This window comes from Bradyrhizobium sp. sGM-13 (assembly GCF_018398875.1).
Classification (GTDB): domain Bacteria; phylum Pseudomonadota; class Alphaproteobacteria; order Rhizobiales; family Xanthobacteraceae; genus Bradyrhizobium.
The window spans coordinates 275,519-330,493 of record NZ_JAGWDK010000005.1 but is presented as its reverse complement, the minus strand read 5'-3'; the positions used below and the strand labels follow the sequence as shown (position 1 = coordinate 330,493).

Annotated in this window: 57 protein-coding genes and 1 pseudogene (2 of these 58 only partly in view); 19 read left to right on the top strand and 39 right to left on the bottom strand. The window is 63.1% G+C overall.

The window, feature by feature from the left end:
* A protein-coding gene (locus KJQ96_RS10335) for a tripartite tricarboxylate transporter substrate binding protein (protein ID WP_213286515.1) crosses the window boundary here: on the top strand, positions 1-907 show its 3' portion. Its footprint begins 98 nt before the window's first position; only the last 907 of its 1,005 coding nucleotides appear in the window; its start codon lies off the left edge, out of view; its stop codon occupies positions 905-907.
* Between the two features lie 104 nt (positions 908-1,011).
* On the opposite strand, the gene KJQ96_RS10330 is transcribed toward KJQ96_RS10335, so the two are convergent.
* A complete protein-coding gene (locus KJQ96_RS10330; RefSeq protein ID WP_213286580.1) occupies positions 1,012-1,449 on the bottom strand; it encodes a cupin domain-containing protein in 438 nt (145 codons plus the stop codon).
* Between the two features lie 131 nt (positions 1,450-1,580).
* Here KJQ96_RS10330 and KJQ96_RS10325 point away from each other — a divergent pair, with 131 nt between their 5' ends.
* A complete protein-coding gene (locus KJQ96_RS10325) occupies positions 1,581-3,116 on the top strand; it encodes a winged helix-turn-helix domain-containing protein (RefSeq protein WP_213286514.1) in 1,536 nt (511 codons plus the stop codon).
* Between the two features lie 54 nt (positions 3,117-3,170).
* Here the strand turns inward: KJQ96_RS10325 and KJQ96_RS10320 are convergent, their stop codons facing one another.
* The 18 genes from KJQ96_RS10320 to KJQ96_RS10235 form a co-directional block, all read right to left on the bottom strand.
* Positions 3,171-5,291, bottom strand: coding sequence for a sodium-translocating pyrophosphatase (locus tag KJQ96_RS10320; protein WP_213286513.1), 2,121 nt, complete (start codon positions 5,289-5,291; stop codon positions 3,171-3,173).
* Between the two features lie 325 nt (positions 5,292-5,616).
* Entirely contained in the window at positions 5,617-5,826 is a 210-nt protein-coding gene (locus tag KJQ96_RS10315; RefSeq protein ID WP_028345703.1) for a cold-shock protein, read from the bottom strand.
* A 206-nt stretch (positions 5,827-6,032) separates the two neighbouring features.
* Positions 6,033-7,025: a thiamine-phosphate kinase gene (gene thiL / locus KJQ96_RS10310; protein WP_309142393.1), complete on the bottom strand. Its 993-nt coding sequence runs from the start codon at positions 7,023-7,025 to the stop codon at positions 6,033-6,035.
* A complete protein-coding gene (gene nusB, locus KJQ96_RS10305) occupies positions 7,018-7,509 on the bottom strand; it encodes a transcription antitermination factor NusB (RefSeq protein WP_057845752.1) in 492 nt (163 codons plus the stop codon). The genes thiL and nusB overlap by 8 nt, the downstream gene beginning before the upstream one ends.
* 3 nt (positions 7,510-7,512) lie before the next feature.
* Complete coding sequence (ribH, locus tag KJQ96_RS10300) at positions 7,513-8,004, bottom strand: 6,7-dimethyl-8-ribityllumazine synthase (protein ID WP_213286511.1); 492 nt, start codon at positions 8,002-8,004, stop codon at positions 7,513-7,515.
* 86 nt (positions 8,005-8,090) lie between these two features.
* On the bottom strand, positions 8,091-8,699 hold the full coding sequence (locus tag KJQ96_RS10295) for a riboflavin synthase (protein WP_213286510.1): 609 nt from the start codon (positions 8,697-8,699) through the stop codon (positions 8,091-8,093).
* Positions 8,699-9,850, bottom strand: coding sequence for a bifunctional diaminohydroxyphosphoribosylaminopyrimidine deaminase/5-amino-6-(5-phosphoribosylamino)uracil reductase RibD (ribD, locus tag KJQ96_RS10290; protein ID WP_213286509.1), 1,152 nt, complete (start codon positions 9,848-9,850; stop codon positions 8,699-8,701). The genes KJQ96_RS10295 and ribD overlap by 1 nt, the downstream gene beginning before the upstream one ends.
* On the bottom strand, positions 9,847-10,329 hold the full coding sequence (gene nrdR, locus KJQ96_RS10285; protein WP_028345697.1) for a transcriptional regulator NrdR: 483 nt from the start codon (positions 10,327-10,329) through the stop codon (positions 9,847-9,849). Before nrdR ends, ribD begins: the two co-directional genes overlap by 4 nt.
* Positions 10,330-10,356: 27 nt before the next feature.
* A complete protein-coding gene (gene glyA, locus KJQ96_RS10280) occupies positions 10,357-11,667 on the bottom strand; it encodes a serine hydroxymethyltransferase (RefSeq protein ID WP_028345696.1) in 1,311 nt (436 codons plus the stop codon).
* Positions 11,668-11,954: 287 nt separating this feature from the next.
* Positions 11,955-12,590: a glutathione S-transferase family protein gene (locus KJQ96_RS10275; RefSeq protein WP_213286508.1), complete on the bottom strand. Its 636-nt coding sequence runs from the start codon at positions 12,588-12,590 to the stop codon at positions 11,955-11,957.
* A 1,026-nt stretch (positions 12,591-13,616) separates the two neighbouring features.
* Positions 13,617-14,192 (bottom strand): histidine phosphatase family protein, encoded by a 576-nt coding sequence (locus KJQ96_RS10270; protein WP_213286507.1) that lies wholly within the window; start codon positions 14,190-14,192, stop codon positions 13,617-13,619.
* 15 nt (positions 14,193-14,207) lie between these two features.
* The gene (locus KJQ96_RS10265; protein WP_213286506.1) at positions 14,208-14,696 is read right to left on the bottom strand and encodes a hypothetical protein; all 489 of its coding nucleotides are present in this window, start codon (positions 14,694-14,696) and stop codon (positions 14,208-14,210) included.
* Positions 14,697-14,700: 4 nt separating this feature from the next.
* The gene (locus KJQ96_RS10260) at positions 14,701-15,057 is read right to left on the bottom strand and encodes a DUF6152 family protein (RefSeq protein WP_213286505.1); all 357 of its coding nucleotides are present in this window, start codon (positions 15,055-15,057) and stop codon (positions 14,701-14,703) included.
* 56 nt (positions 15,058-15,113) lie between these two features.
* Positions 15,114-16,364, bottom strand: coding sequence for an adenylate/guanylate cyclase domain-containing protein (locus KJQ96_RS10255; protein ID WP_213286504.1), 1,251 nt, complete (start codon positions 16,362-16,364; stop codon positions 15,114-15,116).
* 142 nt (positions 16,365-16,506) lie between these two features.
* Complete coding sequence (locus tag KJQ96_RS10250) at positions 16,507-16,728, bottom strand: hypothetical protein (RefSeq protein WP_028345690.1); 222 nt, start codon at positions 16,726-16,728, stop codon at positions 16,507-16,509.
* Between the two features lie 31 nt (positions 16,729-16,759).
* Positions 16,760-16,984: a hypothetical protein gene (locus KJQ96_RS10245; RefSeq protein WP_213286503.1), complete on the bottom strand. Its 225-nt coding sequence runs from the start codon at positions 16,982-16,984 to the stop codon at positions 16,760-16,762.
* 266 nt (positions 16,985-17,250) lie between these two features.
* The gene (gene ldtR, locus KJQ96_RS10240; protein WP_028345688.1) at positions 17,251-17,766 is read right to left on the bottom strand and encodes a transcriptional regulator LdtR; all 516 of its coding nucleotides are present in this window, start codon (positions 17,764-17,766) and stop codon (positions 17,251-17,253) included.
* 468 nt (positions 17,767-18,234) lie between these two features.
* Entirely contained in the window at positions 18,235-18,708 is a 474-nt protein-coding gene (locus KJQ96_RS10235; protein ID WP_213286502.1) for a DUF6163 family protein, read from the bottom strand.
* Positions 18,709-18,912: 204 nt separating this feature from the next.
* Between KJQ96_RS10235 and hemB the strand changes: the two genes are divergently transcribed.
* The 3 genes from hemB to KJQ96_RS10220 all read left to right on the top strand — a co-directional run bounded on the left by hemB (position 18,913) and on the right by KJQ96_RS10220 (position 21,760).
* Entirely contained in the window at positions 18,913-19,974 is a 1,062-nt protein-coding gene (gene hemB / locus KJQ96_RS10230) for a porphobilinogen synthase (RefSeq protein ID WP_213286501.1), read from the top strand.
* A gap of 252 nt (positions 19,975-20,226) precedes the next feature.
* Positions 20,227-20,799 carry an RDD family protein gene (locus tag KJQ96_RS10225; RefSeq protein WP_213286500.1) on the top strand — a complete coding sequence of 191 codons (573 nt, stop codon included), beginning with the start codon at positions 20,227-20,229 and terminating at the stop codon, positions 20,797-20,799.
* 184 nt (positions 20,800-20,983) lie between these two features.
* Positions 20,984-21,760 (top strand): arginyltransferase, encoded by a 777-nt coding sequence (locus tag KJQ96_RS10220; protein WP_213286499.1) that lies wholly within the window; start codon positions 20,984-20,986, stop codon positions 21,758-21,760.
* Positions 21,761-21,822: 62 nt separating this feature from the next.
* Here KJQ96_RS10220 and KJQ96_RS10215 read toward each other — a convergent pair whose 3' ends face one another.
* The gene (locus tag KJQ96_RS10215; protein WP_213286498.1) at positions 21,823-23,211 is read right to left on the bottom strand and encodes an Nramp family divalent metal transporter; all 1,389 of its coding nucleotides are present in this window, start codon (positions 23,209-23,211) and stop codon (positions 21,823-21,825) included.
* Positions 23,212-23,220: 9 nt separating this feature from the next.
* Between KJQ96_RS10215 and KJQ96_RS10210 the strand changes: the two genes are divergently transcribed.
* From KJQ96_RS10210 to KJQ96_RS10200, 3 genes are all read left to right on the top strand, one after another.
* A complete protein-coding gene (locus KJQ96_RS10210; RefSeq protein WP_213286497.1) occupies positions 23,221-23,607 on the top strand; it encodes a hypothetical protein in 387 nt (128 codons plus the stop codon).
* A 45-nt stretch (positions 23,608-23,652) separates the two neighbouring features.
* The gene (locus KJQ96_RS10205; protein ID WP_213286496.1) at positions 23,653-25,683 is read left to right on the top strand and encodes a peroxidase family protein; all 2,031 of its coding nucleotides are present in this window, start codon (positions 23,653-23,655) and stop codon (positions 25,681-25,683) included.
* A gap of 94 nt (positions 25,684-25,777) precedes the next feature.
* Positions 25,778-25,984, top strand: a complete 207-nt coding sequence (locus KJQ96_RS10200) for a hypothetical protein (protein ID WP_213286495.1) — start codon at positions 25,778-25,780, stop codon at positions 25,982-25,984.
* Here KJQ96_RS10200 and KJQ96_RS10195 read toward each other — a convergent pair.
* A complete protein-coding gene (locus KJQ96_RS10195; RefSeq protein ID WP_213286494.1) occupies positions 25,971-26,498 on the bottom strand; it encodes a hypothetical protein in 528 nt (175 codons plus the stop codon). The two genes, KJQ96_RS10200 and KJQ96_RS10195, sit on opposite strands and share 14 nt — an antisense overlap.
* Before the next feature lie 454 nt (positions 26,499-26,952).
* On the opposite strand from KJQ96_RS10195, the gene KJQ96_RS10190 reads away from it, so the two are divergent.
* Both KJQ96_RS10190 and KJQ96_RS10185 read left to right on the top strand, forming a co-directional pair.
* A complete protein-coding gene (locus KJQ96_RS10190; RefSeq protein ID WP_213286493.1) occupies positions 26,953-28,197 on the top strand; it encodes an MFS transporter in 1,245 nt (414 codons plus the stop codon).
* Positions 28,198-28,322: 125 nt separating this feature from the next.
* Positions 28,323-29,555 (top strand): multidrug effflux MFS transporter, encoded by a 1,233-nt coding sequence (locus KJQ96_RS10185; RefSeq protein ID WP_213286492.1) that lies wholly within the window; start codon positions 28,323-28,325, stop codon positions 29,553-29,555.
* Here the strand turns inward: KJQ96_RS10185 and KJQ96_RS10180 are convergent.
* The 6 genes from KJQ96_RS10180 to KJQ96_RS10155 form a co-directional block, all read right to left on the bottom strand.
* A complete protein-coding gene (locus KJQ96_RS10180) occupies positions 29,552-31,111 on the bottom strand; it encodes a serine hydrolase (protein WP_213286491.1) in 1,560 nt (519 codons plus the stop codon). The genes KJQ96_RS10185 and KJQ96_RS10180 overlap by 4 nt on opposite strands.
* Before the next feature lie 22 nt (positions 31,112-31,133).
* The gene (locus KJQ96_RS10175) at positions 31,134-32,393 is read right to left on the bottom strand and encodes an adenylate/guanylate cyclase domain-containing protein (RefSeq protein ID WP_213286490.1); all 1,260 of its coding nucleotides are present in this window, start codon (positions 32,391-32,393) and stop codon (positions 31,134-31,136) included.
* A 104-nt stretch (positions 32,394-32,497) separates the two neighbouring features.
* On the bottom strand, positions 32,498-32,908 hold the full coding sequence (arsC, locus tag KJQ96_RS10170; protein WP_213286489.1) for an arsenate reductase (glutaredoxin): 411 nt from the start codon (positions 32,906-32,908) through the stop codon (positions 32,498-32,500).
* Positions 32,905-33,603 carry an MIP/aquaporin family protein gene (locus tag KJQ96_RS10165; protein ID WP_213286488.1) on the bottom strand — a complete coding sequence of 233 codons (699 nt, stop codon included), beginning with the start codon at positions 33,601-33,603 and terminating at the stop codon, positions 32,905-32,907. The genes arsC and KJQ96_RS10165 overlap by 4 nt, the downstream gene beginning before the upstream one ends.
* The gene (locus KJQ96_RS10160; RefSeq protein WP_213286487.1) at positions 33,603-34,130 is read right to left on the bottom strand and encodes an arsenate reductase ArsC; all 528 of its coding nucleotides are present in this window, start codon (positions 34,128-34,130) and stop codon (positions 33,603-33,605) included. Before KJQ96_RS10160 ends, KJQ96_RS10165 begins: the two co-directional genes overlap by 1 nt.
* The gene (locus KJQ96_RS10155) at positions 34,123-34,485 is read right to left on the bottom strand and encodes a helix-turn-helix transcriptional regulator (RefSeq protein WP_213286486.1); all 363 of its coding nucleotides are present in this window, start codon (positions 34,483-34,485) and stop codon (positions 34,123-34,125) included. The genes KJQ96_RS10160 and KJQ96_RS10155 overlap by 8 nt, the downstream gene beginning before the upstream one ends.
* Positions 34,486-34,609: 124 nt before the next feature.
* On the opposite strand from KJQ96_RS10155, the gene KJQ96_RS10150 reads away from it, so the two are divergent.
* The 3 genes from KJQ96_RS10150 to KJQ96_RS10140 all read left to right on the top strand — a co-directional run bounded on the left by KJQ96_RS10150 (position 34,610) and on the right by KJQ96_RS10140 (position 37,656).
* Positions 34,610-34,951, top strand: coding sequence for a helix-turn-helix transcriptional regulator (locus tag KJQ96_RS10150; RefSeq protein WP_213286485.1), 342 nt, complete (start codon positions 34,610-34,612; stop codon positions 34,949-34,951).
* 57 nt (positions 34,952-35,008) lie between these two features.
* Positions 35,009-36,379, top strand: a complete 1,371-nt coding sequence (locus KJQ96_RS10145; protein ID WP_213286484.1) for an NAD(P)-binding domain-containing protein — start codon at positions 35,009-35,011, stop codon at positions 36,377-36,379.
* A 113-nt stretch (positions 36,380-36,492) separates the two neighbouring features.
* Positions 36,493-37,656, top strand: coding sequence for an MFS transporter (locus KJQ96_RS10140; protein ID WP_213286483.1), 1,164 nt, complete (start codon positions 36,493-36,495; stop codon positions 37,654-37,656).
* Between the two features lie 2 nt (positions 37,657-37,658).
* On the opposite strand, the pseudogene KJQ96_RS10135 reads toward KJQ96_RS10140, so the two are convergent.
* A pseudogene (locus KJQ96_RS10135) lies at positions 37,659-38,536 on the bottom strand (DMT family transporter).
* Between the two features lie 265 nt (positions 38,537-38,801).
* Between KJQ96_RS10135 and KJQ96_RS10130 the strand changes: the two are divergent.
* The 3 genes from KJQ96_RS10130 (at position 38,802) to KJQ96_RS10120 (ending at position 41,242) form a co-directional block, all read left to right on the top strand.
* Positions 38,802-39,533 (top strand): sulfite exporter TauE/SafE family protein, encoded by a 732-nt coding sequence (locus KJQ96_RS10130; protein WP_213286482.1) that lies wholly within the window; start codon positions 38,802-38,804, stop codon positions 39,531-39,533.
* Positions 39,534-39,834: 301 nt separating this feature from the next.
* Positions 39,835-40,725: a DUF1259 domain-containing protein gene (locus tag KJQ96_RS10125; protein WP_213286481.1), complete on the top strand. Its 891-nt coding sequence runs from the start codon at positions 39,835-39,837 to the stop codon at positions 40,723-40,725.
* 262 nt (positions 40,726-40,987) lie between these two features.
* A complete protein-coding gene (locus KJQ96_RS10120) occupies positions 40,988-41,242 on the top strand; it encodes a hypothetical protein (protein ID WP_213286480.1) in 255 nt (84 codons plus the stop codon).
* A gap of 50 nt (positions 41,243-41,292) precedes the next feature.
* On the opposite strand, the gene KJQ96_RS10115 is transcribed toward KJQ96_RS10120, so the two are convergent.
* Both KJQ96_RS10115 and KJQ96_RS10110 read right to left on the bottom strand, forming a co-directional pair.
* Positions 41,293-42,522 (bottom strand): MFS transporter, encoded by a 1,230-nt coding sequence (locus KJQ96_RS10115; RefSeq protein ID WP_213286479.1) that lies wholly within the window; start codon positions 42,520-42,522, stop codon positions 41,293-41,295.
* Positions 42,523-42,532: 10 nt separating this feature from the next.
* The gene (locus KJQ96_RS10110) at positions 42,533-43,087 is read right to left on the bottom strand and encodes a hypothetical protein (protein WP_213286478.1); all 555 of its coding nucleotides are present in this window, start codon (positions 43,085-43,087) and stop codon (positions 42,533-42,535) included.
* Between the two features lie 476 nt (positions 43,088-43,563).
* Between KJQ96_RS10110 and KJQ96_RS10105 the strand changes: the two genes are divergently transcribed.
* From KJQ96_RS10105 to KJQ96_RS10095, 3 genes are read left to right on the top strand one after another with little or no spacing between them, the layout of a single operon-like run.
* Positions 43,564-44,382: a sulfurtransferase/chromate resistance protein gene (locus KJQ96_RS10105; protein ID WP_213286477.1), complete on the top strand. Its 819-nt coding sequence runs from the start codon at positions 43,564-43,566 to the stop codon at positions 44,380-44,382.
* A gap of 11 nt (positions 44,383-44,393) precedes the next feature.
* Entirely contained in the window at positions 44,394-45,785 is a 1,392-nt protein-coding gene (gene chrA, locus KJQ96_RS10100; protein WP_375293159.1) for a chromate efflux transporter, read from the top strand.
* A gap of 60 nt (positions 45,786-45,845) precedes the next feature.
* On the top strand, positions 45,846-46,079 hold the full coding sequence (locus tag KJQ96_RS10095) for a hypothetical protein (protein WP_213286476.1): 234 nt from the start codon (positions 45,846-45,848) through the stop codon (positions 46,077-46,079).
* 55 nt (positions 46,080-46,134) lie between these two features.
* On the opposite strand, the gene KJQ96_RS10090 is transcribed toward KJQ96_RS10095, so the two are convergent.
* From KJQ96_RS10090 to KJQ96_RS10050, 9 genes are all read right to left on the bottom strand, one after another.
* Positions 46,135-47,064, bottom strand: a complete 930-nt coding sequence (locus tag KJQ96_RS10090; protein WP_213286475.1) for a cation diffusion facilitator family transporter — start codon at positions 47,062-47,064, stop codon at positions 46,135-46,137.
* Between the two features lie 209 nt (positions 47,065-47,273).
* The gene (parC, locus tag KJQ96_RS10085) at positions 47,274-49,529 is read right to left on the bottom strand and encodes a DNA topoisomerase IV subunit A (RefSeq protein WP_213286474.1); all 2,256 of its coding nucleotides are present in this window, start codon (positions 49,527-49,529) and stop codon (positions 47,274-47,276) included.
* Between the two features lie 194 nt (positions 49,530-49,723).
* Entirely contained in the window at positions 49,724-50,476 is a 753-nt protein-coding gene (gene recO / locus KJQ96_RS10080) for a DNA repair protein RecO (RefSeq protein WP_213286473.1), read from the bottom strand.
* Positions 50,477-50,608: 132 nt separating this feature from the next.
* Positions 50,609-50,989, bottom strand: coding sequence for a hypothetical protein (locus KJQ96_RS10075; protein ID WP_213286472.1), 381 nt, complete (start codon positions 50,987-50,989; stop codon positions 50,609-50,611).
* 146 nt (positions 50,990-51,135) lie between these two features.
* The gene (gene era / locus KJQ96_RS10070) at positions 51,136-52,062 is read right to left on the bottom strand and encodes a GTPase Era (RefSeq protein WP_213286471.1); all 927 of its coding nucleotides are present in this window, start codon (positions 52,060-52,062) and stop codon (positions 51,136-51,138) included.
* Complete coding sequence (rnc, locus tag KJQ96_RS10065) at positions 52,052-52,864, bottom strand: ribonuclease III (RefSeq protein WP_028345658.1); 813 nt, start codon at positions 52,862-52,864, stop codon at positions 52,052-52,054. The genes era and rnc overlap by 11 nt, the downstream gene beginning before the upstream one ends.
* A complete protein-coding gene (gene lepB, locus KJQ96_RS10060; RefSeq protein WP_057845708.1) occupies positions 52,861-53,619 on the bottom strand; it encodes a signal peptidase I in 759 nt (252 codons plus the stop codon). The genes rnc and lepB overlap by 4 nt, the downstream gene beginning before the upstream one ends.
* A gap of 283 nt (positions 53,620-53,902) precedes the next feature.
* Complete coding sequence (acpS, locus tag KJQ96_RS10055) at positions 53,903-54,322, bottom strand: holo-ACP synthase (protein ID WP_028345656.1); 420 nt, start codon at positions 54,320-54,322, stop codon at positions 53,903-53,905.
* Positions 54,319-54,975, bottom strand: the 3' portion of a protein-coding gene (locus KJQ96_RS10050; protein WP_213286470.1) for a pyridoxine 5'-phosphate synthase. Its footprint extends 108 nt past the window's final position; 657 of the gene's 765 nt are visible here — the last part of the coding sequence; its start codon lies beyond the right edge, outside the window — the gene reads right to left on this strand; the stop codon is at positions 54,319-54,321. The genes acpS and KJQ96_RS10050 overlap by 4 nt, the downstream gene beginning before the upstream one ends.

Below are 54,975 nucleotides of genomic sequence, written 5' to 3'. Positions count from 1 at the left end.
GCGACCGACCGAGACCGTGCGCCTCATCGTGCCGGCGGCGCCAGGGGGCACCACCGACGTGATGGGGAGGTTGCTGGCCGCACATCTGCAGAAGGCGTGGGGCCAGTCCGCGGTCGTGGAAAACCGTTCCGGCGGCGGCGGCACCATCGGCACCGCCGAAGCCGTTCGCAGCAAGGGGGATGGACACACCATCCTCGTTGGCAATCCCGGCCCCAACGCGATCGCCTACAGCATCTTCCGCAACATGCCCTACAAGGCGGATCAGTTGCAGCCGGTTTCCAACTTGATCCGGATTCCAAATATCGTGTCGGCCCATCCGTCGACCGGCATCAAGTCGATCGGAGAACTGATCGCCTGTATCAAGGCCAATCCGGACAAGCTCACCTATGCCTCGTCCGGCGTCGGACAGAGCCCGCACCTCACCGGTGCTTGGTTCCTGCAATTGACCGGCCTGAAAATGGTTCACGTGCCGTTCCGCGGCGCCGGCCCGGCGCTGCAGGCCGCGCTTGCCGGCGATATCCAGATCCTGTTCGACAATCTCTATCCGACGCTGCCGCAGGTTCTGGACGGCAAGCTCAATGCTCTGGCGGTGACTACGCCGGAGCGTGCCGCGCTGGCGCCCAAGGTCCCCACCATGCGTGAGAGCGCACCGGAGCTTGCAAAATTCGACGTCTCATCCTGGTTCGGCATTTTCCTGCCGAAGAGTGTGCCCGCCCCTGTCCTCGACGCGCTCAACAAGGAGATCAAGGTGTTCCTGGAGCGCGATGACATCAAGGAACAGATGGCCAAGATCGGCGCACGCACCGATTATGGGACGCCGCAGCAGTATTCCGATTTCCTCCAGGCGGAGACGACGAAGTTCGGCGACATCATCAAGCGCGAAGGTCTGCAGATGGACGCGGGCTGAGCGCCAGACGTCTCATCCAAAATCAAAGCCCCGCGGCTTTCACCGCGGGGTTCTTTTTCGATCAGCTTGTCGCCGCTCAGTGCGTCAGGATCGCCAGCGGCCACTCACGGGACCCGCTCGTCCATCTCCGGCCGCATCACCACGCTCTCCTGCGCAGTCGCCTCACTACGCGATCCGACGAAGACCGACGGCGTGTCGGCGCGATTGACCGCAACGTGCAGGACGCCCGCCGGAATGTAGATGTAGTCACCAGGATGCACCTTTTCACAGTGCTGTAGCTGGTCGCCGGTCCAGATCTCCAGCTCGTCCCCGCTCATCATGTAGAGCGCCGTCTCATGATGCTCGTGGACGTGGGCTTTGGTGCGTCGGCCGGCCGGCAGCGTAATGATGCCGAGCCAGATCATTTTCGAGCCGACAGTCTCCGCGCTGATCCCCGGCTGATAGTCAGAACCCTGCTCGGCGCGGTAGCCGGCACTTCCCTTCACGACGACCCCCTTCCCGCCAGCTCCCGAGTCCACGCCGTGCCGTTCCCGTACGATCATGTTGCTCATGTCATCTCTCCGGTTCGGGTTGCTTTGCCCAACATGCGCAGGATCACTTGTCTGGAGGGCCGGAGTCTCAAAGATTGGTCCGAAAAATTCCAAATTCTTCCAAAGCTCGGTAAGCTCGCCGCATGCCCAGCGAGCCCTTCACCTTTGGCCCGTTCATGCTTGATATGGATCGCGGAATGCTGTCGCGGGACGGCCGACCGGTCGCGGTCGGCCAAAAGGGCCTCCTCCTGCTGCAGGCTTTCCTGCAGTCGCCCGGCAAAATCCTCGGCAAAGCGAGCCTGATGGACGTTGCCTGGCCTGGCGTCGCCGTGGAGGAAAGCAACCTGTCAGTCCAGATCGCGGCGCTGCGCAAGCTGCTCGGCACCGCCCATGACGGCGCTGAATGGATCACTACCGTTCCGCGCGTCGGCTACCGGTTTGCTGGGCCGGTCGCTTCCCGGGCCCAGAGCGCCACGCCGCAGCGCGCTGAGAGCAATGCCCAGTCGCGCCCGATTATCGCGGTTCTGCCTTTCGGCATCATTGGCGAGGTCGATAAGGAATATCTCGCCGATGGGCTCACCGAAGACATCATCACGGCGCTATCCCGGTTTCGCTGGTTCCGGGTTATCGGGCGCGGTTCTGCCTTTATTTTCAAGGGCAAGCAGATCGATGTGCTGCAAGCCGCTCGCGAGCTTGGCGCGCGTTACGTGTTGCAGGGAAGCGTTCGCCAATCCGCCCTTCGACTGCGCATTACGGCTCAGGTCATCGACGCGAGCGACGGCAGCAATGTATGGGCGGAGCGCTACGATCTGGAGATGGCGGACGTCTTTGCGATCCAGGACGAGATCGCCGAGCGGGTAGCGGGTGCGATCGAGCCCGAGCTTCTCAAAAGCGAATCCTACGTTGCGGCCATGCTGCATACCGGCAACATGACTGCGTGGGACCTGGTGCGTCGGGGAATGTGGCATTTCCACAAGGTCACCCGCGACGGCCACCTGGCGGCGCGGGCGCTCTTTCGCCACGCTTGTACAATCGACCCGGATTTGCCGGAATCACACATCTGGCTCGGGCGCGTCAGCGCCGGGATAATCGCGTACGGCTGGAGCGACGCGCCCGGCGCGGACAGCAAGGAAGGCGTTGATGCCGCGGCGCACGCGATAGCACTCGATCCGAGAGATCCGTATGCGCACTACGCCTTCGCCATTGCCAGCGCATACAGCAATGCGCCGCTGGTGGCTGTATCGGCAGCCGAGAAAGCGATCGCATTGAGCTCAAGCTTCGCATTGGGGCATCTGGTTCTCGGCCTGGCCCGTCTGTTCGCGGGCCTGGCCCGAGAGGCAATCGAACCACTTGAGCATGGTCTGGCGTTAAATCCGAACGATCCGCAAAATCTCACTTGGTACAATCTGCTCGCATATGCACAGCTTCTCGCCGGAGAAGCCGAGCGCGCCCTTGCGACCGCCAACAGGGTGCTCGCCATTCGCCCGACGTTTCGTCCGACACTGGAAACTCTCACGTGCTGCCATGTCGCGCTCGGCAAAGTGGACGATGCACGCCGCTGCGCAAGCCGCATGAACGAGTTGACAGGGCCCGAGAGTCATTTCCTCGCGCCGCTAAAGCAATTGCATCCAGAATGGGACGAGCAGATATCGCAGATGCTCGACCGGGCTCGCGCATGAATAACCCCGCGGCTCGTACCGCGGGGTTTTCGTTTTGATCAACCTCTCGCCGGCTTAGTGCGCCAGGATCGCCAGCAGCAGCAGCGCCACGATGTTGGTGATCTTGATCATCGGGTTGACCGCGGGACCCGCCGTATCCTTGTAGGGATCGCCGACGGTGTCACCGGTCACGGCGGCCTTGTGGGCGTCTGATCCCTTACCGCCGAAGTGGCCATCCTCGATGTACTTCTTGGCGTTGTCCCAGGCACCGCCGCCTGAGGTCATCGAGATCGCCACGAACAGGCCGGTCACGATCACACCGAGCAGCATGGCGCCGACGGCGGAGAACGCCGCCGACTTGCCGGCCGCGCCGCCGCCCGCGATCGCGTAGATCGCGAAGTAGACGAAGATCGGCGACAGCACCGGCAGCAGCGACGGAATGATCATTTCCTTGATCGCAGCCTTGGTCAGCAGGTCGACCGCCTTGCCGTAGTCCGGCTTGTCGGTGCCCTGCATGATGCCGGGCTTTTCGCGGAACTGGCGCCGCACTTCCTCGACGATCGCGCCCGCTGCACGGCCGACCGCTGTCATGCCGAGCGCGCCAAACAGATACGGCAGCAGGCCGCCGAACAAGAGGCCGACCACGACGTAGGGGTTATTGAGCGAGAAGTCGGGCAGCACACCCTGGAAGTACGGATACTTCTGAGTGTTGGCGATGAAGAACTTGAGGTCTTCATTATAGGCCGCGAACAGCACCAATGCGCCGAGACCGGCCGAGCCGATCGCATAGCCCTTGGTGACCGCTTTTGTGGTGTTGCCGACCGCATCCAGCGCGTCGGTCGACTTGCGGACCTCCTTCGGAAGGCCCGCCATTTCGGCGATGCCGCCGGCGTTGTCTGTAACCGGACCGAAGGCGTCGAGGGCCACGATCATGCCGGCCAGCGCCAGCATCGTCGTGGTCGCAATCGCGATGCCGAACAGGCCGGCAAGGCTGTAGGTGATGAGGATGCCGGCGATGATGACGATGGCGGGCATCGCAGTCGCTTCCATCGAGATCGCCAGACCCTGGATCACGTTGGTGCCATGGCCCGTGACCGAGGACGAGGCGATCGACTTCACCGGGCGATAATCGGTACCGGTATAGTATTCGGTGATCCAGATGATCAGGCCGGTGACGGCAAGACCGACGACGCCGCATTGGAACAGCGCCATGCCCGTGTACTTCACGCCCGCCAGCTCGCCGAAACCGATCAGCCAGTGGATGACGGCTGCGACGCCGAGCAGCGACAGCACGCCGGTGGCGATCAGGCCCTTGTACAAGGCCCCCATGATCGACTGGCTGGCGCCGAGCTTGACGAAGAAGGTGCCGATGATCGAGGTGATGATGCAGATGCCACCGATGGCGAGCGGCAGGGTCATCATGTTCACCAGCAGCGGCGAGGTCGCGAAGAAGATCGCGGCGAGCACCATGGTGGCGACGGCGGTCACCGCATAGGTCTCGAACAGGTCGGCCGCCATGCCGGCGCAGTCGCCGACGTTGTCGCCCACGTTGTCGGCGATGGTCGCCGGGTTGCGCGGATCGTCTTCGGGAATACCGGCTTCGACCTTGCCGACGAGGTCGCCGCCGACGTCGGCGCCCTTGGTGAAGATGCCACCGCCGAGACGGGCGAAGATCGAAATCAGCGAGGCGCCGAAGCCGAGCGCTACCAGCGCGTCAACGACGACGCGATCGTTGGCCTTCAACCCCATGAACTGGGTGAGATAAGCGAAGTAAATGGTGACGCCGAGCAAGGCGAGACCGGCCACCAGAAGGCCGGTGATCGCACCCGCCTTGAAGGCCAGTTCGAGCCCGCCAGCCAGCGAAGTGGTCGCCGCCTGCGCGGTGCGCACGTTGGCGCGAACCGAAACGTTCATGCCGATGAAGCCGGCAGCGCCCGACAGCACCGCGCCGATCAGGAAGCCGATCGCAACCAGCATGCCGAGGAAGTAGGCCAGCAGCGCGAAGATCACGACGCCGACCATGGCGATCGTCATGTATTGGCGGCGCAGATAGGCCTGCGCGCCTTCAGCGACAGCCGCCGCGATTTCCTGCATGCGCGGATTGCCGGCGTCCGATTTCAGAACGGAAGATGTGGCCCAGATGGCGTAGACAATCGAAAGCGCTCCGCAGAGCACAATCACCCACAATGCTGTCATTGAATTTGCCTCGGTTTTTTGTTCGTTCCACCCCCGCGTCGTCGCCGCAGTTGCGGCGGACGCACAAAAAGGAGGCCCTCCCTGCCCAGAAGGGCGGCCTCAAATCGGGCGGGACCATGCCAAAATCGTCCCTCCGGCGCAATGTCACCAAGGGCGAAAACCGTCGATTTTTGAAAGGTGTCACCCGGAATACGTCCAGCCAACTGGCGCCCGGGGCATCGGGTATTCGGCCCGGCCAAAATACAAGAGCCCGCTCAACCCCGGGAGGGATCGAGCGGGCTCACGAGCCATTCCAGTACATCCGTGAAACGACCGTTTCGAGGCCTTAGACCAGCGACAGGTTTTCCGCGCTTACCTTGCCCCGCATCTTGTCGGTCTTGAGTTCGAACTGAACCTTCTGACCTTCGGCCAGCCCGCCAAGGCCGGCGCGCTCGACGGCGGAGATGTGCACGAACACATCCTTGCTGCCATCGCTCGGCTCAATGAAACCGAAACCCTTTTGACCGTTGAACCACTTCACTGTTCCCGTAGCCATTTTCTCTTCTCCAAAGCACATAGGCTTTTCATTCCGCGCGGCGATCGCACGGATTCAAATCCAATCTCGACGATGTCTCTGGAAAGAAGCCCCGCGGGGCGCGTTCAAAAAGGCACGGCGGTAATCGAATGCGCTACAACCTATAGGTTTTCAGCGAAATTGCAATGGCCGGCAGGAAATAAAGCCGACGGCATGATGCGGTGCCCTCAAAAATGGCTGTAGGACAGCCGTTCCAGCGCGATTTCGTTGCCCTCTTTGTCGACGAACTTCGGAACTGAACTCCCCACAACGATCGTTCCGATGGAACTAGGCGCAACCCCTGCGCGCTGCGCGGCGGCTTCGAAGCCCTCAACACGCTCTTCGGGAATCGCGCAGAGGATTTCGTAATCGTCGCCACCGGCGATCAATGTCTCCAGTCCGACAATGCCGCGCGACACCAAACCCCGCGCCGCGTCGGACAGCGGCACCTGCTCCAGATCGACCACGGCGGACACGCCCGACGCGCCGCAGAGCTTTGTCAGATCTCCGGCCAACCCATCCGAGACATCCATCGAAGCACTGGCGTATTCGCGAACGATCTCGGCCATCGCCACGCGCGGCTGCGGGACGCGATAGCGCCCGACCAGCATCGCCCGTGCGGCTGTATCGGCGGCGGCATGCACCTTTCCCCCGCGGAGGATAGCCAGCCCCAACCCGGCGTCTCCGATCGTGCCCGTGACCATCACGCGCTCGCCGGGTTTGGCGCCGCTGCGATGGACCATTCTGCCCGGCGGCACGCGGCCGAATGCAGTCACCGAAACCATCAGCGGCCCCGGCGTCGACACCGTATCGCCGCCGAGCAGCGGACATGCGAACTGCCGGATGTCCTCGCCCAGCGCCGCCGCGAACGGTTTTAGCCAGGCCTCATCCGCGGTGCGGAGCGCCAGCGTCAGCACAAAACCGGCCGGCGTTGCGCCCTTCGCGGCGAGATCGCTGAGGCTCACTCGCAGCGCCTTGCGTGCGACCGCATCGGGCGGATCATCGGGCAGGAAATGCACGCCCTCGACAATCGCATCCGTCGTCACCACGATGTCATCCCCGGATGGCTTCAGCACCGCAACGTCGTCGTCGAGACGAAAGGCGCCGGGGTCGGTTGCAAGCGGCCGGAAATAGCGCGCGATCAGCCAGTCCTCGCCGGACACTGGTTTGCCGCTAGCCACGCGTGAACTCGTCGGCGCGGAACTGGCGCGCGATCTGGTCGAGCACGGCGTTGACCATGCCGGTCTCGTCCTTTTCGACAAAGGCATGCGCGACGTCGACATATTCGGATACGACCACGCGGCCCGGCACGTCCTTGCGATGCTCGAGCTCGTAGGAGCCGGCGCGCAGCACCGCGCGCAAAATCGCGTCGATCCGCTTCAAGGGCCAGCCCTTCTGCAGCGCGTCGTCGATCAGAGGATCGAGCCTCGCCTGGTCGCGGACCACGCCCGACACCACGTCGCGGAAGAAGGCGGCTTCCGCCGGCAGGTATTTCTCGCCCTCGACCTCGTTGCCGAGCCAGTGGCTTTCAAACTCGGCGAAGATGTCGTTGATCCCGGCGCCAGCGATGTCCATCTGGTACAGCGCCTGCACGGCGGCGAGCCGCGCCGCGCCACGGCGGTTGGCTTTCTTGTCGGGAGTTTTGGCGGGCTTCTTCTCTGCCATCGCCTAAGCCTTTGCCAGTCGGCGTTTGATCCGCAGCATTGCCAGCGCCGCGCGCGCGGCGTCGCCGCCCTTGTTCAACTCGCTGGCGCGCGCCCTCGCCCAGGCCTGCGCCTCGGTATTGACGGTAATGATGCCGTTGCCGAGCGGCACCTTTCGCGCGACCGCAAGGTCCATCAGGGCGCGGGAGGATTCGATCGAGACGATCTCGAAATGGATGGTGTCGCCGCGCACCACACAGCCGAGCGCAATCGCCGCGTCATACGGCTTGCCGTTTCTGTCGGCGGCATCGAGCGCGATCGCGATCGCGGCCGGAATTTCCAAGGCGCCTGGCACGGTGATGACGTCATGCGTCACGCCGGCGGCCTTCAGTTCGGCGACGGCGCCATCCAGCAGCGCGTCCTGGATGTCGTCATAGAACCGCGCCTCGACGATCAGCGCGCGCGCGCCTGTGATGTCGGTCTGGTCTTTCAGCGGTGCGCGCCGTGCGTCTGCCATTGTTCAATCCATCTCCACGTGTTGGCAATTTGCAGCGGTGTAAATTGTCAACATCCGCGCGGTTTTAGTCGCGCTCTGTTACCCTGTCACTTCATTTCCGAGAGCCGCGCCGCGTAGCGGGCCATCAGGTCGACCTCGATATTGACCTCGCTGCCTGCTGCCCAGCCGCCAAGCGTGGTGACGCTGAGCGTGTGCGGGATAATCAGCACCGAAAATGTGACATCCTCGACCGTATTCACGGTCAGCGACACGCCATCCAGCGTCACCGAACCTTTGGCGGCGATGAAACGCGCCAGCTCTCGCGTGGTGCGCAGTTCGAACCGGGCCATATCGGGCAGATCGTCGCGCCTGGCGATGGTGGCGATGCCATCGGCATGGCCCGCCACGATATGACCGCCGAGTTCGTCGCCGATCTTCAGCGCGCGCTCGAGATTGAGCCTTGTTCCCTTGGCCCAATGCTTGGCCGTGGTCATGCCGAGCGTTTCCGCGGCGGCATCGACGTCGAACCATGTCTTGCCGCCTTCGACGCCGGAAGCGACTACCGTCAGGCAGACGCCGTTGCAGGCGATCGAGCCCCCATCGGCGATGGTCGTCTGGTCGTAGCGGCAGGCGATCCGCATCCGGTGCAACTGCCCCTGCGCCGTTGGCGTCAGGGCGACGATTTCGCCGATGTCGGTGACAATTCCGGTGAACATTAAGCGCGCTCGTAAATAGTCAGGGTGTCTTTGCCGAGCGCTTCGCTAGCACGTGGCTTGAAGGCGAGCGACCCGGTGATTGCCGACAGCGGCAATGCGTCCAGCGCGGGAATGCCGTCAGCGCCGACTTTATCAGGACCGCGCAACAGCCAGATTTCATCGACCAAGCCGCTCGCGACGAAGGACGACGCCACCCGCGATCCGCCTTCGACCATCAGCCTTGTGATGCCCTTGTCGGACAGCGCGTGAAGCACCGCCGATAGATCCAGCCACGGCGGCTGCGCGGTAGCCGCAACACGTATCACCTGCGCGCCTGCCGCACCGAGTTTCACGGCGGCCGGCGCCTCGGCAAAATCTGAGGTCATCACCCAGAGCGGCGTCTGCCGCGCGGACTGAACGAGCTTGCTGGTGCCGGGCAGCCGCAGCGCACGATCCAGCACCACGCGCACGGGCGACCGCGCTTCCATCCCCGGCAGGCGGCAGGTCAGGAGTGGGTCGTCCGCCAGCACGGTGCCGATGCCAACCAGGATGGCGTCGCATTGCGCGCGCAACAGATGCACCCGCGTTCTCGCGGCCTCGCCCGTAATCGCAACGGGCTTGTGGCCTGCGGCAGCGATCTTGTCGTCGGCGGAGACAGCGAGTTTCAGGATCACATGCGGGCGCTTGTCGCGGACGCGGCGAAAATGCCCGGCGTGATCGCGCGCGGCTTCCTGAGCACCGAGCCCGACATCGACTGATACCCCGGCCGCGCGGAGTTTTGCATGTCCCTGCCCGGCCACCTCCGGATTGGGATCCTCGATCGCCGATACCACGCGCGCAATGCCGGAGGCGATCACGGCGTCGACGCAAGGCGGCGACTTGCCGAAATGCGAACAGGGCTCCAGCGTCACATACAGCGTCGCGCCCTGCGCCGCCTCGCCGGCACGCCTCAAGGCTTCCGGCTCGGCATGCGGTCGCCCGCCCGGTTGCGTCCAGCCGCGCCCGATGATGACGCCATCCTTCACGACGACTGCCCCGACGGCCGGGTTGGACCAGGTGCGCCCCAGCCCGCGCCGGCCGAGCGACAGCGCAAGCTGCATGAAGCGCTGGTCCGCCGCTTTAGACTCCCTGATCTTCTGCCCGTACTGGTCTTCCAGGATGCGGAAGATCATTTGCGCAACGTGGCGATCCGCGCTTCGTCCTCGCCCGAGAGCTCGCCGAGCACGGTCTCAAAATCCTTGGCCTCGCGGAAATTGCGATAGACGGAGGCGAAGCGCACATAGGCGACGTCGTCGAGCTGGCGCAGGTGCTCCATCACGATCTCGCCGATCGCCTCCGAGGAGACTTCCGCCTCGCCGCCGCTCTCGAGTTCGCGCACAATCGCCGAGACCATCTTCTCGACCCGCTCAGGATCGACCGGGCGCTTGCGCAAGGAGATCTGCAGCGAGCGGACCAGCTTGTCGCGGTCGAACGGCACCCGGCGGCCGTTGCGCTTGATGACCGTCAGTTCGCGCAACTGAACCCGCTCGAAGGTGGTGAAGCGGAAGTTGCAGGCGATGCATACCCGCCGCCGCCGGATCACGGCCGAGTCCTCGGTCGGACGCGAATCCTTCACCTGCGTATCGAGACTGTTGCAGCTAGGACAACGCATCCAACGGGACCTTCGACTTGCTAGACCTTACTGATAGATCGGGAAGCGGTCGGTGAGCGCCTTCACGCGTTCCTTGATCGCGGCTTCGACCAGCGGCGCCTTGCCGTCCTCCGACTGCGCCAGCGCGTTGAGCACCTCGGCGATCATGCCGCCTACCTGCTTGAATTCGGCGACGCCGAACCCGCGCGTGGTCGCCGCCGGCGTGCCGAGACGCAGGCCCGAGGTGACGAACGGCTTTTCGGGGTCGAACGGAATGCCGTTCTTGTTGCAGGTGATGGCGGCGCGCACCAGCGCCTTCTCGGACACGTTGCCCTTCAGCCCCTTCGGCCGAAGGTCGACCAGCATCAGATGGTTGTCGGTGCCGCCGGAGACGATGTCGAGACCATGCCCGCGCAGCGTTTCCGCAAGCGCCTTGGCATTCTCGACGACGTTCTTCGCGTAGACCTTGAAGTCCGGACGCAGCGCCTCGGCGAACGCCACCGCCTTGGCGGCGATGACATGCATCAGCGGACCGCCCTGCAGGCCGGGGAAGATCGCCGAATTCAGCTTCTTGGCGAGCGCTTCGTCGTTGCAGAGAATCAGGCCGCCGCGCGGGCCGCGCAGCGATTTATGCGTCGTCGTCGTGGTGACATGCGCATGCGGCACCGGCGAGGCATGGACGCCGCCGGCGACGAGGCCGGCGAAATGCGCCATGTCGACCAGCAGATAAGCGCCGACGCTGTCGGCGATCTCGCGGAAGCGCTTGAAATCCCAGGCGCGCGAATAGGCCGATCCGCCGGCGATGATCAGCTTCGGCTTCACCTGCTCGGCCTGCTTCGCCACCTCATCCATGTCAATGATCTGGTCCTCGCGCCGCACCGTATAGTGCGCGGCCTTGAACCACTTGCCGGACATGTTGACCGGCGAGCCGTGGGTGAGATGGCCACCGGCCGCGAGATCGAGGCCCATAAAGGTGTCGCCGGGCTGCAGCAGCGCCAGAAACGCCGCCTGGTTCATCTGGCTGCCTGAGTTCGCCTGCACGTTTGCAAACTGCGCCCCGAACAGCTTTTTGGCGCGCTCGATCGCCAAGGTCTCGGCGACGTCGACCCATTCGCAGCCGCCATAGTAACGCGCGCCCGGATAGCCTTCCGCGTATTTGTTGGTCATCACCGAGCCCTGCGCTTCCAGCACGGCCCGGCTGACGATGTTTTCCGAGGCGATCAGCTCGATCTCATGCCGCTGGCGGCCAAGTTCACCTTTGATCGCGGCAGCGATTTCCGGGTCGGCCTCGGCGAGCGTGGCCGTGAAGAACGAGTCGGGCGCGGAGCCGGTCTTGGCGCTGGTGGGCGAGGAGGTCATTGGACGAAATATCTCCACCGCCGCAGGCCCTTAGGGGCGAAGCGGACGGGTCTGGTGTGGCGGTCGAAAGAAGCGCCTGCGAGATACCACATCGGCCGGAATTGGCCAAGCATTTGCGGTACAGGGCTGGTATTTATGCAAGATATGGTGGGAATGAAGCCCTATTCGTCGCCCCGGCCTTGAGCCGGGCGTTCCAGTTCACCGTCATTCCGGGATGGTCCGAAGGACCAGACCCGGAATCTCGAGATTCCGGGTTCGCTTCGCGCCCCGGAATGACTGCCTCCCGCTCACGCAAACCGGTATGGCCCGCCCTTGGCGACCGAGCGCTGGAACGCTGGGCGGGCGTGCATGCGCTCCAGCCAGGCCGCCAGGTTCCGATATGGCCCGAGCTTGTCGAACATTTTTGCCAGCTCGCCGACAAAGCTCATCTGGATGTCGGCGCCGGTCAGCGACGCCCCGACGAAGAACTCCCGCCCGTTCAGCGCGCGGTCGATATAGCCGAGGTGGTTCGCCAGTTCGTCGTCGATGCGCGGATGCAGCGGCGCACCCGCCTCCTTCAGCCGGCCGACATAGAGGTTCAGCATCAACGGCAACATCGCCGAGCCTTCGGAATAGTGCAGCCACTCGTTGTAGGCCTCGTAGTCCGCGCTACCGGGCGCCGGCATCATCACGGGCTTGTCTTTCCCCTGGCCGTAGCGGCGGATGATGTAATCGACGATGGCGCCGGATTCGGCGATGGTCATGTCGCCATCAGTGATGACGGGCGATTTGCCGAGCGGATGAACCTCTTTCAACTCCGGCGGCGCCAGCCGCGTCTCGGCGTTGCGCTGATAACGTTTCAGCTCATAGGGCGTGCCGAGCTCCTCCAGCAGCCACAAGATTCGCTGCGAGCGGGAGTCGTTGAGATGATGAACCGTGAGCATGGGGCTTCCTCTGGTCTTGTTAGAGCGGAGCGGTTCCTCGCAATGATGTGGAGATAGCGACGCAATACTCGACCGTCATCCCCGCGAAGGCGGGGATCCAGTACGCCGCGGCTTATCGGTTCTATCACTGGCGTCTCTGGAATACTGGATCGTCCGCCTTCGCGGACGATGACCATTGAGTATGACGTCGCGATCTCGCGACGCGTTGCGCCCGAGGTTTGCTCTTCACTTCCCGCCCTCTCGTTTAGAGGGCGCAGGGAAGACCGGGTGCTTGCTGCACCCGAGGTCTCGTGTGCAATTGCGCATAGCAAAAGCGCGCACGAGCATACAGGTACAGCGGGAGCATCCCGGCCTTCCCTGCACAATGGCTTTACGGCTTACTTCGTGCTCTCCCGGGAGAACGGCTTTCTTGCCTCCGTCGCCCCCGAGAAGCTTCGCTTCTTAAGGACTTAACGCCAGCACCGTGGACCACACGACTTCGCCGTACGCCTCCTGCGCGTACGTCTTGCGCATTCAGCGTCCATCGCATCTCACCGCACGTTCGTGACGATCGCGACCCGCCCCTCAATTGGGTGAGACGCACGGTATATGTGACTGATTTGGTCTACGACGAAAGCGGATAATTTTTGCGTGACCCGCTAGACACAACATCTAGCTGATTTGCCTGTCGGGCGCGAGACCTTTGCCGGCCGCTGCGTAAACCAGATTACATGCCGCCGTTTCGACTGCGCCTGTAACCGCCCGGGCTGACAGACGGATTTCCAACATGGAAAGCTCACTCCCACCGAAAGAGCGCCAGGCCAATTCGCGACGCTGGCTGGTAACGGCCTTCCTGATCTACGGCACGATGGTCGGCGGTCTTCTGGGATTCTTCGTCATTTTCCCGAATGCCGCCAACGAAACAGAGGCCGAAAACGCACGCACTGCAACGGCAACGAAACCGGTGCGATACGAAGGCGTGATCGCCAACTGGAACCGCGATCGCACCAAGGACGCGCGGGCGGACGCACGGCAATTCGAATGGGCTCAATCGAGAACCAGGCGGCCGGCAGGCTCAGCGCGATCGCTTCCGCCTTTGACGACGACGATTTCGCCGCTGGCCGGCGAGACGCCGGTGAGCGCCGAAATATTCGCACCGTGCGTCACGATGAGGAGGTTTCCGCGCGAGGTCCATTTGGCGATGCGCGCGCGGGCGCCCGCCGTTAGCGTCTCTCGTTGATCGCGCAGCACCACGACATTACCGAATGTCGCAACGGTCTCGACCGGCCCCAAGTTCAGCAATTTGGCGGTGTCGATGCATCGGCACCAGGGCGAGCTCAGGATCGTTTCAAACGCAATCCCTTCCCGCTTGAGCCGCGCACCGATCTTCTCGGCGTCCGCCCGCCCCTTGGCGCTTAGGTTGCGCTGGGTGGCACAATCTTCAACGCGGAAACCGGGTGGATCGCCGAAGCCCCCCGGCGCATCGGTATGCCGCATCAGCGCGACATGCCCCCCGGCGCGCAACGCCCTCCAGGCATTGGCGGCTTCGTCGGCAGTGGCGATCTCCGCCGAACTGAACAAGCCGACGAGGAGCGCGAAGATGGCAAAGCGAATGCAGGACATGGCAAAGCGGCCTTGCTAAAAATACGCAATGAGGCGCCCGGCGCAGATGACGCCGAGCCACAGCAGGATCGATAGCAGTGCAGTCACCTTGGCTGCGCCGGACGCCTTGTCACCCCAGTGTTCAACATAACGCCATGGAACGGCATGCGCGATCACGACGTTGATCAGCGCCGCACCGATCAGAAGCAGCTTGATCTGGAACGCAGGATTTTTCACGACATGCGAAGCATCGGCGCTGAACAGCAAAAAGCCCATGCTGATCGCGAGCAGAAAGCCCGCACGCGACAAGGGCAGCAGCAATTGCGCCATCGGTTGAATGGCAAGCGTGCGCCCGAGTCCCAGCAGCCTCAAGTCGAGAGCCAGGATCGATCCGACCAGGATCACGAAACCGATAATGTGCAGAATCTCGACCGCGGGATAGAGCGCCGGCGAAGAGCGCATCGCATGACCCAGCGCGCTTTCCTGCAGGACCAGGAATATCGATGCGGCCGGCTGGTGTTCCACTGCCCTACCGCAACTCGATACGCTTGCCGTCGAGCACGATATATTCGATCCGCGCCTCGTCCGGCTTGCTGGTGTGCGGATAGCCGAATACGGTGCAGGTCTTGCCGGGCGCGATCAGCTCGCGCGTTGCGCCACGCGCCTGCATGCGCGACGGCGGCGCCAGGACGAAGTGCCAGTGCTTGCCGTCGACCTCCATCTCGATCTGGCAATGCGGATTCTCGAAGCTGGATTTCAGGATCTTGCCGGTGACGGTGAACGATTTCGACGTGTCGTAGCCGCCCCAGCCGTGATGGGCGATAGCGGAAGCCGGCACAAGGCCAGCCGCCAGCGACAGAAACAAACGACGCGAGATTGAGCTCATGGCGAGCCTCCATTGCATATGAGGAACAGTATCGATCTGCCCCTTGGCGCTCATTCCTACTTCCAAAATCGCTCGTTGGGCGCCAACCCCGCCGGGTCGGAGGAATATTCGGGCTTGATGCGATCGAGGAAGTACATGTTCACGAGACCCTTATGCTTAACCTCGACGGCACCGCGGGCCTCTGTCTCGAAGCGTCCCTTGATGTGCTGCCAAGTGGTTTCCGAGATACTGATGCGACCAGGAACGCCGGCGGCTTCGACACGTTCCGCAACATTCACTGTGTTGCCCCAGATATCATAGGTGAATTTGTGCTTGCCGACGACGCCGGCGATAACCGGTCCGGTATTGATTCCGATCCGCGCCAGCCAAGGCGGCAGGCGCAGCTTCTCGCGTTGCCGGTTCAATTTGCTCAGGTGATCCAGTATCTGCAGCGCGCATAACGCGGCATCCATCGGGTGCGAGCGATTGGGCTCCGGCACGCCGCCAACGGCGAGGTAAGCATCGCCGATGGTCTTGAGTTTTTCCAGGCGATGTTTCGCGATGATATCGTCGAACCTGGTAAAGTGCTGGTCGAGCTGATCGATGACGCTCGCCGGCTCCATCATTTCGACGATGCGGGTAAATCCGGTGAAATCGATGAAGATGACGGTCGCAGAATCGAAGAAGCGCGGCCTGACGCGCTCGCTGGCCTTGAGCTCGGCTGCGATGGAAGGCGGCAGGATGTTGAGGAGCAGCCGTTCCGATTCAGATTTCTCGGCAACGGCGCAGTCGCGGGCTTTCTCCAACTGGCGCAGCATCTCGTTGCGCTCAAGCAACTGGCGACGCAATTCCAGGTGCACCATGGTTTGCCGTGACAGCCGTCGTAGCGCTTCGCGCTGCTCGAAGCTGAGCTCGCGCGACTTGAAGTCGATGACGCACAGCGTACCCAGGGCATAGCCATCCTGCGTGATGAGCGGAACGCCGCAGTAGAAGCGGAGCTGCAGCCCGGTCGTCACGAGCGGGCTGGTGTTAAATCTTTGATCGCTGACGAGATCGGGAACGTAGAGAATATCGTTGTTGCAGATCGTGGCCTGGCAAATCGAAATTTCACGGGGGCATTCGCAAAGGTCCGGGGGAAGACCGTATTTGGCCTTCATCCACTGCCGTGACGGATCGACAAAGCTGATCAGGGCGGCCGGGCAGTCGCAAATCTGCGCCGCCAGTTCGGTGATTTCGTCGAATCCAATTTCCGGGAGGCTGTCGAGTATGGCGTAGCTTGCCAGCGCCTCAAGCCGTTCAGGCTCATTGGCTGGAATCGCGATGTCCATAACAAGCCCTCCGCCGGATCGACCAGGAAATCTATGGCGGAGTGCACATGGCCGGCAAGGCCTCCTTACGGAGGCCCTGCTTCAACGTGTTGTGGTCCCGATCAAGCGCTTCGGGACGCGCAGCAAGACCGTGTCCTGGGCCTTACAGCCCCGTATACCCCGCCTTCACCGGATCGTTGCTGCCATCGAGCTGGCGTAGATAGGTGAGCCCGCACACGGTCAGCCGGTGCGGATCCGTCTCGCCCGCCTCGACCAGCGTGGTGAGATAGGCCGTGACCTTGGCGCGCGCCTCCTCGCTGGCAGCGGCGCTGCAGTTCAGAAGCAGGTCATAGGTCTGCATGATCCGTTCGATCGCGGCTTCCATGGATTCTCCTGAGTTGCGTGAGCGGTGATCGTCAGGCCAATGCGCCTGCTTCGAACGTGGCGATCGCCCTATTGGCGAGCCTGAGCCTGTTGAATTCGCCGCGCCGGAACAGCTTCACGATGATTGCGAGCAATCGCTCGTCGGTGACCTGGGTATCGGCAATGGCGCCGCTCTTGCGAAGGTAGTTTGAGGCGATCGCGTAGGCACCGCCCACCACCTCAAAATTCATGACCTGAATTCCGCGCTCGACCAGCATGCCCTCACCTGTTTGGTGGCCGGGCCGATAATTCGTAGGCGCGAAGATGGTTCCATCGCGAGAAGAAGATGGTTCCAATGCAGGAAATCGCAATTTCTCTTTAGGAAACAGCGATAGCTCCCCGGAAATGCGGAGGATTTTCCTTCAAAAACAAAGCGCACCGGAGCCGGAAGACCGGCGCCGATGCGCGTTGAGCAGGGCTTGCTGCCCTGCCAGTTTGTCAGCTTGTTGGCTACCGGTCTTCTAGGCGGCCGGCTTACGAATTCTCAGAGCCGATACAGGATCTGGTCGGTCCAGAACCGCTCGAGGCGGTGCAGCGACTTGTTCAGCGTCGCGAACTCCTCATTCGAGATGCCGCCGACCTGCTCCACCGTCTTGACGTGCTTCTGGTAGAGCGCATCGACGATCTTGCGGATTTCCTGGCCCTGCGCCGTGAGGCGAATGCGGACCGAGCGACGATCGACGCGCGAGCGCTGATGATCGAGGAAGCCGAGCTCGACAAGCTTCTTGAGATTATAGGAGACGTTGGAGCCGAGGTAATAACCGCGCGTACGCAGTTCGCCCGCGGTCAGCTCCTTGTCGCCGATGTTATAGAGCAGCAATGCCTGCACCGAATTGATGTCGGCACGGCCGCGGCGATCGAATTCGTCCTTGATGACGTCGAGCAGCCGGCGATGCAGCCGTTCCACCAAAGTCAACGCTTCCAGATAGAGCGGCTGCACCGGAGTTTGACCGGCAGAGCGTTCAGCGGTTTCCACCGCCGTTGCAACGGCTTTGATCATGACACTTCCCCTGTCGTCGTTTTTCGACTTATTTCGACGAAACTTCTGTTCCGCCTGATAGCTTCAACTTAAGGGGGCGGTTTGAAGATCCACTTAAATAAGACAATAAAGAGATCATGAATTTAACAGAGTGAATTGTGGATTAAGCCCCATGGATCAAGGCTTTTTGCAACATTTCATTGACGCTGAAAGCGCCCTGTTCACGCTTCGTCTGCAAGCCTTGTCGCATTCGGAAACAGGTGCGTCTGAAATCGAAACGCTCGCGTAAGATGTGTGGTGGAACCCTTTACGGCCCTTAACGGTGACCAAATCGTTACGGAAAAGCTTCTTGAAAATTGTACGGGATCGCGTCGCGGATTCTGCACGCGGATGGATTATGGCGGAAAACTGACAGAGTTGAAGGATGCTGCTGCGCAACTCCCTCGCCTCGCTCTTCGCGGGGAGAGGGAGCGTATCAGCATACGCCTGCTACGGCGGGCGCTCGCGCGCGGCCATCCAGGCGAGGGCGAGATAAGCGCCGAGCATTACAGCCTCGAGCGCCACCACCGTCAGGCTGCCGCCGTAGATGCCCGGAAACATCAGCTCGATCACCGCCGTCGACACCACCGTGGTGAGCCACACCACCGCGCCCCAAGGCGTCGCGAGCCACAGGCCGACGGCGCCGACAAGTTCGATGACGGCGAAATAGACGGTCGCGGTCTGCCAGGCCATCGACTGGTTCTCGAACGCCTCTTCCTCGCCGCCGATGAAACCCGTGACCTGCGCCCAGTGGTACAGGCCCTTCATGATCGACACGACCGCCATGATGCGCAGGAACAGCACCAGCCGACGCGTCCACACGTTGTCGTCGGGCTCGATCCGCTCCGACGACATCGCCGCCATGGACATCGCATTGTCCCTGGCATGGTCCCGCCCCTGATCGCGCGCCGAAACGTCAGACATGGAAGCCGACCCGGAAGCTGATCTCGGGGCTGGCCTCGCGCAATGCGTGCGGGAATCTTCTCATGGGGTGATGTCTTGGCCCGGCGGGACGGTAAAATCAATTGCTGATGAGATTAGATCAAGGCTCGGTGACGGGGCAGCGGCAAGGTGCTAGAATTGGAAACAAATCAAAACCTTCCCTCCGCCTCAAGGAGTACCGTTCACATGGCGATCAAGTTCGGGCGTCCGATCGAAATGCGCGACGCGCCGCCGCGGCAGACCGCCCTCGCCTCCACCCCGCTCGACCTTGCCATCCGCCCCCGCCGCAACCGCAAGGCGGAATGGGCGCGGCGGCTGGTGCGCGAAAACGTGCTGACCACGGACGATTTGATCTGGCCGATGTTCGTGGTCGACGGCCACAACACGCGCGCGCCGGTGGCCTCGATGCCCGGCGTCGACCGCCTCACCGTCGATCAGGCGGTGCGCGACGCCGAGCGCGCGGCAAAACTGAACATCCCCTGCATAGCGCTGTTTCCCTATACCGAGCCGTCGCTGCGCGACGAGCACGGCTCCGAGGCGCTGAACCCGAACAATCTGGTCTGCCAGTCGGTGCGCGCGATCAAAAAGGAATTCCCCGAGATCGGCGTGCTGTGCGACGTCGCGCTCGATCCCTTCACCAGCCACGGCCATGACGGGCTGATCGAGGACGGCAGGATACTGAACGACGAGACGGTGGCGGTGCTGGTGAAACAGGCGCTGGTGCAGGCGGAAGCCGGCTGCGACATCATCGCGCCGTCCGACATGATGGACGGCCGCGTCGGCGCGATCCGCGAGGCGCTGGACGAGGCAGGATTTCTCGACGTGCAGATCATGTCCTATGCGGCGAAATACGCCTCCGCCTTCTACGGCCCGTTCCGCGACGCCATCGGCTCCGCCAAAACGCTGACCGGCGATAAGCGCACCTACCAGATGGACAGCGCCAACTCCGACGAAGCGCTGCGCGAAGTCGAACTCGACATCGCCGAAGGCGCCGACATGGTGATGGTGAAGCCCGGCATGCCCTATCTCGACATCGTGCGGCGCGTGAAAGACACGTTTGCGATGCCGACCTTCGTCTACCAGGTATCCGGCGAATACGCGATGATCGCCGGAGCCGCGGCCAATGGCTGGATCGACGGCGACCGCGCGATGATGGAAAGCCTGCTCGGCTTCAAGCGCGCCGGTGCAGACGGGATCTTGACGTATTTTGCGCCGAAGGCCGCGGAGAAGTTGAAGGCGGGAGGCTAAGCCTCCCCGTCGCCCCTGCGAACGCAGGGACCCATACGCCGCGGCTTATTAATAGAGCGATGGGGCCAGTTGCCTTTGCTGCAATGTGCAGCGGTGGTTATGGATCCCTGCGTTCGCAGGGACGACGGAAACGTTGTGGTCCGTCCGACGCTCACCCCGAATATTGCGCGCTGTTAATGGTCGCAGGCCCTTGGCGATAGCGCGGCCGGTTCCCATGTCACGGTCTGGAAATATCGGCCTGGAGGACGGACCATGTCTTATAGCGGCTCTGGCGATACTGGCGGCGGCCCTCAAGGTGCTGGCGGCGGCTGGCGGAACGACGGTGGGGTGCCGCCGCATGCGTTCGATCCCTATTCGCAGCCGGAACTGTTTCGCGGCGTGCTCACGCGGCGGGTATTTGCGTTCCTGATCGACCTCGTCGTGCTGTCGGTGCCCGTCATACTCGGCTACATCTTCATCGGCCTGTTCGGCATCATCACGCTCGGGCTCGGCTGGATGCTGTTCTGGCTGGCGTGGCCCGCCACCATCGTGTGGGCGATCGTCTATTACGGTACCTCGATCGGCGGCCCGCATTCGGCGACGCTCGGCATGCGCGCGATGGATCTGGAGCTGCGCACCTGGTACGGCGAGCCGGGCTATTTCGTGCTCGGTGCCTGCCATGCCGTGCTGTACTGGGTCTCGATCTCATTCCTGACGCCGCTGGTGCTGCTGGTCGGCCTGTTCAACAGCCGCCGCCGGCTGCTGCACGACATCATCCTGGGAACCGTGGTCATCAACAGCTCGGTTCGTACCCAGGTAGTTCCTTCGCCGCGCAGCAGCTATTGAGCGAGCAGCAAACTATTTGACCGCCCGCCTTCGGGGCGCGATGTTAGAGCCGGTCGGGCCCCAAGATGAAATCGGGGCCGGGCCGGCGCTTTTTTCGTTCCGATGCGTTTTCTTAACGCGAACCGGTGTCTACTGCGTTGGAAAGCGCTATGGTTGATTTGTTTCGGAGGCGTGACGACCCGACGTGACCCAACACTCGCGTGATACCCCGCAATTCTACCTGACGGCGCCCTCGCCCTGCCCCTATCTGCCGGGCCGGCACGAGCGCAAGGTGTTCACGCATCTGGTCGGCGACAAGGCTGGCGACCTCAACGACCTCCTGACCCATGGCGGTTTCCGCCGCAGCCAGTCGATCGCTTACCGCCCGGCCTGCGACCAGTGCCGGGCCTGCGTCTCCGTGCGCGTCATCGCCAACGAATTCCGCCCTTCGCGCAACTTCAAGAAGGTTTTGGCGCGCAACGCCGACATCATCGGCGAGCAGCGCAGCGCGGTGCCGACCTCTGAGCAATACTCCGTGTTCCGCGCCTACCTCGACAGGCGCCACCGCCATGGCGGCATGGCCGACATGACCGTACTCGACTACGCGATGATGGTGGAAGACAGCCATGTCGAGACCCGCATCATCGAATACCGCAAGCGCGGCGTCGACACCGGTATCACCGGCCGCGGCGAGGAGCTGGTCGCGGTGGCGCTGACGGATGTGCTCAGCGACGGGCTATCGATGGTGTACTCGTTTTTCGAGCCGTCGCAGCACAGTCGCTCGCTCGGCACCTTCATGATCCTTGATCACATCACCCGCGCGCGCCGGCTCGGGCTGCCTTACGTCTATCTCGGCTATTGGATCGAGGGCTCCAAGAAGATGGACTACAAGGGCCGCTTCCTGCCGCAGCAGCGGCTGGCGCCGTCGGGCTGGCTGAGGGTGGATGCGACCGGCGAAATGCTGTCCGAGCCGCAGGATTGAATGAGCGAATGGCGAGTAGCGAATAGCGAATGGAATCCGCTCCGCTATTCGCTATTCGCGCCTCAGCCGAAAAACGCCTCGAACAACAGCTTCACGTTCAGCGCGACGATGATTCCGGCGACGATCCACGCCACGACAGCGACTGTGCGCGGGATGACGAACTTGCCCATCTTGCGGCGGTCGGAAACGAACCTCACCAGCGGGATCACCGCGAACGGCAATTGCATGGACAGCACGACCTGGCTGAACACCAATAATTGGCCGGTGCCGCGCTCGCCGTAGAGCGCGGTGACGATCACGACCGGAACGATGGCGACGCCGCGGGTCAATAGCCGCCGCGCCCAGTTCGGCAGCCGCAGGTTCAAAAAGCCTTCCATCACGATCTGGCCGGCCAGCGTCGCGGTGACGGTCGAGTTCAGACCGGAGGCGAGCAGCGCCACTGCGAACAGGGTCGAAGCAATGCCGAGACCGAGCAGCGGCGACAGCAATTCATAGGCCTGCCCGATCTCGGCGACCTCGGTGCGTCCGCTCGAATAGAAGGTGGCGGCGGCAACGATCAGGATCGCGGCGTTGATGAACAGCGCCAGCATCAAGGCGATGGTCGAATCCGTGGTGGCCCATTTGATCGCTTCACGGCGGCCCTTGTCGTTGCGCTCATAGGCGCGGGTCTGCACGATCGAGGAGTGCAGGTAGAGATTATGCGGCATCACGGTAGCGCCGATGATGCCGATTGCGATGTAGAGCATCTCCGGATTGGTGACGATCTCGGGCGACGGCACAAACCCCTTCAGGACGGCAGCTACCGGCGGTGCCGCAGCCACGATCTGAATCGAAAAGCAGATCGCGATCACAATTAACAGCGAGATGACGAAGGCTTCGAGGAAGCGAAAACCCTTGTTCATCAGGAGGAGCAGCAGGAAGGCATCGAGCGCAGTTATCAGCGCGCCCCAGATCAGGGGAATGCCGAACAACAGGTTGAGCGCGATCGCGGTGCCGATCACCTCGGCAAGATCGCAGGCGATGATTGCCGCTTCGCAGACCACCCAGAGCAGGAAGTTCACGGGCCGCGAGAAGCTGGCGCGGCAGGCCTGCGCCAGATCGCGGTCGGTGACGATGCCAAGCCGCGCGGCGAGCGCCTGCAACAGGATCGCCATCAGGTTCGACAGCAGGATGACCGCGAGCAGCGTGTAGCCGAACTTCGACCCACCCGCGAGGTCGGTGGCCCAGTTGCCGGGGTCCATGTAACCGACCGAAACCAGATAGCCGGGGCCAAGGAAGGCCAGCAGCCGGCGCGACCAATGCCCGCCAAAGGGCACCAGGATCGTGGAATTGACTTCGGGCAGGCTCCGCCGCGCTTCGGCGGCGGCGTCAGCGCGCCAACCGGAGGCGGTCGTATCGGCCATCACCAAACCTTTGGCTTCCGGGCCCAACTCGGGCGTGCGCGCGTCCATCTCAACAAGATGGCCGATCTTCGTTCTTATTGCAACTCATTTGCAACTGCATCTGCTGATCACGAAAATGATACCACCGACCATACGGTCACCACCGCCAAAGCCGTCGAAATCGCCGAACGCGCGGCGCGCAAGGCCGCCAAAGCCGAGGCGATGCCGATCACCGTGATGGCGGAAGCCGAGAACCCGGCGGCGAACAACAAGGCGGAGGCCATTACCATGCTGGCCAAGGCCGACGCCGAGACGGCGACCACCCGCGCGGCCGGCGTCAAATCGCTCGGCCAAGCCGAGGCCGGCGTTGAAGGCGGAAGCGCGCAACAAGCTCTCTCAGGCGATGGTCGACTACGGGCTGCGGGCGGCCCCCACTTCCATATTGCAAATGCCTCTCATTCGTGACACCAATTGCAACTAATTCGCAATTGCAACTGAGGGAGCATCCGGATGCGTCAGTTCAGGCGGACTTGGGAGGCACACCAAGACAGAAACGACGATTTTCACTTCGGCGATTTTCTCGGCCATTTTCATGTGCCGCACCGATCGCACGGCTCGCATGGCCCGGGTGAGCACCATGGCCCACATGGCCCCCACGGCTCGCCGTGCTACCCGGATCCGAAGCCGGTAAAGCTCGAGTACCGCAGCTTCGACGGTTCGCAGAACAACCAATCCGATTCCACCCTCAACGCTGCCGGAACTGAATTCGCGCGCATCGGTGAAGCGCATTTTGCCGATGGCATTTCCGTTCCGCTCGGCGGCAACAATGCCCGCACCATCAGCAATCTTGTGGTCGGCGCGGGCGACCCTGATGTGGCGAACCCGGAAGGCGTATCCGCCTTCATGTACGCATGGGGCCAATTCATCGATCACGACATGACGTTGACCCAGACGGATGGCGTCAGCGATATCAGCGTCGTGGTTCCTGCGGGCGATCCCGTTCTCCCCGACGGCACGATCATTCCGATCACCCGCGCAGTCATCGATCCCACGACCGGTGCGGGCACGTCCAACCCAGCGATGGCGCTCAATTCCAATACCGCCTGGCTGGACGCCTCGATGGTCTATGGGTCCAGCGCCGCGACCGCGGCCAGCCTGCGCACCGCCGACGGCCACATGTTGACGTCTGCGGGCGACAACCTGCCGATTGTCAATGGGATGGCGGTGGCGGGTGACGCGCGCGCCGCAGAGAATCCCGCGCTCACCGCCTTGCACACCCTATTCGTGCGCGAGCACAATTATTGGGTCGACAAACTGCACCTTGAGCATCCGAAATGGAGCGGCGACCAACTCTACAATCACGCGCGCGCTATTGTGACTGCGGAAATCGCCAACATCACCTATTCGGAGTTCCTGCCAAACCTCGTTGGCAAGAACGCGCTCACGCCCTATGACGGCTATGACCCCAACGTCGATCCCCACCTGACGCTGGAATTCGTCGCCGCGGCGTTCCGCTTCGGGCATTCGATCGTGTCGGGCGAAACCGAGGGCCTTGCGGAAAACGGCGAAGTCATCGCCGGCTCCGAGGAAGACCTGAAGGACGTATTCTTCCAGCCGGCGGCAAACTTCAACGACAATGGCGGCGCCGACGGACAATTGCGCCACCTGGCAGCCGATCCGTCACAAGCACTCGACGCGCGCATCGTCGACGACCTGCGCAATTTTCTTTTCGATCCACCGGTGTCGATGGATCTCGCCGCGATCAACATCCAGCGCGCACGCGACCTCGGCCTCGGCACGCTCAACCAGACCCGTGAAGCACTCGGCCTTGAGCCATACACGGATTTCAGCCAGATCACGAGCGACCCGGAGACGCTGGCCGGACTGAAAGCAGCTTACGGCAACGTCAACAATGTCGGCCTGTGGACCGGCGGCTTGTCGGAAAATCATGTGCCTGGCGCGCTCGTCGGCGAAACCTTCCAGGCCATCATCGCGAGGCAGTTCGAGGCGTTGCGTGATGGCGACCGGTTCTGGTTCGAAAATCAAGGATTTGATGCCAAGACGTTATCCGAGATCAAAGGCACGACGCTGGCAGATATCATTCTGCGCAATACCGACACCAAGCATATCCAGGACGATGTCTTCGTCACCTATGCACGGCACACCGGCCTTGCCGGCGGCGTGGAGTCCGAAGACCCCGAAGCCCGCCAGATTGTTATCGGCTCCGATGGCAACGACACGCTGATCGGCGGTCCGCAGGGCGATTATCTGTTCGCCGGAACCGGCAAGCAGACGATGACGGGGAATGACGGCGCGGATCGCTTCGTATTTGATTTCGGATCCACCAAAGCTGAGATCACCGACTTCGATCCAGGCGTCGACGTGCTGGTGTTTGAGAATGCCGGCCGTCTGGACTTTCGCGACGTGAGGATCTGGGGCAACCACGGGAACACGGTGGTTCAGGTCGGCGACGACCGGATCGAACTCACCGACGTGCGGCCCCATGAACTCACAAAACACGATTTCCTGTTCGACGTTTAATGCGAATCCGTCAGCAGGAAGGACGTGCCGGATAAAGCCCGGCCAGGACGGAAGGTGAAAGGCCTCCACGCGTTCGCGTGTGGAGGCCTTTTGTTTGTGGAAAGGCTTGTTGGGCCGGTCGCGCAAGACGATCGTCAACAACGTCACCATCAACAATCTGCTGCCAGGCCCCTTCGTGACCGACCGCATTCGCACAACCAATGCCGGCGAAGCGAAGAGCAAAGGCGTTGCTGTGGACGACGTGAATGACCGGGACAGGCCCGGCCCTTTAAATTTGGTACCGGCGCTCAGCGTTCGCTGAGATTATCCATCGTCAACTTGCGGATCCGCTGCTCAAACGGGGCAACGACACCCACGAAAGGTTTCCCGCCTTCCCGCAGCGCCAAGATCTCCTTGCGTTGCTCCTCGATCAGCTCAAGCAAGGCCTTTTTTTGCTCGGCGTTTAGACCCGTCGCGCTCTCGGTGCGCTGGCGCGCGCCATCGAGAACCGTCTTGATCTCCGCCTCGGGGATCGTCGCAAAGAACCCCTTCATCGTTTCGTCTACTGCGGTTTTCCAGTTCTTCTGATTGAATCCCGACTTGGTAATCAACTTTTGGCTCGCAGCATCCTTCTCGAACCATTCGTCGGCTTCGTCATCATCGTACGCGAAATCGCCAAACTCGGTCTTCAGCTTCTCGATAAGGTCAACGACGGTGGCGGCCTCGCGAGAGGTCAATGCCAACGCGACCTTGTCGAGTTTGGCCACACTCAATGCGGCGAGCAAAGCAAAGGCTAATGCGACAGCTACCGCTGCCCGTGAGGGGAAACCCCGCATTTTCAATCTACTCCTGTTGATTCCAATGAACGATCCCACCCACCTCACGGACGTGCTCACCGAATCAACAGGCAGCTCGCAAGGAAGTCGCGCCACCTGCCACTGCGCATCAAATGCCCAAATTGTCAATTCGCCCGCCGCTCGATCTAGATGTGCAGATGCGCTCTCGCAGTTTGTGAGAGCCTGAGCTTTGCTGACTTTTTCCCTCGACCATGAGGAGTGCGAAGCGCCACAAGGCGCAACGGTCGCCAGCGCCCTCCCGCTTGCGACACCGGACGACACCAGCGCGATGCCGTTGCGGAGCTCCGCGCGCGGCGATTTCTGTCGCGGGGACCGTGTGCTTCCGGCGTGTGTGGAGGTTTTTGTTTGTAGAGAAGCTTGTCGGAAAACGGGTGGGTTGGATCGTCCATAGTCCAGACAATGGGCCAGATCGATTCTGCCAAGGAATACTGCCATGTCCGCCGCCGACACGCCGCGCCTGCCTGCGACCTTCAACCGTCTGGCCTGGTCGAACCTCGCCGCGCAATCGGCCGAGCAGATCGCGCTGGCCGCAGCGCCCATCGTTGCGGTTCTGCTGCTTGGTGTTGGCGAAGGCCAGACCGGATTGTTGCAGACCGCGCTGACGCTGCCCTTCATCCTGTTTGCGATTCCCGCTGGTCTCCTTGCCGACCGCATCTCGCGGCGCTGGGTGATGGCGGTCTCCGAAGCGCTGCGGGCGGCCGCGCTTGCCGCGACGCTGCTGCTGATCTGGCTCGGCGCAATCACTCTGCCGCTGCTCTCGCTACTCGGCTTCGTCGCCGTATGCGGCACCGTGGCCTACAGCGTCGCCGCGCCCGCTTTGGTGCCATCGCTGGTCAATTCGGAGCAATTGCCCGCGGCGAACGCGCGCATCGAACTGGCGCGCACGGTGGCGTTTGCGAGCGGCCCCGCGCTCGGCGGCGTGCTGGTCGGATGGGTCGGGGCAGCGCCTGCCTTCGGCTTTGCCGCCGCATTATCGGTGATGGCCGTCGTGTTGCTGTCGGGCATCTATGAACCGGCACGCGCCCCTGCCCCGCGCCGCCATCCCTTGCAGGAGATCAGGGAAGGCGCCGCGTTCGTGTTGCATCACGCGCTGCTGCGGCCCGTGTTCATCACGCAGTTCATCTTCAACACGGCGTCGTTCCTGCTGCTGGCCGTGTTCGTGCCTTACGCCGTTCGTCATCTCGGCCTATCGGCCACCGGCGTCGGCGTAACGCTTGGCATGTACGGCGTCGGCATGGTGGCCGGCGCGCTCGCGGCCACACGAGTGATGCAGCGGCTCGCCTTCGGCACGGTGATCGGGCTCGGCCCGGTGACGGGATTCGTCGCCGCCGCCATCATGGCGCTGACCACGATCGCACCGACGCCGCTACTGGCAGGCCTGAGCTTCTTCCTGCTCGGCGCAGGTCCAATTCTCTGGGTGATCTCGACCACGACGCTGCGGCAATCGGTGACGCCGCCCTCGCTGCTCGGACGCGTCTCGGCCATCAACATCATGAGTTACGGCGCCCGTCCGCTCGGCTCGGCGCTCGGGGCCATCGTCGGTGGGCTTTATGGCGCGGAAGCCTGCCTCTATCTGGCAGCCGCGATCTTCGCTGCGCAAGCGCTGGTGATCCTGCTGTCGCCGGTGGTCTCGCTGGCACGGCAGCCGGACATGGTGGGCGAGCCGGCGGGGTGTTAGCCGTCTTGCCGAAACCGTCAATGACGGTTTTGCCAGCATTTCTTTCTAATTGCCTGGAGCCCATTGGTGCTTTCCTATCCCGCTTTGTATGATATACGTAATCTCATACAGAAGTAGGAACCCTCATGGCCGACCAGACTGCAGCAATCGACACCGGTCCTCGTTCGGAAGCTTCTTCCACTGTCCTGCAGATTGCCGTCCTGGCAGGCCTCGCCGCCACGGGAACACTCGCCACCAACATCCTGCTGCCGTCGCTGCCGCAGATGGCGGCGTCGCTCAACGTCACGAGCGCGGCGGTCACCGCAGCGATCACGGTCTTCCTCGCGGTGTTCGCGATCGGTCAGCTCGTGGTCGGGCCGATCTCGGACTGCTATGGCCGCCGTTGGCCGGTCTTGGCTGGATTTGCAATCTTCTTCGTCGGCAGCGTCTGGTGCGGCCTTGCCAATGATTTGCCGAGCCTGCTGATTGGCCGTGTCATCCAGGCGGCCGGCGCCTGCGCCACCTCGGTGCTGTCCCGCGCCATTGCCCGCGACCTATTCTCCGGCGCGGCGCTCGCCCGCGCGATGGCGCTGATCATGATCGCGATGGCGGCAGCACCCGGCTTCTCGCCGCTGCTCGGCGGTGCGCTCGACCACGCTTTCGGCTGGCGCTCCGAATTCGCATTCCTCGCGGCTTTCGCCGGGCTCGGTGCCCTCGCCTACGGCATGGTGTTTGGCGAGACCCACCTCGCAACACGCACCCCGCTCGATCCGCAGGCGATCGCAAAAACCTACCTCGCCCTGCTCCGCAACCGCCGCTTCGTGGTGCCGGCGGCAACCGTCAGCCTGATTCTGGGCGCGCTGTTCTCGATTTTCTCCGCCGCGCCCCGCGTGCTGATCGAAGCGATGCAATTTACGCCGATTCAACTCGGCCTGTTCTTTGCGGGCACGGTGCTGATCGTGTTCGCCGCCGGCATGCTCGCGACCCGGCTGGCGCCACGCTATGGGCTCGATCGTTCGATCCGGGGCGGACTGTTCGCCGCCGCGGCCGGCAGCCTCGCGATGCTGCTGGTCTCGCTATACTCCCCCTCCTTTCTGCCGTTCCTTGCGGCCATGAGCGTGTTCCTGCTCGGCATGGGCATCGTCAGCCCGTTAGGCACGGCGCAGGCGCTGTCCCCGTTCGGCGACAAAGCGGGCGCGGCATCAGCGCTCATCGGCTTCTCGCAGATGATGACGGCCGCGATCGGCGTCTGGCTCGCGGCGACGATTTCCCACGATGCGCTATTCGCGCTTGGCGTAGTTCTGATGGTGTTTTCTTTGGTGGCCGTGGCGCTTTACACACGGCGAGCGAAGGACGGCCAGGACATCTTGCGCGCTTAATCGCCCGACTCTCCGACGATCGAAACTTCAAGGCCGGCCCTGTCATTGCCACGAAGATTGAGCCTGCCGCCGTCAAACCCCAGGGTCCATTTTTGTAACGGGGCATCCGCACCCAACATCCGGCGTTCGATCACGAATGTTTGGCCATCCAGCCACCTTCCCTTGGTCGCAGCGACTCCGAAGGCCGTCGGGTCGCTCTTGCGAAACAGCCCGTCAAGCCCGATCGGGCCGGCAAACTTAAGTGCCGGCGCTGTTGGATCCCGGCTATTCATCTCCAGCTCATAGTGCGGATTCGGACCGGCAAGAGTCAGCGAAAGTGATCGCACATTCAGTGCGTTGCTCGGAAACTTGTATGTCTTTCCCGAGATGGAAGATGCGATCTCGGGCATTGCGCCAACCTCGCTCGGCTTCTCGGTCGATACCTCGTGGATCACGCCTGCGAGCAGGTTCGTGCCGGCGGGGTCCGGCGGCAGCGCCGTCTCGGATTTGACCGCGCCGGAAATATCATCCGCCATTTTGCCGAACGGACAAAAGTTTCTGGCCGTCGTCACCGCAACAATATCCAGCTCGGGAAAAATCATGATCACCTGGCAGTGGTATCCAACCGCCATGTAGACCTTCTTGTCAGGCAGCGCCCAAAAGAGATTGGAATATCGCAGCGTCGGTGAGCGCGACGAGTTCATGTTCACCGTCGCGTGGCGCGTCTTCTCGACCCATCCCGCAGGAACAAGCGGCTTGCCCTCCCATTCGCCATGGCGCAAGTAAAGATAGCCGATCTTAGCCATGTCGCGAGGCAGCAATGCCAGACCATATCCTCCGGTCGAGATGCCCTGGGGGTCGCGCCGCCAATTCCATGTGCTGATCCCGAGTGGCCCGAAAAGCCTGGCCTTGGCGTAATCCGATGCGCTCAACCCCGTCAGCCCGGTGAGAATTGCGGAAAGCAAATGCGGATTACCGCTGTTGTAGTTGAAGATATCTCCAGGTGCGCTCGACATCTGACGATCGAGAATGAATTTGATCCAGTCCGGGCTGCGCTCCATTGCGATCATCGAAACCGGCCGTCCGCTCAACGGCTCCTCCCAGTCTATTCCGGAGGTCATGTCCAGCAGGTTCTGGACCGTTACTGCCTTCTTCCTTTCATCAACGTTCGCAACGCTTCGGTCTGCAAAAAAGTCCAGCATCCGACGATCCGTGCTATCCAGCAGCCCGTCCTTGGAGGCGATCGCCATCAAGGTGCCGATGACAGCTTTGGTGGTAGAGTTGGTGGTGTGCGGAATATCCGCCGCATATGGCGCGTAATAGGCATCGAGGACAATCCTGCCATGCCGGACGATCAGCAAGCTGTCGAAGCTGCGGGTTGCTCCGAACTCGACGAGCTTGGCAAGCGCCGCGGGGTCCATGCCCTGCTCCTCCGGCGTGGATGTTAGCCATTGCCGGGTCGGCCAGGCGGATTCTGCCGCCCCTCCTTGGGCGTATGCGGCAGCGCTGCAGAGCGAAACCACAAGCATGATGGTACCGAGAACAATCCCGGCGGCGGCAAGTCTTGGTTTTTGCATCAGCCCCTCGTGTCGTTGCGATCTAGCTCGCCAGATACCGCTCGTACTTCCCGCCCACGACCTCGTCCGCCGCAATATCCGGATCGAGCGTATAAAGATCCTGCGCGCGGCCGATGCCGCGCAGTGCGTAGCGGCCGGTGGAGACCAGGTAGTTTCGCCCCGCGGCATCGAGACCTCCGCGGAACGCCGAGGACATCAGCAATTCGCGGTCGACCGAGCGGCACATCGAGGCGATGCGGCTGACCTCGTTGACGGCTGGTCCCACCACCGTGAAGTCGAGCCGGTCGTCGCTGCCGATATTGCCGTAAAAGACCTCGCCGACATGCAGGCCGACATGGGCTGATGTGACCGGCCGGTTCTCGGCCGTGCGTCGGGCGTTGAGCGTCCTCATGTTACGGCGGAAACGATGTTCGGCGCGCAGCGCGGCGCGGTTTGCCTTCGTCATGTTCTCATGGGTGAACATCGCCAGCACGCCGTCGCCGATCAGCTTCAGCACCTCGCCGCCGGCATCGTGGATGGCGTCGATCGAGGCCTGCGCATAATCGTTGAGGAACGGGATGATCTCGCCGGGATCGATGCTCTCGCTGATCGCCGTCGAGCCGCGCAGGTCGGAGAACCAGAGCACCGTGTTGATCCGCTCGGTGACGCCGCGCGTGATGCGGCCGCGCAGCACCTGCTCGGCGGTGTCGCGACCGAGATAGACCCGGCCCAGCGTCTTGGTGATGTCAGCCTGCGCCGCGGATTTGATCGCCAACCCCAGCACCGGCACGAGATCGCGGAGCGCCGCTAGTCCCTGCACGCCAAACCCCTCATCGCGCCGTGTCACCCAATAGGAATAGACGCAGTCCATCTGCCCCATGGTGCCGGCCTCGCCGAACTGGTGCACATAGGCGACCAGATGCTTGTGACCTTTCTCGGCGAGCTCGCCCATGAATTTGAAGTTGTGGGAGGTGCGATTGGCGAGGTCGAGCGGCAGCTCTTCATGGCCGTTTTGGAGCATGTAGTAGAAGATCGAACTGCGCCAGGCCTCCGCGGCTTCGCCCTCGTTGGTCGAGCCATATTCGAATGCGTCGCTTTCGTTGGTCTCGGCGTCGTTCCAGCGAAAGCCGCGGCCCTCGAAAATCGGGTGCAGCGTATCGATGAAGACCATGCCGCGCGACAGGCCAAGCCCCTCGGCACAGCAGCGTTCGCAGAAACCGCGGATCAGGTCGTTCTGAGGCAGGCCGGTGAGGCCCTGGCCGACCAGCCAGTTCATCAGGCGCAGACGGGGGGTGAGCTCCATGGGGCTATTATGCCGTGCAATCGGGGCGAGTGAAAGGCTCGCGCCGCCTGCCGCTTAGCGAAGGGGCACTACGTGCCGCACCCGCGTCCGGGACGCGAGAGGCATCAACCCACTTCCTTCCGCACCACCGCTTCGCCGTCTTCCTTGGCGAAGGATTCGACCGGGTTATCGAGGAGATCGAGCACGAGCTCCGAGGGCCGGCATAGCCGGACGCCCTTTGACGTCACAACAATTGGCCGGTTGATCAGGATCGGATGCGCCAACATGAAGTCGATCAGCTCGCCGTCGCTCCATTTCGGGTCGGCCAGGCCGAGCTCGGCATAGGGCGTGCCTTTTTCGCGCAACAGCTCGCGCGGCGAGATGCCCAGCGCCTCGATCAGTTCGACCAACCGGGCGCGTCTCGGCGGCGTCTTCAGGTACTCGATCACCTCGGGCTCTTCGCCGCTCTGCCGGATCATCGCCAGCGTGTTGCGCGAGGTGCCGCAGGCGGGATTGTGGTAGATCGTGACGCTCATGGTTGCGCCTCCTTCAACACTGCGTGCACCTTGTCGCTTTCACGAAGCAGCCAGCCCATGAAGATCAACGCGATGATGGCTCCGCAGGTTTCCGCCGCGATGAAGCCCGGAAGATCTGTGGGGCGAATGCCCGAAAACGTGTTGGTCAGCGAGCGCGCAATGGCAACGGCGGGATTGGCGAACGACGTCGACGCCGTGAACCAGTAAGCCGCCGTGATGTAGAGGCCGACCAGCCACGGCACCGCAGCGCGGTTGAACCGAATACCGGCCAGGATGGTCGCAACCAGGCCGAACGCCGCGACGGCTTCGGCGAGCCATTGCGCACCGCCGGTTCGCATTTTCAGCGAGGCATCGAGCAGCGGCAGCGCGAACATCGCATGCGCCAGCATGGTTCCGGCAATCCCGCCCGCGATTTGCGCAGCGACGTAGAGCAGCGCCTCGCGCGGCGTCAGCTCGCGCCTGAGCGCAAAAACCAGCGATACCGCCGGATTGAAATGGGCCCCGGAAATGGGACCGAGAATGGTGATGAGGACGACCAGGATGGCACCGGTCGGCAACGTATTGCCGAGCAACGCCAGTGCGACGTCCTTGGTCAAGGTCTCGGCCATGATCCCGGAGCCGACTACGGTAGCGACCAACAATGCGGTCCCGAGCGCTTCGGCAGCGAGCCGGCGGGGCAGATCGAATTCGGACATCAGCTCGCCTTCTCATGGCCTGAGGTCGCGCCGTCGCTGCGGCCGATGTCGCGCAATTTGGTCCCGAGCGACAGGCGGTCGATACTTTGCAGCGGCAGGCTCGTAAAGGCAGCAATTCTGTTTTTGAGATAGCGGAATGCCGCGACGAATGCCGCTTCCCTCTCGATATCGGTGCCCTCGACGGCAGCGGGGTCCTCGATGCCCCAATGTGCCGTCATCGGCTGGCCCGGCCACAAGGGACAGGCTTCGCCGGCGGCGTTGTCGCAAACCGTGAAAACGAAATCCATCACGGGAGCATCGGGCCGCGCGAACTCTTCCCAGCTCTTGGAGCGCAAATCGTCCGTGGGGTAGTCGAGGCGGTTGAGAACCTTGATCGCAAACGGATTGACCATCCCCTTCGGCTGGCTGCCGGCGGAGAAGGCGCGAAAATTGCGGCGGCCGTCCTTGCGCAGGATCGATTCCGCCAGGATCGAACGGGCGGTGTTTCCGGTGCACAGGAAGAGTACATTGTAGATGCGTTCAGACATACGCTTTCCTCCTCGGCTTCGGGGTGCAGCAAGGCGTGAGGTCTTCGATCAATGGACCGCAGATTTCGGGCCGCCCGTCGCAACAATCCCTGAGCATGAACAGCACGACGGACTGAAAGGCCTTCAGATCGGCGCGATAGACAATCGAGCGGCTGAAGCGGCGCGCTGTCACCAGCCCCGCACGCGACAAGATCGCCAGATGCGACGACATGGTGTTCTGCGGCACGGCGAGCGTCTTGGCGATGTCACCTGCAGGCAATCCCTCAGGCTCGTGTTTCGCCAATAGCCGAAACACGTCGAGCCGGGTCGATTGCGCCAGCGCCGCCAGCGCCAGAATAGCTCGATCGGATTCCATATATCCAGACTTATCGATATATCAGGACATGTCAACTTTTACTGTCGCCGCTGTAAGCGCCGGATATTTCGATATTTCTGGAAATACGGTTGACGGGCGGTGATAGCCGTGGCATCGTGCAGTCATGAAGCTCGATGACGCAGCCGCCCATCTGGAAGCGCTGGGCAATCCGACCCGGCTCAAGATCTATCGTGCGCTAATCCGCGCCGGCGGCGCCGGACTTGCCGTCGGCCGCCTGCAGGAGAAGCTGAAAATCGCGCCCTCGACCCTCTCCCACCACATCAAGGCGCTGGTGGTGGTCGGCCTCGTCACCCAGGTGCGCGATGCTACCACGCTGATCTGCCACGCCAACTACGAAGTGATGCGGGAGCTGGTGGGTTTCTTGGTCGCCGAATGCTGCACGGAAAGCGCCGAAACCGCCGACGCCAAAGTCAATGCCAAGACCAATGCCAGGACCGCGGCTTAGCGCGCCGCGTTTCTTTGGACCGGTATTTCGATATTTCTAGTTTTATGGGAGAACGCCATGAGTCAAACCAGGACGGTAGCCATCATCGGAGCCGGGCCGGTCGGCCTTGCCGCCGCCGCCCATGTGCTGGAGCGCGGGTTGCAGCCGATCGTGCTGGAAGCCGGCGACAAGGTCGGCCACGCCATGCGGCAATGGGGCCACGTCCAACTGTTCTCGCCCTGGGAATACAATGTCGACAAGGCGGCGACGCGGCTGCTGGCGGCAACCGGATGGAATTCTCCCGAACCTGATCAGTATCCGACCGGCATGGAGGTGGTGGAGCGCTATCTCGAACCGCTCGCGACCCACTCGGCGCTCAGGCTTCATATCCAGACGTCGAGCCGCGTCACCGCGATCAGCCGGGCCGGCTTCGACAAGATGAAGACCAAGGGCCGCGAAAAGGCGCCGTTCGAAATTCGCTACCAGAACGGACAAGGTCCGAAAGTCGTCAAGGCCGATGCGATCATCGACGCTTCCGGCACCTGGCATTCGCCGAACCCTGCAGGCACCAACGGCCTTTCCGCCATTGGCGAGGCTGATACCGCCGACAAGATCGCCTATGGGATGCCCGACGTCCTGGGTAAGGAACGCGCGCGCTATGCCGGCAAGACCGTCGCGGTGCTGGGCGCGGGGCATTCGGCGATCGGCACGCTGATCGATCTGGCGAAGCTTGCGGACCAGGCGCCGGGCACCCGGCCGATCTGGCTGCTGCGCGGCAGCGATCCGGCCAAGGCTTTCGGCGGCGGGGCGAACGACAAACTGGTGGCTCGCGGTGAACTGGGCGCGGCCTTTGCCGCGTTGGTGACGGCAGGCCGCATCAAGGTCGAAAGCGAATTTCGCGTTTCGCATCTCATAGCCGATGGCCCTCGCCTCATCGTCGGCGCCCTGTCCGGCTGCAGCGCCCGGCAGGTCGTGGTCGATAAATTGATCGTCGCGACGGGTTTCCGCCCCGATCTCGATTTCGTGCGGGAGTTGCGCATCCGGCTCGATCCTGCGATCGAATGTCCAGTTGCGCTGGCGCCGCTGATCGATCCGAACGAGCATAGCTGCGGCACGGTGCGGCCGCACGGCGCCCGCGAGCTGGCGCAGGACGAGCCGGGCTTCTATTTCGCCGGCATGAAAGCTTACGGCCGCGCACCGACCTTCCTGATGCTCACGGGGTACGAACAGGTGCGCTCGATAGCGGCCGACATCGCCGGCGACCGAGCTGCCGCAGACCGGGTCGAACTGGTGCTGCCCGAGACCGGCGTCTGCAGCCGCTCGCTTGCACCTGCTGCCAGCAATTGCTGTGGCGGCCCCGCAATATCGGATGTTGACGCATGTTGCGTCGCCGACGAAAAAGCAAAGCAACAAGGCAAATCGGGATGTGGTTGCGCGTCCTCGGCATGAGGAGTGAATAGAATTTCGCTGGAAGGCCGATCCGTCATCGTTGCGATGTGCGTAGGGCAGCTCGGCAGCCTGCTCCCGCACGCGCTGCTGTGCTCAAGAAGAGAACCGGTCCAGTGAACCAGCTTCCGATCATTCTCGCTCTCGGCACGACACAGACCCTGGCCTGGGCTTCGAGCTACTATCTGCCGGCGATCCTCGCTGACCCCATCGCGCGCGATCTCGGCATATCCTCGACCTGGATATTTACCGCTTTCTCCGCCTCGCTGGTGATTTCGGCCCTAATAGGCCCGCGTGTCGGACGGCAGATCGACCTGGTCGGCGGCCGCTCCGTGCTGTCGCTATCCAATCTGGTGCTAGCAGCCGGGCTGGCGCTGCTCGGCTTCACATCATCCATCCCCATGCTCGTCATCGCCTGGCTGCTGCTCGGCGTCGGCATGGGTGCCGGCCTCTACGATGCCGCTTTCGCCGCGCTCGGCCGCATCTATGGTGACGCCGCACGGCGCTCGATCACCGGCATCACGCTGCTCGCCGGATTTGCCTCGACCGTTGGATGGCCGCTGTCCGCGTGGGGGCTGGAGACCATCGGCTGGCGCAACACCTGCTTTGCCTGGGCGGCGGCGCATATCCTGATCGGCCTGCCGCTCAACCTGTTGATGCTGCCGATCGTGAAAGGCGCAAGGGCAGCAGTGGCTTCGGCCGTCAAGCCGCATATCCCGATCGATCGCACCATGATCGTGCTCGCCTTCGTGTTTGCCGCGACCTGGACCGTCGCCGGCGCGATGGCAGCGCATCTGCCGCGCATCATGGAAGCGGCCGGCGCGACCACGGCGCAGGCGGTGTTCGCCGGCGCGCTGATCGGCCCGGCGCAGGTGGCCGCGCGGATCTTCGAGGCGGGCTTTCTCGGCCGCTACCACCCGCTGGTCTCGACCAACCTTGCCTGCGTCACCCATCCGATCGGCGCCGCCATCCTGGGCCTGGCCGGCGGCGGCGCGGCCAGCGTGTTCGCGCTGTTCCACGGCTCCGGCAACGGCATCCTGACCATTGCGCGCGGCACGCTGCCGCTCGCGATTTTCGGCCCGGAGAATTACGGCTACCGTCTCGGCATCATCGGCGCACCGGCGCGGATGGCACAGGCCGGAGCGCCGCTGCTGTTCGGCCTATTGATCGAGGCCATGGGCGCGCGGGTGCTGATCGTATCCTCGGCACTCAGCATCGCGGCGCTGCTGGCACTGTTTCTGCTGCGCAAGGGATCGCCGAAACTGCCAGTTGAGACGTGAGCCTACGGCTTCCTGATCTCCGACGTCGCGATCCATATGCCCGCAAACACGGCGATCAGCCCGACAATGAGGTTGAGCGTGATCGGCTCGCCGACGAGCTGGGTGGCAAGCAGCCCGGCGGCAACCGGGTTGACGGTCATGGTGTTGGCCACGCGCGTCGGCGACGCTCGCTCCAGCGCCAGCACCCACAGAATGAACGCGAGCGCGCCGCCGGCGACGCCGAGATAGAGCCCCGCGATCCATTGCGGCGCTCCGAACTGACCGAGCGATGCGATGCTGCCGGTCAACGATCCGACCAGGATCAGGGCCGCTGCGCCGGTGCCCATGCCCACGGTGAGGAAACCGAGCGCGCTGGACCGCTGGATGAACGGCCGGGACCAGACATTGTAGAACGCCATGCAAAGAACCGCGCCGGTCATGATCAGTTCGCCGCGCCACGCGCCCGCCGGCGCGGCCGACAATCCCGTTGCGAGTGCCGCCGCGACACCCAGCACCGCGATGCAGACCCCGATCGACTTCCGTTTCGTCAGCGGCTCGATGCCGAGCAGAGCACCGACCATCATGGTGTGCAACGGCAACGTCGCCAGCGCGAGCGAGGCGCGCGCCGCGGTCGTGAACGTCATGGCAATATTGTAGAGAACGAAAAACACGCCGAAGAAGCAGAAGCCGAGGGCGGCGACGGCGGGCCAGTCCGCGCGCTCCGGCCATCGCGCCTTCATGAGAAGCGCCGCCGGCAGCACGCAACAGAAGCCGATCCCCATCGCAGGATCGCAAGCGTGATCGGATCGGTGCTGCCGGCAAGATAGCGCGTGATCGCTGCGGCGCTGCCGCCGAGGCTGCTCGAGACCAGCGCGATCGCGACTCCGATCCATTCACCCAACGCCGCCCCCTGTCGCCCGCCTCTATCGCGCGATCATATGGTACGGAAAATTGCGTACGCGAGGCTCGACGACGCTTAGATGAATCTTTTTGTCTTGGGCCGCGCGATCTGCGCGCAAATGGCGGCAACTGTCAGCAGCCTATGTCGATCTCTCGTCTTGCGCGCAATGCCATGAAGGGCCTAGCCTGCAACCGGGGAAATCGCAGCCTCCCCGTTAAATGGCGATCCCATTCAAGCGCTGCTCGCTTTTGTGTGGAGCGGGCACATGGATGGAACAACGCTCGAACTGCCGCTGTTTTTTCTCGCGACCTTCGTCGGCGCGCTGGTCGCAGGTCTCTCCGGCTTCGCCTTCGGCCTCGTCGTCTCCGCGATCTGGCTCTACGTCCTCACTCCGCTGCAAACGGCGACGCTGATCATCGCGTTCGGGCTGGTCGTGCAGGGCTATTCGGTGTGGAAGCTGCGCGGCGCGCTCAACTGGCGAACGCTGTGGCCGTTCGTCGCCGGCGCCGCGCTCGGCGTTCCCATCGGCGTCGGCATTCTGACCTGGGCGAACCCTGCCCATGTGCGCGCGGGCGTCGGCGCGTTCCTCGTGCTCTACAGCCTCTACGCGCTGCTGCGACCGGCTATCCCTGCGGTGAAAGCGGGCGGCGCCGCGGCCGACGCCGCCGTCGGTTTCCTCAACGGCGTGCTCGGCGGCATCACCGGGCTTGCCGGAATTTTGGTGACGATCTGGTGCGGCCTGCGCGGCTCGCCCAAGGACGTGCAGCGCACGGTGTTTCAGCCGGTGGCCGTTGCGATCTTCGCCATGAGCGCCCTGTGGATCGGAGCCAGGGGCGCGATCGCGCCCGACACGATCAAACTGTTTCTGATCGGACTGCCAGCCTTGTTCGCCGGCACCTGGGCCGGGCTGAAGCTGTACGGCCGGCTGGATGAGGCGGCGTTCCGGAAGGTGGTGCTGGTATTGCTGCTGGTCTCGGGTGCGGTGCTGATCATCTGATAGTAGCGGGGAGCGAAAAACGGCTCGATCGCGTCCGGTCAATTGAGCGTGAGTCTGCTGATGTCAGCGCGTGACCGCGTTGACACTCCGCGTCAGTGTGGCTGAATGCGGCCATGGGGGTTGCGATCCCCCCACGAGGCGACATGCCCAAGTATCGCGTCCCGGTTTTCCGGAGGCGCATACGCATGCCCAAAATACTCTCTCATCCATACCCCGACACTCGGCCGCGCTGCATCACGCCTTGCGGGATGCCGCGCGCTATCCGGTCGATCTTTGGGGCTCGCGCAAGAAGGAGAACGCCATGAAACACCGGCTCACATTACTCGCGCTCGGCGCCGCACTGCTGCTGTCGCATGCTGCCCACGCCGATGCTATCGACTGGAAGAAGGTGGATGCCGCCCTCGGCAAGACCGCCACGGTAAGCGGTGAAGTGCATCGTTACGGGCTGCCGCGATCCGATCTGCACGTCACGCTGGACGGCATCGCGATCAAGCCAGCATTGGCGCTCGGAGGCTGGGTCGCCTTCGCTCCCATGCATGGACAGGCCATGCTGATGGGCGATCTGGTGTTGCTCGAGACCGAGATTACCCCCGTCATGACGAAGCTGCTGGACAGCGGATTGGATATCACTGCCATCCACAATCACATTCTCCGCGCCTCTCCTGCAACCTTCTACATGCATGTGGCCGGGCACGGCGACCCCGAGAAAATGGCGACCGCGATCCGCACAGCGCTTTCTTCGGCAAGCAAGACGCCGTTCGATCCTCCGGCCACCACTGTTACCGCTGCGCCTGCAGTTGATCTCGACACCGCAAAACTCGACGAGGCGATGGGCGCCAAGGGCACGGCGACTGGTGGTGTCTACCAGTACGGCATTCCGAGGCGTGATCCGGCCAAGGAAGGCGGAATGCAAGTCAACACGCCGCTCGGCGGCGCCAACGCCATCAACTTTCAGCCGACCGGTGGCGGCAAGGCCGCCATAACAGGCGACTTCCTCGTAACCGGCAACGAGGTCAATCCGCTGATCCGAGCGCTGCGTGCCGGCGATATCGAGGTCACCGCGATCCATAGCCACATGCTCGCAGAAGAGCCGCGGATGTTCTTCGTTCATTTCTGGGCCAACGACGACGCCCTGAAGCTGGCGCGCAACGTTCGCGCCGCACTCGACAAGACGGCCGTCGCGCAGCACTGACCGCGCGGACGTCAAGCTTCCTTCGGCAGCTTGATGCGGCGGACCGGGAACAAGGGCGGCGCCGCGGTCGGCGCCGGCAGACGGCATTCGTGACCAGATCCGCGAATTATCGCTTCAATCCGTTCCTAAATTTCAATCAATTGCATCGAACCGGCATAGCCTGCCGTCAAGAAGTTTTTGTCATGAGAAGCTGACCGGAACCCCGGGTTCCCGTGGTTTCGAGGCTCCGGCAGGTTGGAGCCTCCAAGCTCTGAGATTGGCTATGAAGGAAGCGATCCGCTTACGTGAATTGGAAGCCGAGTGCCGTCAACGCGCGCTGAGCGAACCCGACAGGAAATGGTATTGGCTGGCGCAAGCCGCCAAATACCAGGTGCAGGCAAGCCAGAAACTTGCCTATCACTCGGAAGGGGGCAACACGCCCGAAACGCCGGAGATCAAGCTGGCACAATGGTCGCATGTCCGGGATGAGCGACGCGTGATGGACCCCCTGCCCAACGGGCGGCGATCGCCCTGGTAGTTCCGCAGGACCGCGTTGACGAGCCGGTCGTCGGATCGCGTGAGAACGCGCTAACGCCCCTGCTCCTCCGGCGGCTTGATATGGCGGAACGAGAACAGCAAGGCGAGATCGTAGGCGATCTTGAGCGTACCGCAAACCACCAGCGGCAGCCCCGTAAACGACGTCATCAAGAGCGCGCCCGAGATCGCCGGGCTGACGGCAGATGCGAGGCTGCGCGGCACGGCGGTGACGCTTGCAGCGGCCGGCCGCTCGGCCGGCGTCACCACGGCCATGACGTAGGAGGTGCGCGTCGGCACGTCCATTTGCGACAGCGCCGAGCGCAACAGCAGCAGGCCGAGCGCGACGTAAAGGTTCGGTGCAAATGCCGCCAGGATCAGAAAGATGCTGGAGGGGATATGCGTGAACACCATGGTGTTGACGAGCCCGATACGCTTGGCGATCCAAGCGGCCACCGGATAGGAAAAGGCGCTGAGCGTGCTCGACCAGAAGAAAAACAATCCGGCCGCGGACAATGACAGATCGAAACGCTCGAATAGCCACAGCACCAGCAAGGATTGCGCGACAAAGCCGCCGGCAAAGGAATCGATGCTGAACAGCGCCGCGAGCTTGTAGACGGTGCCCCTCGACGGCCCGAGCGGGGCCTGCGGCGCCCGCTCCTCGCCGCGCTGATGCGGGACGTAGCGATAAAGCGCCGCGCAGGCGATGCCGAGCGCGGCGTAGGCATAGAACATTAGGCGGAACGCTGCGAGTTTGGTGCTGCCGCCGGCGACAAGGAAATCCGGCAGCGAGGCAGCAAGCGAACCCGCAGCGGTGCAGAGCGCGCCGATCAGGCTGTAGCGCGCGAACACCTGGGTGCGGCGCTCATCGGTGACACTGTGCGCCAGCACCGCATGCTCGAGCGGCACCAGCACGCCGAGATCGCCGCCGGAAGCGTTGATCGTGCCGATGAATGCGACCAGCGCGATCAGCACAAAATGCTCGACGGCGGGAAAGGCGATGCCGGTGGCGGCCATCAGCGCCGCGCCCGAGATCAGCAGCGGCCGCAGGTCATGGCGCGGCGCGATCCAGCCGACGATGAGCGTCAGCAGCGCCGTTCCCAACAGCGAGGCGGTCGCGACAATGCCGACCGCTATAGCGTCGTATCCCAGCGCCGTCATGTAGGCCGGCAGGATGATAATGGCGAAACCGTCGCCAAAACCGCGGAGGCCGCGGGCGACGTAAAGCAGCGAGATCAGCGCGGACCCGGTCGACGCCTTCGGTTCGGTCGCGATATCAGTCATTCCGGCGGCCTCACGGCAAAGTGGTGATCGTTACCTGATCGAAGCGCGTCACGCTGTCGGCCTTGGTCCACAGAGCAACACCGCCTGAATCCTTAAAAGTATCGTCCTTGACCTCAAACAGCACCGCTCCGTCATAACTCACCGAGAACTGGTCGTCCTCCGCCCGCAGAGTAAGCATGTGCCATTCATTCGAGGTCACGCGAATGTTAGCCGTGCCGAGCTGCTGCCGCCGGCCGGCGACGACCCGATAGAAGCGGACATTGTGCTCGAGCGCGTTGGCGCGCGCGATGTAGTAATTGTCAGGGTCCGTAAGCCGCACGACAATGCCACCGGCCTGGTCGATCCTGCCCGCAATGGGTTTAAAGCGGATTTGCATGATGAGATTCTTCGCCGAGAAGCTCTCGTGGATGGCGAGCGGAAAGCGGTAGTCGGTGCGATCCTTGCTCTGCTGCTCGATGGCGCGGCCTGCTTTGGCAGTGGGATCGGCAACAACATTCCATTCGCCCTCCGCGCCCTGGCCAGTTCGCGCAAATGAGAATCCGGCCGGCGGGGAACCTAAAGTCATTACGGTCGATGGCAATCATGACGGCTTCTCCTGCCGCGGATGCCGGAAGCCCAGCGCATGCCAGCGCGGCCGCACCGAGCGCGACGCGCAATGTTGACCTGATGGAACAAAAAAATATCGGCCCCGAACCATCCATGTGCGCTCCTCCCGACAGGTCGGGTGTGCGCAGAGCTTGGACGATGGGCCGTCTGACGGGGAGCCTGCTTTGTCCCCGATGAGGACAATCTAGGCCCGACCACGCTGTGGCGCAAGCATCGAGTCTGTAGGATGGGTGGAGCGAAGCGATACCCATCAATCAATCCCACAATCAGGCGTAGGATCGGTTTCGCTTCCCTCTACCCATCCTACGGTCCGCTTGACAACGGTTGACAGCGGAAGCGGCAGGCAGTTAATTCGGGCCATGGGGATGTTGCGATCTCCCCACGAGGCGACATGCCCAAGTATCGCGTCCCGTTTCTTTTGACGAGGGCGCAGCCATGTCATCCTACACCACGATATCATCAGACAAGCTTTCAAAATTGATCGGCACGGCGAACATGCCAGCCCTGATCGATGTTCGTACGGACGAGGATTTCGCCGCCGATCAGCGGCTGATTCCCGGCGCCGTCAGGCGCAACCACGAGGAAGCCGCCCATTGGGGCGAGGAGTTTTCCGGCCGCTCTGCGATTGTCGTCTGCCTGCGCGGCCAGAAACTGGCGCAAGGCACCGCAGCCTGGCTGCGCCATCTCCACGTCTCGGCCGAAGCGCTGGAAGGCGGTTTCGAGGGCTGGAGGGCCGCCAAACTACCTCTGGTGCCAGCGGCAAAACTCCCGGCGCGCGATGCGCAGGGCCGCACCGTCTGGGTCACGCGCGCGCGGCCAAAGATCGACCGCATCGCGTGCCCATGGCTGATCCGCAGGTTCGTCGATCCCAACGCGGTGTTTCTCTTCGTCACGCCACCGGAAGTGCTTGCAGTCGGCGAGCGCTTCAACGCCGCCCCCTTCGACGTCGCGAACGTATTCTGGAGCCACCGCGGCGAACTCTGCACGTTTGACGTCATGATCGAGGAATTCGGGCTCGCGACGCCGCCCTTGCTGCGGCTGGCGGCAATGGTGCGTGGCGCCGACACCGGGCGGCTCGACCTGTCGCCGGAAGCGCCCGGCCTGCTCGCGGCTTCGCTCGGGCTGTCGCGGATGTTCGACGATGACCTCGAGCAGTTGGAAGCCGGCATGACGCTGTACGACGCGTTCTACCGATGGTGCCGGGACGCGACCGGCGAGACTCACAATTGGCCGACCAACAAGGCGAAATCGTAATGGACGCGACGATGAACAAGGTGGCCGAAACGGATGCCGTCAGGGAAACTGGTCACGGCATCAGTTTCGGCGAGGCTTTCAGGGTCTGGCTGCGGGTCGCCATATTGAGTTTTGGCGGTCCAGCCGGGCAGATCGCGGTGATGCACCGCATCCTGGTCGAGGAAAAGAACTGGATCTCCGAAGGCCGGTTTTTGCATGCGCTGAACTACTGCATGCTGTTGCCGGGCCCGGAAGCGCAGCAGCTTGCGACTTATATCGGCTGGCTGCTGCACCGGACGGCCGGCGGCATCATGGCGGGCGGGCTGTTCATCCTGCCCGGCATCATCGCGATCATGGGCTTGAGTTACATCTATGCGGCCTATGGCAATGTCGGTTTCATCGAGGCGCTGTTCTTCGGGCTGAAGGCCGCGGTGCTGGCGATCGTGGTCCATGCGGTTGTCCGGGTCGGCAAGCGGTCCCTACGCAACCGCGTGATGATCGCGCTCGCGGCGATCGCATTTGTCGCGATCTTCTTTTTCAACGTCCCCTTCCCGGTCATCATTATCGCGGCCGGCGTGATCGGCTATGTGGGCGCGCGCGGCGGCCGGCCAGAGTTTGCCGCCATCGAACACAGTGGCGGCGGCAAGCAGTCCGCGGCGGTCGACAGCCTGCTCGGCGAGGAACTGCCCGACCATGTCCGCCCCAGCGTGGCGCGCGCGCTGCGCGTAAGCTCGATATGGTTGTTGCTGTGGGTGGTGCCGGTCGCGGCGCTGCTGATCGGGCTTGGACAGGCCAATGTGTTCAGCCAGATCGCGCTGTTCTTTTCCAAGATGGCGATGGTGACGTTCGGCGGCGCCTATGCGGTGCTGGCCTATGTCGCCCAGCAGGCGGTCGAGCATTATCACTGGCTACAGCCACGCGAGATGCTGGATGGCCTCGGCATGGCCGAGACCACGCCGGGACCGCTGATCATGGTGCTGCAGTTCGTCGGCTTCATGGCCGCCTATCGCGACCCCGGCACGCTGTCGCCGATGCTGGCCGCGACGCTGGGCGGATTGTTGGCGACCTGGGTCACCTTCATCCCCTGCTTCCTCTGGATCTTTCTCGGCGCGCCCTACATCGAGACACTGCGCGGCAACAAGGGGCTTGCGGGCGCCCTCTCCGCGATCACCGCCGCCGTGGTCGGCGTGATTCTCAATCTCTCGATCTGGTTCGGATTGCACACGCTATTCCGGCAGACCACGCCGGTTCGCTCGCTGGGGCTTTCGTTCGACATGCCGGTATGGGGAAGTCTCGATGTCGCTGCCTTCGTGCTTGCGGCGGCCGCGGCCACGGCGATCTTCCGTCTTAACGTCGGAATGCTCATCGTTCTTGCTGCTTCATGCATCACGGGCATCCTGCTGCGGTTGGTGGGCGTCATCTAGGGGGGACACTACGGACTGACCGAACTTCACCTGGGGCAGGATATAACCAGGAGAACGAACATGCGCACACGGACGATCTTTCGAGCAACCATCTGGCTGGCGATCGCGGCAGGATTATCACCCGTTTATGCCCTGACACAGGAGGAGCTCATCGCCAAGATTCAGGCGGCTGGTTACTCGCAGGTCAGCGACATCAAGTCGACGGCCGAAGGTACGACCGCGAAGGCGATGAAGAACGGTAAGGAAGTGCGGCTCGTCGTGGACAGCAGAGGCCAGATCAAAGAGCAAAAATGAGGCTTCCCGCAACGTGGACATGTAGAGTTGACGGCAACCTACCCTACGCTCCTTGCTACACCCGCTCCGCCGGCGCCAGCCTGCACGTCTCGCCGCCCGCCTCGATCTGCAGCGTGGAATGGTGGATGTTGAACCGCTGCGAAAGCTCCTCGCACACGCGATGAAGGAAGGCGTCGTCGGTGCCGCCGGGCCGCACCAGATGCGCGGTCAGCGCGGTCTCATTGGTGCTCATGGCCCAGACGTGGAGGTCATGCACCTCGGAGACGCCTTCGAGGCTGGCGAGATAGTCCCTCACCTGCGCAAGCTCGATACTGCGCGGCACGCCGTCGAGCGCGAGATTGACGCTGTCGCGGGCCAGACCCCATCCGCTCCAGAACACCACAGCCGCAATGACAAGGCTGATCGCTGGATCAAGCCACAGCCAACCGGTCAGCATGATGATGCCGGCAGCAACCACCACCCCGAGCGAAACGCCCGCATCGGCCGCCATGTGCAGATAGGCGCCGCGAATGTTGAGATCGCCGTGGCGGCCGCGCATGAACAGAAGTGCGGTGCCACCGTTGATGGCGACGCCAAGCGCGGCGACCAGCACGACGGTCCAGCCCGCAACCGGCGCCGGCGCAAACAGCCGGTTGACCGCCTCGACGACAATGCCGCCGACCGCTACGAGCAGCAGGCCGGCATTGAAGAGGGCCGCCAGGATCGAGGCGCGGCGATAACCGTAAGTATGCCGCTGCGTCGGCTGCTTCTGCGCAAGCCACGCGGCGCCCCACGCCAGCAGCAGCGCGACTACGTCGGACAAATTGTGAACAGCGTCAGAGATCAGCGCCAGCGAATTGGCGGCGTAGCCGAAGATCAGCTCCGCAATGACGAAGGCGGTGTTGAGCGTGGCGCCGATGGCGAACGCCCAGCCGAAATTGTCGGGCGCATGGCTGTGGCCGGCGTGATCATGGGAATGATCGTGATGATGGTGATCGTGCGCCATGGCGACGGTATATAGCGCGCTAGAATTTGAATACTATCACAGTGAGAACATCACGATGGCGCCGCCATCCCCCGCGTTGTCCCGGCCTTGAGCCGGGACCCATAACCACCGCTCTCAATTGTTGAAGCGAGTTGGGGCTTCAGTGAACTCCAACCATGAACGGCTATGGTTATGGGTCCCTGCTTTCGCAGGGACGACAAAGACCAAAACTACTCCACGCCGCGCAAAAACTTGTTCGACTTCGGGAGGCCGTGCGCGAGGCGGCCGGCGTCGGCGCGGTTGCCGCGCCAGTCGGACAAATCCTTGGCGCTCATGCTCTGCTCGCGGCCGGCAGAATCCTTCCAGGTCAACCCTGCCTTGAACTCGAACACCGCGACGTCGGACAGCTTGGCGCTGGAATATTTCTGCAGGCGCACGCCGCGGCCGCGGGCCATCTCCGGCACCTGATCGAGCGGGAACAGCACCATCTTGTGGTTGGTGCCTATCGCGGCCACGGTATCGCCTTGCACGGTCGCGATCGCGCAGGCCTCGTTCGGCATGGTGACGTTGAGCACCTGCTTGCCCTTGCGGGTATTGCTGACGCAATCCTCTTCCTTGACCACAAAACCCTGTCCCTCGCTGCTCGCGATCAGGAATTTTCGCTCGCCCTTGTTGACGAATAGCGAGACGATCGCCGCGTCCTGCTCGAGGTCGATGAACATGCGTATCGGCTCGCCATGGCCGCGTCCGCCGGGCAGTTTTGCCACATCGAGCGAATAGAATTTGCCGTTGGTGGCAAACAGCAGGAGCTTTGAGGTGGTTTCCGCAAAGAAGGCGTGGTCGAGCTTGTCGTCGGTCTTGAAGGCGAGGCCCGAGATATCTTCGACGTGGCCCTTGAGCGTGCGCACCCAGCCTTTTTCCGAAATCACGACCGTCACCGGCTCGCGCTCGACAAAGGCCTCCTCGATCGCGGCGAGATCATGCTCGGGCGCGTCGGCGAATTGCGTGCGGCGCTTGCCGAGCGGCGTCTTCGGCCCAAAGATGTCGCGCACCTTCCGAACCTGTTCGCCGACCTTGGACCATTGCTCGGCTTCGGACCCGAGTAGCGACTTGATGCCCTTCAATTCGTTGCGAAGGTTCTTGTCCTCGGTACGGATCTCGAATTCCTCGAGCTTGCGCAAGGAGCGCAGCCGCATGTTGAGGATCGCATCGGCCTGGACTTCCGTCAGTTTGAACGCCTTGATCAGCGCCGGCTTCGGCTCGTCCTCGGTACGGATGATCTTGATCACCTTGTCGATGTTCAGATAGGCAATCAGGTACCCGCCGAGTATTTCGAGCCGGTTCTCGATCTGGGTCTTGCGATAGTTGGAGCGGCGCACCAGCACGTCGCGCAGATGGTCGAGCCATTCGCGCAGGCACTCGGCGAGCCCCACAACCTTGGGGATCTTGCCCTTGATCAGCACATTGAGGTTCAGCGAAATCTTGCTCTCGAGCTCGGTGAGCCGGAACAGCGATTCCATCATCAGCGCGGGATCGACGGCGCGGGATTTCGGCTCGATCACGAGGCGAACATCCTCGGCCGATTCATCCCTGACGTCGCCGACCAGCGGCAGCTTCTTCTCGTTGAGCAGTTCGGCGATCTTCTCGACCAGCCGGGATTTCTGCACCAGCCATGGGATCTCAGTGATGACCACGATCCACGTGCCGCGCGCGCCCTCTTCCTGGGTCCATTTGGCGCGGGTGCGGAACGAGCCGCGCCCCGTCATGTAGGCTTCGGTAATGCTTTCCTTGGAATCGACGATGATGCCGCCGGTCGGGAAGTCCGGGCCCTTGACCCATTTCATCAGCGACTTCGACTTCGCCTCGGGCTTGTCGATCAAGTGCAGCGCCGCGTCGCAGAGCTCGGCGACATTGTGTGGCGGGATCGAGGTGGCCATGCCGACCGCAATGCCCTGCGCGCCGTTGGCGAGCAGGTTCGGGAAGCCACCCGGCAGAACGACCGGCTCCTTGCTCTGACCGTCGTAATTGGCGCGGAACTCGACGCCGTCCTCGTCGATGCCTTCGAGCAGGAGCCGCGCGACCTCGGTCATGCGCGCTTCGGTGTAGCGGTAGGCGGCCGGGTTATCGCCGTCGATATTGCCGAAATTGCCCTGGCCGTCGACCAGCGGGTAGCGCGAGGCGAAATCCTGGGCGAGACGCACCATGGCGTCGTAGATCGCCTGGTCGCCATGCGGATGGAACGAGCCCATCACGTCGCCGACGATTTTTGCCGATTTCTTGAACGGGGTGCCGGGGTCGAGCCTGAGCAGGCGCATGCCATAGAGGATGCGCCGGTGCACCGGCTTCAGCCCGTCGCGGGCGTCCGGCAAGGCGCGATGCATGATGGTCGAGAGCGCGTAGGCGAGATAGCGCTCTTCCAGCGCATCGCGCAGCATGACCTCGTGGATTTCGGCCGGTTCTTCCGGCGGTAGCTGTCGTTTTCCCATGGGGAGGGGTTAGACTCTGCTGATAAATCCGGCAAGACGTATGCCGAATGCAATTTTCTGACGTCGCCCCTGCGAACGCAGGGGCCCGTAACCACAGGTGTTTGTTGGAAAAATGACTCACAGCCCGGCACCAAACGAGCGCCGCGGCGTATGGGTCCCTGCGTTCGCAGGAACGGTGGGTTACGGTAGCGGGTTCAGGCCGACGAACTGATTCGCGCCCGATGCCGCGTCACCGCATTGATGAACCCGTCCCGGGCGTCGGAATGGCCCTGCCCGCGCGGCTCCAGCACGTGGCGGAGCAGGAACAGGCCGGTCAGGCGAAAACCGTCCTGCAGGTCCTGGTCCGACCAACTGTTCGCCCCGCCCTCGCCTTCGCGCAAGAAGGCCGGCAACCGCAGCAGGCGATCCCGATAGGGCTCGCCGGCCTCCCGCGAGACGGCGCCGCCGGATTTCGGCGAGACGTAGATCAGGTCGGAGGTCGCGCCGGTCGCGGCGCAGTTTTCCAGATCGAGGCCGAAGCCGAGCTCGGCGAGCATCGCGAGCTCGAACCGGATCAGGTGCGCCGCCGCGCCGCCGGCGTCGTCGAAGTCGTCCAGCGTGCGGTCGAGCATCTCGTAGATGTCCTCATGCGGGTCACGTTCCGGCAACAGCCGCGCCAGCGCGGCCAGATGGGTGACGCCATAGACCGCATGCGAGGACGCCAGCAGCGTTGCTGCGCGCAGCCGCGTGCCCTCGATGGCGTAGGTGCCGAGATGTTCGTCGAGCCGCGCCCGCCACACGGCGGTGACGCTGTTGCCGGGCTGCAGCAGCGGCCGCATCCGCGAGGAGGCACCGCCGCGCACCAGGCCGAGATGTCGGCCATGCCCGCGGGTCAAGAGCTCGACGATGGCGGAGGATTCGCCATGCCGCCGTACGCCCAGCACGATGCCTTCGTCGGTCCATTCCATGGGCGGGAGTTTACAGGATTTCGGGGCCTGCAGGGTGGGCAAAGCGTAGCGAGCCCACCATTCACGACGAGCCACTGGATAGATGGTGGGCACGGCGCCGAGCGCCTTTGCCCACCCTACCGCAGCCCTGCATCACTCGTTAAACCACCCCACCGCATCGCCGGTGAACGAAAAATACAGCCCCGCCGCAGTCAGCGCGCAGGAGATCACTTCGATGCCGCTGTCGAACTGAATGCCCCTCTCGCCAATCATTTGCGCCAGCGAAATCACCGACAGCACCAGCACCGCGACGAGCACCCAGCGTGGCCAGTTCTTGCGGTGCTCGGCGGCGAGCCGGACGAGATAGACCAACAGCAGAATCAGGCCGGCCGCCATCAGCGTTCCGGTGCCGATCATCTGCTCCGTCATCTTCGGGGTCGGCGTGCGGTCCTGGAACGCCACCGACACCGCATCCAGCGTCAGCGACAGATACAGCAAAACCTCAAACCACAGCACGTTTCTCGGTACGGTCATCGGGCTCGTTCTTGGTGATTGGTGGGTCATGTTCCTAGCCCCGTCATTGTCTGCGACAAACGCAAAAGCGTTTGCGCAAGTGAGCAAAGCCACGACTAGTCCGCCGAAGCTCAACGAGCGAAGGCGGAAGCAATGACGCGCCCTAACTATTCCTTGGGGAACTCCAACCCCATTTCCCGATAGCGGTCGGGGTCGTCGCCCCAGTTCTCGCGCACCTTGACGAACAGGAACAGGTGCACGGGCACGCCGACAATTTCGGCGATCTCCTTTCGCGACTCCGCGCCGATCGACTTGATGGTGGCGCCGCCCTTGCCGAGCACGATCTTGCGCTGGCTCTCGCGCTCGACAAAGATCGTCTGTTCGATCCGGACCGACTTGTCCTTGCGCTCGGTCCAGCTATCGGTCTCAACGGTCGATTGATACGGCAGTTCCTGGTGGAGTTGGCGGTAGATCTTTTCCCGGGTGATTTCCGCCGCCAGATGCCGCAGCGGCGCATCCGACATCTGGTCCTCGGGATAATGAAACGGTCCCGGCGGCACGCTCTTCGCGAGCGTCTTGCGCAGGTCGGCAACGCCGTCGCCCGACAGTGCCGAGATCATGAAGGTGTGCTCGAATTTCATCCGCTCATTGGCGGCCTGCGCCAGCGCCAGCAGTTTTTCGCGCGGGATCAGGTCGATCTTGTTCAGCACCAGGATTTTCGGATGCGCAACCGTCGCGAGCTTGTTCAGGATCGCGTCGGCCTCCTCATCGATTCCGGCCTTGGCGTCGAGCAGCACACAGACCAGGTCGGCATCGTGGGCCCCGCTCCAGGCGGTCGACACCATGGCCCGGTCCAGCCGCCGCTTCGGCAAGAAGATGCCGGGCGTGTCGACCAGAATGATCTGCGCATTGTCCTCGATCACGATGCCGCGGATCAGCGCGCGCGTCGTCTGCACCTTGCGCGAGACGATGGTGACCTTGGAGCCGACCAGCGCATTGACAAGGGTGGACTTGCCGACATTGGGGGCGCCGATCAGCGCGACGAAACCACAGCGGGTCTCGCCAGGCGCGCCGGGTGCAGGTTCAACTGTCATTGCTGCCGACGCCTTCGCGTTCGATCATCACGGAGGCTGCGACCTTCTCGGCTGCACGCTTGGAGCCGCCGACGCCTTCGGCGGGCGCCAGTCCCGGCAAGTCGACAGCGACGCGGAACTGCGGGTCGTGGTGCGGCCCGGTACGCTCGATCTCGCGATAGACCGGCGTCGGCAAGCCCTTGCTCTGGGCCCATTCCTGCAGCACCGTCTTGGGATCGCGCAGCGGCCGGCGCGGTTTGCGCATCCGCTCCAGCCAGTTGCGTTCGACGAATTGCGACGCCGCCGCATAGCCGCCGTCGAGATAGATCGCCCCGATCACCGCCTCGCAGATATCGCCGAGAACGGACTTGCGCAGGCGCGCGCCCGCCCCCGCGCCCACCGCGCCGAGCTTGATGTCGTCGAGCAACCCCAGCGACTTGGCGACGTCGGCGCAGCTCTCCTTGCGCACGAGGTCGGCGAGACGTTTGGACAATTCGCCTTCATCCGCCCTCGGATAGGCGCGATACAGCATGTCGGAGATAATCAGCCCGAGCACGTGGTCGCCGAGGAATTCCAGCCGCTGATAGCTGTCGGCGCGATGTCGGGTCGCGGGCTTCAGGGCCGAGACATGGGTAAAGGCGGTCGTCAGCAGCGCCGGATCGGAAAATTTGTAGCCGATGCGCCCCTCGATTGCGGCAACCGCAGCTTTCGCGCCGGCCTTGCCGCGCTTCTTCTTCGGCGCAGCTTCGCGGGGCGCACCCGCCTGCTGGCCCGGCTCGCCGGAGGCCGATGTGTCAGGAATGATCGCTGTCTCGTCGTTCATCGCACAATTGTGAATAGGCGATTCCAGCGCACGGCGGTCGGCCAGCGCCAGAACATCCAGGCGTGTTCGCCCTCGGCAATGGAGAAGAAGATCATCTGCGCCCGGCCGACGATGTTTTCGAACGGCACGTAGCCCACCGCCGACAGCACGCGGCTATCGGTGGAGTTGTCGCGGTTGTCGCCCATCATGAAGAAGTGGCCGGGGGGCACGGTATAGACGTTGGTGTTGTCGTAGAAACCGTTGTCGACGCAATCGAGCGATTCATAGCTGACGCCGTTCGGCAGCGTTTCCTTCCAGCGCTTGACGCGCGCGGTTGCGTCGGAGCCGCAGGGGTCCTCGCCGATGAAGTCGGAAAGCCGCTCGCGCTTGACCGGCTTGTCGTTGATGTGGAGCAGCCCTTCGCGCATCTGGATGCGGTCGCCCGGCAAGCCGATTACGCGCTTGATGTAATCGGTGGAGTCGTCCTTCGGCAGGCGGAACACGACGATGTCGCCGCGGTTCGGCTCCGAGCCGAAGATGCGGCCCGAGAACAGTGGCGGCGACAATGGAATGGAATAGTGGCTGTAGCCGTAGGAATATTTCGAGACGAACAGGTAATCGCCGACCAGAAGCGTCGCCTTCATCGATCCCGAGGGGATGTTGAACGGCTGGAACAGGAAAGTACGGATCACGAGCGCGATCAGGAGAGCATGGATGACGACGCGGATGGTTTCACCCAAGCCGCTTTCAGATTTTGTGCCGGATGTCACGCTCATCGCTTTCCCAATTCCCGCGGGCCCAGCCCGCACGGTGGCAGAACGTTTTCCGCACGCGAATCGCCAGATACGTTCGCGTCAGGAAAATGGTCTAGATAACTGATGTTGAGAGCCAATTCCGACGGTAACCGGAATCGGCCCTGGCTCGAACAGGTCGTTGGCGGCGTTTTTAGACGGTTGTTCGTGGGCGCGCAATCAAGCGCCTTGTCAAAACTTCATAATCCATTGATATCTCAATGGTTTTTAGTTTTTCCCGCTTCCCCGGCGCAAACGCCTGCGCGGTTCATGATTTGCCGGGTGCTACCGCCGAAATTATGACGAAGGCCTGCGCCAGCGGCCAGTCGTCGGTGATCGACAGATCGATTCGCGCCTCGAAGCCCTCCGGCGTCAGCGCTTCGAGCCGGGCCAGCGCGCCGCCGGTGAGTTTCATGGTCGGCCGTCCCCCCGGCATGTTCACCACTCCCATGTCCCGCCACCAGACGCCGCGCCGGATGCCGGTGCCGAGCGCCTTGGAACAGGCCTCCTTGGCCGCGAACCGCTTGGCATAGGTCGCGACCACCATTTTTTCGCTGTTGGCGCGGCGCGCCGCCTTGGCGCGCTCGGTGTCGGTAAAGATACGGTCGAGGAAGCGGTCACCATGGCGCTCGATCACCTTGGCAACCCGTGTGATGTCGACCAGGTCGGAACCGATGCCGATGATCATGGCCGGCCCGCGACTTTCTGGCGACCGCGGTCCATTGCGGAGCGCATCTGCCGCACAGTCTCGCCAAGGCCGACGAACAGGGCCTCCCCCATCATGAAATAGCCGATGTTGAGCTCGGCGATCTCGGGTAGCGCTGAAATCGTCTCGGCGGTCTGGTAGTCGAGGCCGTGGCCGGCATGGACCTCCAGCCCCGCCGCGCGCGCCAAGGCGGCGCCCTCGACGATTCGCCGCCATTCCGCCTCGGCCTTGTCAGCGTTGCCAGCGACCACGGCGTCGCACCAGCCGCCGGTGTGGATCTCGATCACGGGCGCGCGCAACTTTGCCGCCATCTCGATCTGCGGCGGGTCGGCGGCGATGAACAGCGACACCCGGATGCCGGCATCGTTGAGCCGCGCGATGAACGGGGCCAGCACGTTGTGCTGTCCGACCACGTCGAGTCCGCCCTCGGTGGTGAGTTCTTCGCGGCGCTCCGGCACCAGGCATACGGCGTGGGGTCTTGTCGCCAGCGAGATCCGCAGCATGTCTTCCGTTGCCGCCATCTCGAAGTTCAGCGGTTTTGATATTTCGGCCTTCAGCCGGGCCATGTCGGTGTCGCGGATGTGGCGGCGATCTTCACGCAGATGCGCGGTGATGCCGTCGGCGCCCGCCTCGAT

What these genes read in the sequence shown, in the direction of transcription:
- KJQ96_RS10330 (WP_213286580.1), bottom strand. Translation starts at nt 1,449, where the DNA reads ATGATCGTACGGGAACGGCACGGCGTGGACTCGGGAGCTGGCGGGAAG.
- KJQ96_RS10325 (WP_213286514.1), top strand. Translation starts at nt 1,581, where the DNA reads ATGCCCAGCGAGCCCTTCACCTTTGGCCCGTTCATGCTTGATATGGAT.
- KJQ96_RS10320 (WP_213286513.1), bottom strand. Translation starts at nt 5,291, where the DNA reads ATGACAGCATTGTGGGTGATTGTGCTCTGCGGAGCGCTTTCGATTGTC.
- KJQ96_RS10315 (WP_028345703.1), bottom strand. Translation starts at nt 5,826, where the DNA reads ATGGCTACGGGAACAGTGAAGTGGTTCAACGGTCAAAAGGGTTTCGGT.
- nusB (WP_057845752.1), bottom strand. Translation starts at nt 7,509, where the DNA reads ATGGCAGAGAAGAAGCCCGCCAAAACTCCCGACAAGAAAGCCAACCGC.
- ribH (WP_213286511.1), bottom strand. Translation starts at nt 8,004, where the DNA reads ATGGCAGACGCACGGCGCGCACCGCTGAAAGACCAGACCGACATCACA.
- KJQ96_RS10295 (WP_213286510.1), bottom strand. Translation starts at nt 8,699, where the DNA reads ATGTTCACCGGAATTGTCACCGACATCGGCGAAATCGTCGCCCTGACG.
- ribD (WP_213286509.1), bottom strand. Translation starts at nt 9,850, where the DNA reads ATGATCTTCCGCATCCTGGAAGACCAGTACGGGCAGAAGATCAGGGAG.
- nrdR (WP_028345697.1), bottom strand. Translation starts at nt 10,329, where the DNA reads ATGCGTTGTCCTAGCTGCAACAGTCTCGATACGCAGGTGAAGGATTCG.
- glyA (WP_028345696.1), bottom strand. Translation starts at nt 11,667, where the DNA reads ATGACCTCCTCGCCCACCAGCGCCAAGACCGGCTCCGCGCCCGACTCG.
- KJQ96_RS10275 (WP_213286508.1), bottom strand. Translation starts at nt 12,590, where the DNA reads ATGCTCACGGTTCATCATCTCAACGACTCCCGCTCGCAGCGAATCTTG.
- KJQ96_RS10270 (WP_213286507.1), bottom strand. Translation starts at nt 14,192, where the DNA reads ATGTCCTGCATTCGCTTTGCCATCTTCGCGCTCCTCGTCGGCTTGTTC.
- KJQ96_RS10260 (WP_213286505.1), bottom strand. Translation starts at nt 15,057, where the DNA reads ATGAGCTCAATCTCGCGTCGTTTGTTTCTGTCGCTGGCGGCTGGCCTT.
- KJQ96_RS10255 (WP_213286504.1), bottom strand. Translation starts at nt 16,364, where the DNA reads ATGGACATCGCGATTCCAGCCAATGAGCCTGAACGGCTTGAGGCGCTG.
- KJQ96_RS10250 (WP_028345690.1), bottom strand. Translation starts at nt 16,728, where the DNA reads ATGGAAGCCGCGATCGAACGGATCATGCAGACCTATGACCTGCTTCTG.
- KJQ96_RS10245 (WP_213286503.1), bottom strand. Translation starts at nt 16,984, where the DNA reads ATGCTGGTCGAGCGCGGAATTCAGGTCATGAATTTTGAGGTGGTGGGC.
- ldtR (WP_028345688.1), bottom strand. Translation starts at nt 17,766, where the DNA reads ATGATCAAAGCCGTTGCAACGGCGGTGGAAACCGCTGAACGCTCTGCC.
- KJQ96_RS10235 (WP_213286502.1), bottom strand. Translation starts at nt 18,708, where the DNA reads ATGTCTGACGTTTCGGCGCGCGATCAGGGGCGGGACCATGCCAGGGAC.
- hemB (WP_213286501.1), top strand. Translation starts at nt 18,913, where the DNA reads ATGGCGATCAAGTTCGGGCGTCCGATCGAAATGCGCGACGCGCCGCCG.
- KJQ96_RS10225 (WP_213286500.1), top strand. Translation starts at nt 20,227, where the DNA reads ATGTCTTATAGCGGCTCTGGCGATACTGGCGGCGGCCCTCAAGGTGCT.
- KJQ96_RS10215 (WP_213286498.1), bottom strand. Translation starts at nt 23,211, where the DNA reads ATGGACGCGCGCACGCCCGAGTTGGGCCCGGAAGCCAAAGGTTTGGTG.
- KJQ96_RS10210 (WP_213286497.1), top strand. Translation starts at nt 23,221, where the DNA reads ATGGCCGATCTTCGTTCTTATTGCAACTCATTTGCAACTGCATCTGCT.
- KJQ96_RS10205 (WP_213286496.1), top strand. Translation starts at nt 23,653, where the DNA reads ATGCGTCAGTTCAGGCGGACTTGGGAGGCACACCAAGACAGAAACGAC.
- KJQ96_RS10195 (WP_213286494.1), bottom strand. Translation starts at nt 26,498, where the DNA reads ATGCGGGGTTTCCCCTCACGGGCAGCGGTAGCTGTCGCATTAGCCTTT.
- KJQ96_RS10190 (WP_213286493.1), top strand. Translation starts at nt 26,953, where the DNA reads ATGTCCGCCGCCGACACGCCGCGCCTGCCTGCGACCTTCAACCGTCTG.
- KJQ96_RS10185 (WP_213286492.1), top strand. Translation starts at nt 28,323, where the DNA reads ATGGCCGACCAGACTGCAGCAATCGACACCGGTCCTCGTTCGGAAGCT.
- KJQ96_RS10180 (WP_213286491.1), bottom strand. Translation starts at nt 31,111, where the DNA reads ATGCAAAAACCAAGACTTGCCGCCGCCGGGATTGTTCTCGGTACCATC.
- KJQ96_RS10175 (WP_213286490.1), bottom strand. Translation starts at nt 32,393, where the DNA reads ATGGAGCTCACCCCCCGTCTGCGCCTGATGAACTGGCTGGTCGGCCAG.
- arsC (WP_213286489.1), bottom strand. Translation starts at nt 32,908, where the DNA reads ATGAGCGTCACGATCTACCACAATCCCGCCTGCGGCACCTCGCGCAAC.
- KJQ96_RS10165 (WP_213286488.1), bottom strand. Translation starts at nt 33,603, where the DNA reads ATGTCCGAATTCGATCTGCCCCGCCGGCTCGCTGCCGAAGCGCTCGGG.
- KJQ96_RS10160 (WP_213286487.1), bottom strand. Translation starts at nt 34,130, where the DNA reads ATGTCTGAACGCATCTACAATGTACTCTTCCTGTGCACCGGAAACACC.
- KJQ96_RS10155 (WP_213286486.1), bottom strand. Translation starts at nt 34,485, where the DNA reads ATGGAATCCGATCGAGCTATTCTGGCGCTGGCGGCGCTGGCGCAATCG.
- KJQ96_RS10150 (WP_213286485.1), top strand. Translation starts at nt 34,610, where the DNA reads ATGAAGCTCGATGACGCAGCCGCCCATCTGGAAGCGCTGGGCAATCCG.
- KJQ96_RS10145 (WP_213286484.1), top strand. Translation starts at nt 35,009, where the DNA reads ATGAGTCAAACCAGGACGGTAGCCATCATCGGAGCCGGGCCGGTCGGC.
- KJQ96_RS10130 (WP_213286482.1), top strand. Translation starts at nt 38,802, where the DNA reads ATGGATGGAACAACGCTCGAACTGCCGCTGTTTTTTCTCGCGACCTTC.
- KJQ96_RS10125 (WP_213286481.1), top strand. Translation starts at nt 39,835, where the DNA reads ATGAAACACCGGCTCACATTACTCGCGCTCGGCGCCGCACTGCTGCTG.
- KJQ96_RS10120 (WP_213286480.1), top strand. Translation starts at nt 40,988, where the DNA reads ATGAAGGAAGCGATCCGCTTACGTGAATTGGAAGCCGAGTGCCGTCAA.
- KJQ96_RS10115 (WP_213286479.1), bottom strand. Translation starts at nt 42,522, where the DNA reads ATGACTGATATCGCGACCGAACCGAAGGCGTCGACCGGGTCCGCGCTG.
- KJQ96_RS10110 (WP_213286478.1), bottom strand. Translation starts at nt 43,087, where the DNA reads ATGACTTTAGGTTCCCCGCCGGCCGGATTCTCATTTGCGCGAACTGGC.
- KJQ96_RS10105 (WP_213286477.1), top strand. Translation starts at nt 43,564, where the DNA reads ATGTCATCCTACACCACGATATCATCAGACAAGCTTTCAAAATTGATC.
- chrA (WP_375293159.1), top strand. Translation starts at nt 44,394, where the DNA reads ATGAACAAGGTGGCCGAAACGGATGCCGTCAGGGAAACTGGTCACGGC.
- KJQ96_RS10095 (WP_213286476.1), top strand. Translation starts at nt 45,846, where the DNA reads ATGCGCACACGGACGATCTTTCGAGCAACCATCTGGCTGGCGATCGCG.
- KJQ96_RS10090 (WP_213286475.1), bottom strand. Translation starts at nt 47,064, where the DNA reads ATGGCGCACGATCACCATCATCACGATCATTCCCATGATCACGCCGGC.
- parC (WP_213286474.1), bottom strand. Translation starts at nt 49,529, where the DNA reads ATGGGAAAACGACAGCTACCGCCGGAAGAACCGGCCGAAATCCACGAG.
- recO (WP_213286473.1), bottom strand. Translation starts at nt 50,476, where the DNA reads ATGGAATGGACCGACGAAGGCATCGTGCTGGGCGTACGGCGGCATGGC.
- KJQ96_RS10075 (WP_213286472.1), bottom strand. Translation starts at nt 50,989, where the DNA reads ATGACCGTACCGAGAAACGTGCTGTGGTTTGAGGTTTTGCTGTATCTG.
- era (WP_213286471.1), bottom strand. Translation starts at nt 52,062, where the DNA reads ATGACAGTTGAACCTGCACCCGGCGCGCCTGGCGAGACCCGCTGTGGT.
- rnc (WP_028345658.1), bottom strand. Translation starts at nt 52,864, where the DNA reads ATGAACGACGAGACAGCGATCATTCCTGACACATCGGCCTCCGGCGAG.
- lepB (WP_057845708.1), bottom strand. Translation starts at nt 53,619, where the DNA reads ATGAGCGTGACATCCGGCACAAAATCTGAAAGCGGCTTGGGTGAAACC.
- acpS (WP_028345656.1), bottom strand. Translation starts at nt 54,322, where the DNA reads ATGATCATCGGCATCGGTTCCGACCTGGTCGACATCACACGGGTTGCC.